General features: G+C 66.8%; 45 protein-coding genes and 3 pseudogenes (1 of these 48 running past the window's edge). 21 read left to right on the forward strand and 27 right to left on the reverse strand.

Annotation, left to right across the window (positions count from 1 at the left end):
- Nucleotides 1-22 precede the first annotated feature (22 nt).
- The 5 genes from Aph01nite_RS20380 to dndB form a co-directional block, all read right to left on the reverse strand.
- On the reverse strand, nucleotides 23-856 hold the full coding sequence (locus Aph01nite_RS20380; RefSeq protein WP_239161835.1) for an IS5 family transposase: 834 nt from the start codon (nucleotides 854-856) through the stop codon (nucleotides 23-25).
- 157 nt (nucleotides 857-1,013) lie between these two features.
- Complete coding sequence (gene dndE, locus Aph01nite_RS20385; protein WP_307836788.1) at nucleotides 1,014-1,421, reverse strand: DNA sulfur modification protein DndE; 408 nt, start codon at nucleotides 1,419-1,421, stop codon at nucleotides 1,014-1,016.
- On the reverse strand, nucleotides 1,390-3,378 hold the full coding sequence (gene dndD / locus Aph01nite_RS20390; protein WP_204042527.1) for a DNA sulfur modification protein DndD: 1,989 nt from the start codon (nucleotides 3,376-3,378) through the stop codon (nucleotides 1,390-1,392). The genes dndE and dndD overlap by 32 nt, the downstream gene beginning before the upstream one ends.
- Nucleotides 3,365-4,888: a DNA phosphorothioation system sulfurtransferase DndC gene (gene dndC / locus Aph01nite_RS20395; RefSeq protein ID WP_239161836.1), complete on the reverse strand. Its 1,524-nt coding sequence runs from the start codon at nucleotides 4,886-4,888 to the stop codon at nucleotides 3,365-3,367. The genes dndD and dndC overlap by 14 nt, the downstream gene beginning before the upstream one ends.
- Nucleotides 4,885-6,018 carry a DNA sulfur modification protein DndB gene (gene dndB / locus Aph01nite_RS20400; protein WP_275419261.1) on the reverse strand — a complete coding sequence of 378 codons (1,134 nt, stop codon included), beginning with the start codon at nucleotides 6,016-6,018 and terminating at the stop codon, nucleotides 4,885-4,887. Before dndB ends, dndC begins: the two co-directional genes overlap by 4 nt.
- A 17-nt stretch (nucleotides 6,019-6,035) precedes the next feature.
- Between dndB and dndA the strand changes: the two genes are divergently transcribed.
- A complete protein-coding gene (gene dndA, locus Aph01nite_RS20405; protein WP_239161837.1) occupies nucleotides 6,036-7,244 on the forward strand; it encodes a cysteine desulfurase DndA in 1,209 nt (402 codons plus the stop codon).
- Here dndA and Aph01nite_RS20410 read toward each other — a convergent pair.
- On the reverse strand, nucleotides 7,241-8,689 hold the full coding sequence (locus Aph01nite_RS20410) for a DNA phosphorothioation-associated putative methyltransferase (RefSeq protein ID WP_204042528.1): 1,449 nt from the start codon (nucleotides 8,687-8,689) through the stop codon (nucleotides 7,241-7,243). The genes dndA and Aph01nite_RS20410 overlap by 4 nt on opposite strands.
- Nucleotides 8,690-9,000: 311 nt before the next feature.
- Nucleotides 9,001-9,387, reverse strand: coding sequence for a hypothetical protein (locus tag Aph01nite_RS20415; RefSeq protein ID WP_204042529.1), 387 nt, complete (start codon nucleotides 9,385-9,387; stop codon nucleotides 9,001-9,003).
- A gap of 892 nt (nucleotides 9,388-10,279) precedes the next feature.
- On the opposite strand from Aph01nite_RS20415, the gene Aph01nite_RS42650 reads away from it, so the two are divergent.
- The 6 genes and pseudogenes from Aph01nite_RS42650 to Aph01nite_RS20445 all read left to right on the forward strand — a co-directional run.
- Nucleotides 10,280-10,513 (forward strand): Lsr2 family DNA-binding protein, encoded by a 234-nt coding sequence (locus tag Aph01nite_RS42650; RefSeq protein ID WP_204042530.1) that lies wholly within the window; start codon nucleotides 10,280-10,282, stop codon nucleotides 10,511-10,513.
- 56 nt (nucleotides 10,514-10,569) lie between these two features.
- Nucleotides 10,570-12,636 (forward strand): DEAD/DEAH box helicase family protein, encoded by a 2,067-nt coding sequence (locus Aph01nite_RS20425; RefSeq protein WP_204042531.1) that lies wholly within the window; start codon nucleotides 10,570-10,572, stop codon nucleotides 12,634-12,636.
- 186 nt (nucleotides 12,637-12,822) lie between these two features.
- Nucleotides 12,823-14,892 (forward strand): AAA family ATPase, encoded by a 2,070-nt coding sequence (locus tag Aph01nite_RS20430; RefSeq protein ID WP_204042532.1) that lies wholly within the window; start codon nucleotides 12,823-12,825, stop codon nucleotides 14,890-14,892.
- Nucleotides 14,892-15,365, forward strand: a complete 474-nt coding sequence (locus tag Aph01nite_RS20435; RefSeq protein WP_204042533.1) for a DNA phosphorothioation-associated protein 4 — start codon at nucleotides 14,892-14,894, stop codon at nucleotides 15,363-15,365. The genes Aph01nite_RS20430 and Aph01nite_RS20435 overlap by 1 nt, the downstream gene beginning before the upstream one ends.
- 459 nt (nucleotides 15,366-15,824) lie before the next feature.
- Nucleotides 15,825-16,055 carry a hypothetical protein gene (locus Aph01nite_RS20440; protein WP_204042534.1) on the forward strand — a complete coding sequence of 77 codons (231 nt, stop codon included), beginning with the start codon at nucleotides 15,825-15,827 and terminating at the stop codon, nucleotides 16,053-16,055.
- 190 nt (nucleotides 16,056-16,245) lie between these two features.
- Nucleotides 16,246-17,013: pseudogene (locus Aph01nite_RS20445) on the forward strand (IS256 family transposase); the annotation flags it as partial.
- A gap of 15 nt (nucleotides 17,014-17,028) precedes the next feature.
- Here Aph01nite_RS20445 and Aph01nite_RS20450 read toward each other — a convergent pair.
- Nucleotides 17,029-19,134, reverse strand: coding sequence for an ISAzo13 family transposase (locus Aph01nite_RS20450; RefSeq protein ID WP_204042535.1), 2,106 nt, complete (start codon nucleotides 19,132-19,134; stop codon nucleotides 17,029-17,031).
- A gap of 57 nt (nucleotides 19,135-19,191) precedes the next feature.
- Between Aph01nite_RS20450 and Aph01nite_RS20455 the strand changes: the two are divergent.
- A pseudogene (locus Aph01nite_RS20455) lies at nucleotides 19,192-19,614 on the forward strand (transposase); the annotation flags it as partial.
- Nucleotides 19,615-19,942: 328 nt separating this feature from the next.
- Here the strand turns inward: Aph01nite_RS20455 and Aph01nite_RS20460 are convergent.
- The gene (locus Aph01nite_RS20460) at nucleotides 19,943-20,758 is read right to left on the reverse strand and encodes an SAM-dependent methyltransferase (protein ID WP_239161838.1); all 816 of its coding nucleotides are present in this window, start codon (nucleotides 20,756-20,758) and stop codon (nucleotides 19,943-19,945) included.
- A 228-nt stretch (nucleotides 20,759-20,986) separates the two neighbouring features.
- Nucleotides 20,987-21,676, reverse strand: coding sequence for a type 1 glutamine amidotransferase domain-containing protein (locus tag Aph01nite_RS20465; protein ID WP_204042536.1), 690 nt, complete (start codon nucleotides 21,674-21,676; stop codon nucleotides 20,987-20,989).
- A gap of 226 nt (nucleotides 21,677-21,902) precedes the next feature.
- Between Aph01nite_RS20465 and Aph01nite_RS20470 the strand changes: the two genes are divergently transcribed.
- From Aph01nite_RS20470 to Aph01nite_RS20480, 3 genes are all read left to right on the forward strand, one after another.
- Nucleotides 21,903-22,883, forward strand: coding sequence for an aldo/keto reductase (locus Aph01nite_RS20470; RefSeq protein ID WP_204042537.1), 981 nt, complete (start codon nucleotides 21,903-21,905; stop codon nucleotides 22,881-22,883).
- Nucleotides 22,880-23,314: a MerR family transcriptional regulator gene (locus Aph01nite_RS20475; RefSeq protein WP_204042538.1), complete on the forward strand. Its 435-nt coding sequence runs from the start codon at nucleotides 22,880-22,882 to the stop codon at nucleotides 23,312-23,314. Before Aph01nite_RS20470 ends, Aph01nite_RS20475 begins: the two co-directional genes overlap by 4 nt.
- Before the next feature lie 272 nt (nucleotides 23,315-23,586).
- Nucleotides 23,587-27,240 carry a PDDEXK-like endonuclease domain-containing protein gene (locus Aph01nite_RS20480; protein ID WP_204042539.1) on the forward strand — a complete coding sequence of 1,218 codons (3,654 nt, stop codon included), beginning with the start codon at nucleotides 23,587-23,589 and terminating at the stop codon, nucleotides 27,238-27,240.
- Nucleotides 27,241-27,464: 224 nt separating this feature from the next.
- Here Aph01nite_RS20480 and Aph01nite_RS20485 read toward each other — a convergent pair whose 3' ends face one another.
- Together Aph01nite_RS20485 and Aph01nite_RS20490 are read right to left on the reverse strand one after the other, a co-directional pair.
- Entirely contained in the window at nucleotides 27,465-27,956 is a 492-nt protein-coding gene (locus Aph01nite_RS20485; protein ID WP_204042540.1) for a quercetin 2,3-dioxygenase, read from the reverse strand.
- 86 nt (nucleotides 27,957-28,042) lie between these two features.
- Nucleotides 28,043-30,973, reverse strand: coding sequence for an ATP-binding protein (locus Aph01nite_RS20490; protein WP_204042541.1), 2,931 nt, complete (start codon nucleotides 30,971-30,973; stop codon nucleotides 28,043-28,045).
- Nucleotides 30,974-31,157: 184 nt separating this feature from the next.
- On the opposite strand from Aph01nite_RS20490, the gene Aph01nite_RS20495 reads away from it, so the two are divergent.
- The 4 genes from Aph01nite_RS20495 (at nucleotide 31,158) to Aph01nite_RS20510 (ending at nucleotide 35,527) form a co-directional block, all read left to right on the forward strand.
- Nucleotides 31,158-31,640 carry a hypothetical protein gene (locus Aph01nite_RS20495; protein ID WP_204042542.1) on the forward strand — a complete coding sequence of 161 codons (483 nt, stop codon included), beginning with the start codon at nucleotides 31,158-31,160 and terminating at the stop codon, nucleotides 31,638-31,640.
- Between the two features lie 305 nt (nucleotides 31,641-31,945).
- On the forward strand, nucleotides 31,946-33,241 hold the full coding sequence (locus Aph01nite_RS20500; protein ID WP_204042543.1) for an RICIN domain-containing protein: 1,296 nt from the start codon (nucleotides 31,946-31,948) through the stop codon (nucleotides 33,239-33,241).
- 177 nt (nucleotides 33,242-33,418) lie between these two features.
- Entirely contained in the window at nucleotides 33,419-34,366 is a 948-nt protein-coding gene (locus Aph01nite_RS20505; RefSeq protein WP_275419265.1) for an RNA polymerase subunit sigma-70, read from the forward strand.
- Nucleotides 34,367-34,429: 63 nt separating this feature from the next.
- On the forward strand, nucleotides 34,430-35,527 hold the full coding sequence (locus Aph01nite_RS20510) for a serine hydrolase domain-containing protein (RefSeq protein ID WP_204042544.1): 1,098 nt from the start codon (nucleotides 34,430-34,432) through the stop codon (nucleotides 35,525-35,527).
- Nucleotides 35,528-35,584: 57 nt separating this feature from the next.
- Here the strand turns inward: Aph01nite_RS20510 and Aph01nite_RS20515 are convergent, their stop codons facing one another.
- The 3 genes from Aph01nite_RS20515 to Aph01nite_RS20525 all read right to left on the reverse strand — a co-directional run bounded on the left by Aph01nite_RS20515 (nucleotide 35,585) and on the right by Aph01nite_RS20525 (nucleotide 41,216).
- On the reverse strand, nucleotides 35,585-37,543 hold the full coding sequence (locus tag Aph01nite_RS20515; RefSeq protein ID WP_204042545.1) for an RICIN domain-containing protein: 1,959 nt from the start codon (nucleotides 37,541-37,543) through the stop codon (nucleotides 35,585-35,587).
- A gap of 118 nt (nucleotides 37,544-37,661) precedes the next feature.
- Nucleotides 37,662-40,601 (reverse strand): helix-turn-helix transcriptional regulator, encoded by a 2,940-nt coding sequence (locus tag Aph01nite_RS20520; RefSeq protein WP_204042546.1) that lies wholly within the window; start codon nucleotides 40,599-40,601, stop codon nucleotides 37,662-37,664.
- A gap of 45 nt (nucleotides 40,602-40,646) precedes the next feature.
- Nucleotides 40,647-41,216 (reverse strand): hypothetical protein, encoded by a 570-nt coding sequence (locus Aph01nite_RS20525; protein ID WP_204042547.1) that lies wholly within the window; start codon nucleotides 41,214-41,216, stop codon nucleotides 40,647-40,649.
- A 125-nt stretch (nucleotides 41,217-41,341) separates the two neighbouring features.
- Between Aph01nite_RS20525 and Aph01nite_RS20530 the strand changes: the two genes are divergently transcribed.
- A complete protein-coding gene (locus Aph01nite_RS20530; protein WP_204042548.1) occupies nucleotides 41,342-42,493 on the forward strand; it encodes a sensor histidine kinase in 1,152 nt (383 codons plus the stop codon).
- The gene (locus tag Aph01nite_RS20535) at nucleotides 42,493-43,146 is read left to right on the forward strand and encodes a response regulator (protein ID WP_204042549.1); all 654 of its coding nucleotides are present in this window, start codon (nucleotides 42,493-42,495) and stop codon (nucleotides 43,144-43,146) included. The genes Aph01nite_RS20530 and Aph01nite_RS20535 overlap by 1 nt, the downstream gene beginning before the upstream one ends.
- A gap of 9 nt (nucleotides 43,147-43,155) precedes the next feature.
- Here the strand turns inward: Aph01nite_RS20535 and Aph01nite_RS20540 are convergent, their stop codons facing one another.
- From Aph01nite_RS20540 to Aph01nite_RS20550, 3 genes and pseudogenes are all read right to left on the reverse strand, one after another.
- A complete protein-coding gene (locus tag Aph01nite_RS20540; RefSeq protein WP_204042550.1) occupies nucleotides 43,156-44,475 on the reverse strand; it encodes a nitrilase-related carbon-nitrogen hydrolase in 1,320 nt (439 codons plus the stop codon).
- A gap of 133 nt (nucleotides 44,476-44,608) precedes the next feature.
- A pseudogene (locus Aph01nite_RS20545) lies at nucleotides 44,609-44,902 on the reverse strand (response regulator); the annotation flags it as partial.
- Nucleotides 44,899-45,969 carry a sensor histidine kinase gene (locus Aph01nite_RS20550; protein ID WP_239161840.1) on the reverse strand — a complete coding sequence of 357 codons (1,071 nt, stop codon included), beginning with the start codon at nucleotides 45,967-45,969 and terminating at the stop codon, nucleotides 44,899-44,901. The pseudogene Aph01nite_RS20545 and the gene Aph01nite_RS20550, both read right to left, overlap by 4 nt.
- Before the next feature lie 139 nt (nucleotides 45,970-46,108).
- On the opposite strand from Aph01nite_RS20550, the gene Aph01nite_RS20555 reads away from it, so the two are divergent.
- From Aph01nite_RS20555 to Aph01nite_RS20565, 3 genes are all read left to right on the forward strand, one after another.
- A complete protein-coding gene (locus Aph01nite_RS20555; RefSeq protein WP_275419262.1) occupies nucleotides 46,109-47,011 on the forward strand; it encodes an RNA polymerase sigma-70 factor in 903 nt (300 codons plus the stop codon).
- 208 nt (nucleotides 47,012-47,219) lie between these two features.
- The gene (locus tag Aph01nite_RS20560; protein WP_204042552.1) at nucleotides 47,220-47,906 is read left to right on the forward strand and encodes a sensor histidine kinase; all 687 of its coding nucleotides are present in this window, start codon (nucleotides 47,220-47,222) and stop codon (nucleotides 47,904-47,906) included.
- Entirely contained in the window at nucleotides 47,903-48,673 is a 771-nt protein-coding gene (locus tag Aph01nite_RS20565) for an SDR family oxidoreductase (RefSeq protein ID WP_204042553.1), read from the forward strand. The genes Aph01nite_RS20560 and Aph01nite_RS20565 overlap by 4 nt, the downstream gene beginning before the upstream one ends.
- On the opposite strand, the gene Aph01nite_RS20570 is transcribed toward Aph01nite_RS20565, so the two are convergent.
- From Aph01nite_RS20570 to Aph01nite_RS20605, 8 genes are all read right to left on the reverse strand, one after another.
- Nucleotides 48,658-49,269, reverse strand: a complete 612-nt coding sequence (locus Aph01nite_RS20570; protein WP_239161842.1) for an SRPBCC family protein — start codon at nucleotides 49,267-49,269, stop codon at nucleotides 48,658-48,660. The two genes, Aph01nite_RS20565 and Aph01nite_RS20570, sit on opposite strands and share 16 nt — an antisense overlap.
- A complete protein-coding gene (locus Aph01nite_RS20575) occupies nucleotides 49,269-49,649 on the reverse strand; it encodes an ArsR/SmtB family transcription factor (protein WP_204042554.1) in 381 nt (126 codons plus the stop codon). The genes Aph01nite_RS20570 and Aph01nite_RS20575 overlap by 1 nt, the downstream gene beginning before the upstream one ends.
- A 39-nt stretch (nucleotides 49,650-49,688) precedes the next feature.
- Complete coding sequence (locus Aph01nite_RS20580) at nucleotides 49,689-50,525, reverse strand: SMP-30/gluconolactonase/LRE family protein (protein WP_204042555.1); 837 nt, start codon at nucleotides 50,523-50,525, stop codon at nucleotides 49,689-49,691.
- Nucleotides 50,526-50,539: 14 nt separating this feature from the next.
- Entirely contained in the window at nucleotides 50,540-51,691 is a 1,152-nt protein-coding gene (locus Aph01nite_RS20585; protein WP_307836789.1) for a sugar kinase, read from the reverse strand.
- The gene (locus Aph01nite_RS20590; RefSeq protein WP_204042557.1) at nucleotides 51,688-52,335 is read right to left on the reverse strand and encodes a bifunctional 4-hydroxy-2-oxoglutarate aldolase/2-dehydro-3-deoxy-phosphogluconate aldolase; all 648 of its coding nucleotides are present in this window, start codon (nucleotides 52,333-52,335) and stop codon (nucleotides 51,688-51,690) included. The genes Aph01nite_RS20585 and Aph01nite_RS20590 overlap by 4 nt, the downstream gene beginning before the upstream one ends.
- Nucleotides 52,336-53,055: 720 nt before the next feature.
- Nucleotides 53,056-53,637, reverse strand: coding sequence for a hypothetical protein (locus Aph01nite_RS20595; protein ID WP_204042558.1), 582 nt, complete (start codon nucleotides 53,635-53,637; stop codon nucleotides 53,056-53,058).
- Between the two features lie 239 nt (nucleotides 53,638-53,876).
- Entirely contained in the window at nucleotides 53,877-55,022 is a 1,146-nt protein-coding gene (gene dgoD, locus Aph01nite_RS20600; RefSeq protein WP_204042559.1) for a galactonate dehydratase, read from the reverse strand.
- Nucleotides 55,019-55,750: an SDR family NAD(P)-dependent oxidoreductase gene (locus Aph01nite_RS20605; protein ID WP_204042560.1), complete on the reverse strand. Its 732-nt coding sequence runs from the start codon at nucleotides 55,748-55,750 to the stop codon at nucleotides 55,019-55,021. The genes dgoD and Aph01nite_RS20605 overlap by 4 nt, the downstream gene beginning before the upstream one ends.
- 120 nt (nucleotides 55,751-55,870) lie before the next feature.
- Between Aph01nite_RS20605 and Aph01nite_RS20610 the strand changes: the two genes are divergently transcribed.
- On the forward strand, nucleotides 55,871-56,734 hold the full coding sequence (locus Aph01nite_RS20610; RefSeq protein WP_204042561.1) for an AraC family transcriptional regulator: 864 nt from the start codon (nucleotides 55,871-55,873) through the stop codon (nucleotides 56,732-56,734).
- 13 nt (nucleotides 56,735-56,747) lie between these two features.
- On the opposite strand, the gene Aph01nite_RS20615 is transcribed toward Aph01nite_RS20610, so the two are convergent.
- Nucleotides 56,748-57,671 carry the 3' portion of an alpha-galactosidase gene (locus Aph01nite_RS20615; RefSeq protein WP_239161843.1) on the reverse strand. It continues 1,233 nt past the right edge of the window, so the window shows 924 of its 2,157 coding nt (coding positions 1,234-2,157); the start codon falls outside the window, past its right edge; the stop codon is at nucleotides 56,748-56,750.

The following is a 57,671-nucleotide window of genomic DNA, read 5'->3' on the forward strand; positions in this document are numbered from 1 at the left end:
TCTGACTGAGTGTTTGACAAGATCACGTTGACGGATTGAGTGCCAGCTTTTGCTGGCGGTTGGCGGCATGGCCGCGGGTGAGGCGGCGAGCCATTCCGGAGATGGCTGCCCAGCGGATCATCGCCTCAGCTGTGGCGGGGTGGCGTTCGTAGTCGCGGGCCAGGCGGCGGTGGGCGGTCAGCCAGGCCAGCGACCGTTCCACCACCCAGCGGCGCGCGATCACGGCGAACCCGATCTGGCCTGGCGCTTTACGGACGATGTGTAGCGTGGTCCGCACGACCCGCTGCGCCCACTCCACCAGCATCCCGGCGAAGCCGGCGTCGGCGTAGACGAACCGGACCGGCGTGACCAGATACAGCGACAGCAGGGTGGTCTTGGCGCCGTCGCGGTCCTGCACCGAGGCGGCCATCACACAGACCAGCAGCAGGCCCAGGGTGTCGGTGACGATGAACCGCTTCCGCCCGTTGATCTTCTTGTTCGCGTCGTACCCGCGCGAGTCGCCTGCGACGGTGTCGGCGCCCTTGACGCTCTGGGAGTCGATGATCCCGGCCGAGGGTTCGCCTTCCCTGCCCTGCTGCGCGCGGACGCGGCGGCGGAGCACCGCCAGGATCTGCTCGGTGACCTTGGCGTCTTCCCACCGCACGAAATACCAGTACACGGTCTGCCAGGGCGGGAAGTCGAAGGGCAGCTGCCGCCAGGCGCAGCCGGTGCGCACGACGTACAGGATGGCGTCGACGATGTCGCGGTGCGGGTGCTTCTCGGGCCGGCCACCGCTGTTGGGCGTGGGTAACAGTGGCTCGATCAGCGCCCACTGGGCGTCGGTCAGGTCGGAGGGATAACGGCGATCACGCGGCACCTGGCCATGATCGCCTCGCACTGGTCCGGTGCGATGACCAGGTGTCCGGACTGTTATCCGCCCTTCTCAAACACTCAGTGAGATATCGGCCTTCTTTGAGGACGTAATAGTATCGTTCAAAATCCGCTGCAACAACTCGTGCCTAAAGTCCGAGGGCTTAGTTTTGAGCGGACGCTGCCATTGATAGCAGGCGCCCGACATTGGTCAGCTCTTGACGACCAGCTAGATAGCCAATCCCTCGGTGTACATGGATGATCAGCATCCTTGACACTTCCTCGTCGGTGGGATGAAGTCCTTCTTCGAGACAACGAAACTTTAGTAGCCCAAGATACACATCACCAAAAGTTCCCGAAAAAGTCCTCCACGTCATCTCTACGTTGGAATCTGCAACAATCTCCTTTACTAGAGGTGTGGATGGATCAGCCAATGATGCGGCCAGGGCCCATCGGCATAGGACATTCCAATTCTTAATTCCGGTGACACGCTTTAGCTTTATAAGCTGATCTTTCGCAGGCTGAGATAGTCGTATCGTGTCAAGCGACATAGCGAGTCTTTCCCCATCCATAACCGCGCTCGATCGTGGTCGTAAACGTCGTATCGTTGTGGACCAAAGTGTAGGTCTGGGCGATCGATGGGATGAGGCTCTCCAAGAGCTCGTCATCGATCTCTTCGTCGGTGGACAGCAACAGGACTTGGTGGCTCGCCTGAGGGAAGTATCTCTCGACGAGGTTTTTCCTGTGTCGGCTGTCGAGACGTCCCAAGGGGGTATCGATGACGCTGGGGAGCCGATTTCCTGCGACACGTGCCAGGCCCCAGAGCAGGGACACTGCAAGAAGCTGTCGCTCGCCGGCGCTTAGCCGTGCGGGGTTAAGTTCGTCACCGTCCAAGCCAACCAAGGTCAGAGTGAACTTGTTCGTGTCGATGCGTAGATCCTTGACCAGGCCATCCTTGCGCATCAGTCGAGTGAAGCTGTCCAGTACGGCTACTTCCAAATGGCTAATGTGTCGCTGAAGGAGCAATTCGCCGAACTTCTCAAGAGTATTGCGCGCGCGGTCAGAGTAGGAGACCACTCTGGAGCGGTGCTCAATCTTCGCGAGATCAGAAGCTCGCTTGCCGTAGGCCCTATCGCGAGCAGCCACGAGCTGTTCATGTTCACGAACGCGAGATGCGTGTGCTTCCTCCATCGCCCGCAACTCGCGTTCCAGGTGGTCTACATGCCGGCGCACCACGTCCTGCCGAGCAATCAAGTCAGCAATCGCCTCTTCTGCCGGAACCCCAGCAAGCTGACGATCGAGCGCATCAAGCTGTTCGCGAAGGCCAGATGACTCTGCTAGAAGCTCCCGCGCATGATGATCCTCATTGTCGAGAACCTGGTCAAGAGAGTTGAGCTGCTGAATCCCCGTCGTCGACATTTGAATCACCCGGGGAGCCTCTGCGCTAACCGCCAGTCGAGCGCGGTCTCCTTCGAGGAACTGCGTTACTCGCTCCAGCATCGTCGACGTGACTCCCTCACCAAGCAGGGAGAGAACCATCTCGTCCCTGGAGCTCAGCGTGTCGAGCATCTGTGCCGCCCGAGCCGCCTCTTCCTCTTGGACGACCTGTCTGCGCAATCTCTCTAGCTGGACCTTGAGAAGAAGCAGAGGTAGCGGTCCTGCGGACACCGTGTTAGCGAGAATCTCAGTGAGAGCCTCAAGCCGCTTCTCAGCGATCTCCTTCTGTGCCTGCAACTCTGCCCGACGCCGATAGAGATCACCGCCCTCCTTTGCGAAGTCGGTTTCAACTAGCTTGAGTGTCTTCTTCTCACGCAGGAGGTCCGCTCTTACCGAAGCCAACCGTTGAAGAGCATCTGCCCTGGCTACTTCATTCTCATCGAGCTGCGCCTCAATACTGGCGATCAGTTCGAGGGCAGCTTCGTCGTCTTGTGTCACCCTTTGGCGCCGTTGAAGAGCAAGAAGGTCTGTTCGAAGCTGCTCGACAGTGCTTACCCCGAGAAGCGATTGGATCGCTGATTCGATTACCGGCGCCGCGCGCTCTGGGTCAGCGAGCGACTCAATCTTTTCACCGTCGAAGAAGAACAAGGAGGCTACCTCGAGGGGCAGAAGATCTTCGACGTAGTCCGTCCATGTCTCGCTAATAGCCTTGTCGTGCTCACCGTTGATGAAGACGCTAAGGGATTCACGGACTATCTTCCCGCTAACCGTCCAGTACCGCTCGATGCGATAATGACGCTGCGCGCCCTCCACCACGGTCGAGAACCAAAGCTTCACGCCCGCCTGCTTCGGGGTAGCTTGCCGGTTCACGCTATCGCGAAGAAACGCCTCGTAGGAACGGTTTCCTCGACTGCTGCATCGCGCGCGTGAACCATACAGGGCGAGTTGGATGGCGTCTAGCAACGTTGTCTTGCCGCACCCGTTGAGTCCGCCGATCAGGATAATCGGCTTACCCGGCTTTGTGTTTAGAGAGAGAACCTGCTTGCCCTTATAGGCGCCGAAGTTCTCCAGGGTGATGTCATGCAGGAGCATCGGTGTTCTCTTCGTCCAGTCCGAGTAGGGCGGGGGCGGTCTTGTTGTTGCGGTTACGGAGAGCGAGATCCAATGCATCGTCTGCATCTGCGTAGTAGCCCCGCTTGATGGTGGCCTCCAGGGCCTCGAAGAGCCCAGAGCGACGAGTCATGGTGCGGAACTTTCGCTCCACCGACAGCAGCTCACGCATTGTCTTGAAGTGGAGCTCATCGTCATCACATACCTCACGAAGAAGCTCTACTTCGTCGGCAGCCACAGCGAGGTGTTGGTCCAGCGGTCCACCAGGAAACTCTTCGCCGGTTTCCTGGTTGTAGATGCGCGGTAGCGAGTCTTCGATCTCGTGCTTCTCGAAGACCCAGATGCGACGAATCTCATGGAGCTCATCCATCGTGATGAGTTCGATCCCACGGACGTAGTCAGGTGCGTTCTTACGAATCCATGTCTGAGCGTTAAGGAGCTTGCTAAGCCAGTCTTCGCGGGCTTTCTGAGTATATGGCCCAGGCACATTTCGGTCGTTGAACAGCTGGATGCTGCCATTCATTTTGCGGAAGTCACGCAAGTGGCTGTCGTCGGGGACGTCGAGCTCATCCCGCAGCTCCAGGAGCGGAAGCATCCACTCCTTCTCCTCATCGTTCTGGATCATAGCCGACATGGACTTGTCTTTATCGACGAGTGTGCACGTCCAGCACCCGAACCGACTGTCACCGCAGGAAGGGGTGGTGTTGTCGACAACAAGCGGACACTCGCCATCGCTCGACGCCCCCTGGTACATCGTGAGGAGATCCTTGTTCGGATGCCCCCAGGGGTTGGGTTGCTGCATCAGGAACGTCCAGACCTCATCGTTGCTCCATGCCTCAACAGGGCTGTAGACGAGGGAGTTGGGGAGATTGCCGTTTGGCGAGAGCCGGTCGCGTATACGGCGTTTCTCATGCCGCTGCATCACCCGAGCTCGAGCTTGGCTCTCGGCCTTCCGGATGCCCAAAACCAGGATGGCCTCGCCATGGTCGTGGACGACTCGACGGATAAAAGAGTTCGATGGGCGGATCTTCAACCGTTCGGTACACCAGCGGAACTTCGGCCGGGGAGCAGGGTAACCCTTGCCGATGAGTCCCACCCAGAAGGTGTCCTTCACCTCCGGCGTCAGGCGGTTCGGCTGGATCGGTAGCTGCTGTTCCTCTGCAGCCTGACGCATGGTCTCCAGCGACTGAGTCACCCATGCGGCCACGACAGGATTCTCAACCAGAGTGTCCGTGCTGATGACATAGACCGGCTTGGTCCGTTGTTCGACGTCCAACCCCTGCAACGCTGTCCAGACAAGCTGAAGGACTGCGGTCGAGTCCTTACCTCCGCTGTATCCCACAACCCAAGGAACCTGATCCGCAAGGTAGAGCTCTCGGATCTCTGAAGTGAGCTCGCTCACGACAGCGGCAAGCCCACCCTGGCCCTCGAACGGGGTCGCCCGTCGGGTGGGCGTGTTCAGCATGACGGCACTGCGCGTCGGGGTGCTCATCGCTCTCCTCGCTGATAGGCGTCCTCTGCCTGCTTCTCTTCGGTACTCAGTTCGAGACCGAGCTGCAGCCGCAGATGATTCACTGTCAGTACGACATTTTGATGATTTTTCGAGACTCGGCCACCGATGATCGCGCGCCCCTCCCACTCGGGGTTGGTGCGGGACCAGTCGACATCGCGTAGCGGTGTCAGCCGAGGCTTCCACTCCTCTGGATCAAGTGATTCGTGGAGCAGTGTGTTCCCAAGGAGGCCGATCGCGTGAAGCGCGATCCCATGCGTGTGCAGGTCTTGCTTCCGGACTTCTGCTGCGGAGAGAGCCTTGCGCCGTACCTCGCCCCAATCAGGGATAAGATCATCGACCGCCTCCCAGAAGCCCCACGATAGTTGCTCCGCTTCCTTGCTGGACTTCAACTCCAGTCCTTGCAGGAGCGCACTCGTGGCCGAGTACAAGGCGCTCAGAGTGAAGAGCTTCCGGGATCGGGCGGACAGGTTGCTACTCTCCATCTCCACGAAGTTGCGGAAGACCGGACACTTCAGCGCGAGGAGGCGGGTCAGCTGCGACAGCTCATCGCGGTGATCGTAGAGGACTCCGATGGAACGCGCAGGTCGTACGGCATGGCGGTTGAGATCAGCGAACATTTGCTGACTGCGTTCAAGTCCCGCGTCGTGGAAGAACACCACGGCGATGGTCTCGTCACCTAGTGCTGGATTCTCCTTTAGGGCGGTCTCGATGGCGGCACGTCGGTGCTGACCATCGTTGATCAAGAACTGTGACGCCATGGGGATGTGGAGTTGGCCAACTCGCATACCGGGTCCTTGATCCGAAACCCCTACGAATCGCATAGCTCCGTCGACGGAGGCAGTAAGTGCACTGAAGACGTAATCGTCTGGGTTCTCAAGGATGTACCTTGCGAGGGCAGGCACACGTCCCTTGTTCAGGACTCGCTGTGCCCGCACCTCTGGAGCCAGTTCATCCTCATCGAATAGGAAGATCCTCGGTATGAGCCGCAAGGGGCACATGGAGACGTAGTATTCACGCCCAGCCTGCACCCCGCGGATCGCTGGGAAGGTGTACTCGAAGCCCGCGGTGGTGGCTTCACTGCCATGCAGTCCTTGCCCGTGTGCTCCCACCCGTTACACGATAGCGTATGTACGTCAACGATTTAACGTACGCACGTGAGTCGGTAGTAACAGTATGGGAGCTGGTGAGGGCCTTGGTCGCCTACCTCGATGCAGCAGCGACGACACGCGTAGCGCCCCAGGTAGCAGAGGTCGTGTTGCACTGGATGCGTGAAGACTTCGGCAACGCCGGATCGCGCACCCATGAATACGGCGCACGTGCGAAGAAGGCAGTAGCTCGTGCTCGTGAGAGCCTTGCTCGTACTCTAGCCGCACGTCCCGATGAGTTGATCTTCACGAGCGGTGCGACTGAGAGCAACAACATCGCCATCCTCGGGCTGGTACCTCATGGCGAGAAGCACAACCGCCGCCACATCATCAGTTCAGCTATCGAGCACAAAGCGGTCCTGGAGCCGCTGGAGCATCTGGAGGCTCAAGGGTTCGAGATCGACCTGATCAAGCCAGGGCCATCAGGCCGGGTGAGCGCTGCAGCCGTACGAGAGCGACTTCGTCCCGACACACTCCTGGTGTCACTCATGCACGTCAACAACGAAACGGGTGTCATCCAGCCCGTCGCTGAACTGGCTGAGCACCTACGCACCACCTCAACGTTCTTCCACGTTGATGCGGCACAGGGCTTCGGAAAGCTACCTGACGATCTTCGAGGGCCGATCGACCTCATAAGCTTCAGCGGCCACAAGGTCGGTGCCCCTAAGGGAGTCGGTGGCCTTCTCGTCAGACGTAGGGGGCGAGACACGGTCCCCTTGACTCCCCTGATGTACGGCGGAGGCCAAGAACGTAAGCTCCGACCCGGGACACTCCCCGTACCGCTCATCATGGGGCTGAGCAAGGCTGTTGAGCTGTTTGAGAGCGAGCGGGACAAGTGGCTTGCCGAAGCCGAAGATTTCCGCACCCGCCTGCTCGCGGAGCTCGATAGGACTCGATTCCACCTGCACGGTGACCAAGACCACGTTATTCCTCACATCATCAACCTCTCATTCGACGGAGTCGACGCTGAAGCCTTGATCTTGCAGTTGAAGAATTCCGTGGCGATCGCAACCGGATCGGCGTGTACGAGCGCGTCCTACACACCTAGCCATGTCCTCGCAGCGATGGGCCTTCCCGAGGCCGAAGCGAGCAACGGGCTCAGGCTGTCTTGGTTCCCAGATCAGGCGAATGAACTCGACATCGAAGACTTCGTCAGTACCATTCGCGACTACCAGGCCGGGGTCGCCTAGGTTCTTCGGACTAGCCGGTGTCCACGTAGCTCACGACCGCAGCGCACGAGCTCGGCTTCCCAACCTTGCTCGGTTCCGATGAGGTGAGGGTTTGTGTAGAGGCCGGCTCGAAGCTCGCTGTCGGTTAACCGCCGGTACTTCGGAACATCCGGGTCATCCGGGTGCAGGAACTCATGTTTGCGGTGGAGCAGTGGCCTATTCAGAGACTCCTCATATGACATGAACGATGTTTGCAGCGCGGCAAGGTCCACCATGTAGGACGACCTGAGGCGTGGGTGCGGGTCAACGTCGAAGTCCGGGTAGTTGAGCCAGCTAACACCTCGACCCCGATGTCGTAGCTTGGCTACCGTCCATTCCGGGGGGCGCCCGGCTGCGATCGAGGCACAGTGCTCATACAGACGTAGGACGACGGGAAGATGGTCAACTGCGCGGGAGTGCACGTAGAGTGCCGTTGGCGTGAGCTTGCCCACCTTGGAACTGCTCATCGCAGCGCGCACGTAGGAATCGTCGCGGAGCTTGAGAAGCAGCCGGTCGGACCGCCGACATGCCTCCTTGTAGGAGGTGAAGAAGGCCCTCACATCGAGTTGCACCGACAGCGGGAGGCAGGCGAAGGGGGCGCGTCCGTTGAAGAGCTCGACCCCGAGAAAGAGCAGGGTGGAGAGCGTCGATCGCTTGACGCCCTCTGTGATCTTTTCGATGTCAGCTGAGGCTCGGACGATTCGCTGAAGTTCAGAGGTGTTCACATGGGCCAGGAGGTCTGCCATCTGAGCCGGCATCTCCTCTAGGCGGGGCACTCGGCCTCGTTGCTCGGTGTAGTCGACTACAGATGCGATCGCAGATGCAGCGTCATCGGACGCAAGCCAAGGAGCCGCAGGTGCAATTCGACGAACGAGATAGCTCAAGCGCGCCTCGTCGTGTTTGAAGGCGTACACGACACCTGGTGTCGCAGAGACGCATCGGACGCCCGTGATGTCCTCGACGTAGCTTCGGAGCTCCGAAGCATCGAACAGATGCTGGAATGTCCTTCGGCTAGTGACGATGCCATCACCGAAAGCCTCACCTTTGACCCTACTCTTATCCCAGGTGAGTCGTGTGGAGACCACGATCGTCTCTCTTGCAAGCCCCCAAGCTTGCAGCAAGGTTCGGCGTCGCTCGTCGGGATCTTCGATGATGTTGAGGACGTAGGTCAACAGAACAATGTCAGCGTCCGCGAGCTGAGCTTCTGGGTGGTAATGAGGGTCCCACCCAGAAGCCTTGATATCCATGCGCTGCAGCTCGCGGACGTCACCCCCTCTGCCACATCCAAAGTCTAGAACTGACCGATCTCGGGATATTTGCTGGTCAATAATCGCCTGTCGGGCCGGCATCGACAGACCGGTTCTCCCGATGGCTGTGAGTCGGCGTTCAGTACTCCACGAGAGGCTTCTCGCGCCAGCGAAGTCCATGTACTCATCATGCGGGCCAGAACCTGCCCCAGGCGGCGGATCGGACTCTTCCCTGATGCCCACTGCCCATGGTGAAAAGGTCCGACGTCCGACCTAGGTCGCCCTAGATGTGTGCGGCGATTCAAGGAGATCTGGACTTAGGTTGTTGCTTCCCCATTTTGATCGGTTCGCCTAAACTTGTCCCCGTCCTTGATCACAATGAAGTCGAGGGTGGAACGTGCCTCTCGGTGCTGATCTACAGCTTGAGCAGGTATGCCCAGAGAATCTGGACGATCGAGGCGTCGGAGACGATGATGCGGTCGCAGGCGGTCTTACTGCCCGCGGTCCTGGGCTGAGCTTGGCGAGCAGTGCTTCGTCGGGATTTCGCAGAAAGACGCGAGGGGGTGGTGGCCGTATCCCTTGTAGTTGGCCGCGGCGCCTTCTTTCGCTATGCCTGGGATCGTGGACGAACCCAGCCGGATCATGATCTGTTTGCCCGGGTAGCGGTAAGCAGTCCGGGAGGCGGGGATGCCGTCGTCCCGGGCCACGATCAACTGGCATACCTGACGGCGTGGGGCTGCAGCAATCTGGTCCTGGCCCAGCGGATCGGACAGCGCGCGTCGCAGGCTGGGGTCGGAGGCGACCCGCCCGAACACTTCGCCTCTGGTCGCGCAGGGTGGCCAGGTGAGCCAGCACCGCCCACTGTCAGCGATCGTCACAGCAGCGTCCGTGAGGAGACGCCTACGGTCTGGACCCGGATTGAAGCCGCGGCGGCGCAGGGCGTGTGGCAGGTGTCTGCTCAGGCCGACGCCGGCCGACAGAACGCGAAGGATGCCTACTCCGGCGTTGTTGACCGTATTGTCAACTCCGACCTCGAGATCTCGAGACTACGTGGTAAGAGCGGCAAAGTGCCCCTGGACTGTGGTTATCGAGCGCCCATTTGTCCCGAATATCCCAGTTCAGGGCACCTTCTACATGTAAATGCGTTAGTCGCTCAAGCCGCCAAGACTACTTGAGGCAAGGAGGGCTTGATTGGGGATGTGAGTGCGCGGCTCGCGCGGTTGCTACGGGGGCTGTAGAACTGACAGTGGCTCCTGGTACAAGTTGCGTTTGTACAGGCGCGAGTCAGTCGGTGCCGAGCTGGCAGATTGGATCAATAGGGTGAGCTACGGATTCGTTCTCGATGACGTGAGGACTGCGCGGCCCACCGAACGCATGTCAATCAGCATCACGTGGGCACGCATCCTAGTTGGCAAGAATCTTCCTGATCCCCTAGCCACGCTGCTCAACACTCAGGCGACGGATCGACCTCTAGATCCACATTGTGATTCTCGACAGCATTCGGCCGCCTTGCATGCAGCAGGCTTAGCCACCACCGGGGACGTGCTGAAGCGGTCAGTGCCAGAGCTTAAGGTCATGCTCTCGTCTTCCGCGGAGACCGTTGCCCGCGCGCTGGCCGCAGCGCTTTGCGGACACGTCGAAGGGTTGACCCCTCCCCCGCAGCTGATGCCGTTTCAGCCCACGCTGGCGATTGACGTCCCAATTAGCAGTTCCGCTCACCGACCCCCAACCCTAGGAGAAGGTGGACGTTCAGTCGTCCGAGGGCGCCCTATGGCACCAACTGCTGGGGTCTCCGAGGTCAGCGAGATCGAGCGCCAGCACATTCGTGAATGGGCAAGAACAAAGGGTTACCAGATTGCGGACCGAGGGCGCATTCCAGCGTGGATCGTCGATGGACATCGCCGTGATCATGCTGCAGCACCTACTGGGGAGAACCCAGGAGTCGAAGCTGATGAGGTCTTGGACGAGGATGAATTCCTGGACCTTCTACGGGGGAGCGGATGAGTCGTCTTATAGAGCTAGATATCGCCGACTTCTATCGGAGCAGCTCATCGGATGTCGTGAGCGACTTCTACGTCCCTGCTCTGGAGCGCGCCACACGGTACGACCGAGCAGTCGGGTATTTCACGTCCTCATCTCTTGCCTTAATCACCAGCGGAGTCGATGGTCTTGTACGCAACGGTGGACGTATCCGCCTGATAGCTAGCCCGTATCTCACATCAGACGACATTGCGGCAATAAGTCAGGGTTATGAGCTTCGAGATATTATTGATCAAGCAGTTGCCCGCACCCTTGTTTCTCCAGAAAGTCAGGAAACAGCCGATCTGACCAAGCTTGCGCAGGTTAGCCGGCTGATCGCCGATGGCACCTTGGAGATCAAGATAGCCATAGTTCGACGAGATCACCGCATTGCCCTCTATCACGAGAAGGTTGGATTGATCGGCGATGCGTATGGTGATCGGATCGCCTTCTCGGGATCAATGAACGAGACCAGCGCGGCGTACTCGGACAATTTTGAATCGATTGAAGTCTTTAAATCCTGGGTGAGCAGCGACCTCCGACGAGTAGATCGTATCGCAGCTGACTTCGAATCGCTGTGGGCCGGAAAAACTCCACGTGTAGAAACGTTCGAGTTCCCGAAGCTCGCGCGAGAGTATCTCGAAAAGCTAGCCAGAAAGCTTCCTGAAATCGATCGCCCTCCCTTATTCTCTCGGCCATCCGGAAGCTCAAACTCGCAGAATCAAGATGGCTGGGCAACCCTTCCCGATCAAATTAGTTTGCGAAGATACCAAAGTGACGCCGTAGAGGACTGGTTCGCGACTGGTCGCCGTGGCATTTTTCAGATGGCAACGGGAACTGGAAAGACAATAACGGCCCTGGCCGTATTATCTGAAGTTGGGAAGGTGCTCCGAGAGCACAAGAAGTCACTGCTAACGGTTATCGTGGTACCGCTTCTCGATCTAGTCGAGCAGTGGTCTCAAGAACTGCTCAGATTTGGAGTTGTTCCGCTCAAGTGCAGAGACTCTGCCAGTACTTGGGAGCCACAGGCTCGCAACATGATCGCAGGGATTCGTTCAGATACGTCACGCTCCTGCACTCTGATTGTGACCAACAAGGCGTTCGGCGGATCCGCGTTTCAAACACTGCTGCGGAACACGCGCGTGCCGATCTTCATCATCGCTGATGAGGCGCATCACCTGGGCGCCGAGCATCTTCGCAGTACCCTTCCTGATCAAGCTGGAATGAGGTTGGCGCTCTCGGCCACACCGGAGCGATGGTTCGACGAAGAAGGAACGGAAGCCCTTAGCAACTACTTCGGGAAGACGCTCGTAAGCCTGGGGCTGAAGGAGGCGATTGATCTTGGCGCACTCACCCCCTACCGCTATTGGCCAGTACTCGTTCCGCTAACAGACAATGAAGCGGCCCTCTACTATGAGTTGACAGCAAAGATCGGCGCATTGTACGGGAAGCGTCTGGCCGGAAAACAGAACAAGTTCGAAGATTCCGCTCTCGATCAGCTACTCAATAAGCGCGCGAAGGTCCTGGGCCACGCTGAACTCAAAATTCCAACGCTTCGTGATGAGGTTCTAAAGCGACGAGATCTAACCTTCCAACTTGTCTATTGTGCCGAGGGCGGGCGACCTGCAGCAGAGGGCTCACCTGGCCCTGGTCAGGTTGAGCAGGTACTTGAACTCTTGGGAAATGATCTCGGCATGAGAGTCCACCCATACACGTCGCATGAGCCTAAAGAGAAGCGACGTGACTTGTTGAGGGCATTCGGTACCGGAAACGAACTCGAAGCCTTGGTGTCCATGCGCTGCCTCGACGAGGGAGTCGACATACCTGATGCTCGCGTTGCCTATATGTTGGCGAGTAGTAGCAACCCGAGGCAATTCATCCAACGCCGAGGCCGGATTCTGAGAAGAGCGCCGGGCAAACGAAGCGCAGACGTAATTGATTTTATCTCAGTGCCACCAAGAGACCCAGACCTCTACTCGATCGAACAGAAGCTCTTCCGTAGAGAGATAGCACGATTTGTAGAGTTCGCCAAGTACTCAATGAACTACGGAGAAGCGTTAGCGAAACTTCGTGAGCCGCGAGAATACTACAGCCTGATGGATATGTGAGGGCAGATAGTTGAAGGATCAGCAAGAAGTCGAACAGGTGAAGATGATCTTTAGAGATCTAAGTCCTAACGCAAAATCTGTTATCAAGTGGGCTATCGATGCCGAGCGAGAGAATCTTCATCTGACGACGCCTGAATCGTCGAAGGTTGTTGTTGACCAACTCGTCCGCAAGGTTGAGGGAATCGGATGAAGCTTATCTCAGTCGAACTCGAAAACTTCCGCCCCTATGAGGGCAAGCAGCGGATCGACTTTGCATCCAACTCGGAGCGAAATGTAACGGTGATCTACGGGACGAACGGCGGAGGCAAAACCACCCTGCTGAACGCCTTCACTTGGGGTCTGTACGGCTACTTAAGCGATGACGTGGAGAACAAAGACCAACTGATCAACTCGACGGTCTGGCACAGTAGCAACGAGGGTGCGCAAGTTCATGCTTCCGTAGCCATTGAGTTCGAGCATGAGGGCAGCGTTTACACCGCGAAGCGCACGGTGGAAGCTACCAAGAAGGGTCCAATCCAGCCTCCTCCTCATCGTCCACAACTCACGTTACTGAAGCGTGCGGATAGTGGAAGTACTGAACCCGTTCACAACGCTTCAGGAAACATCAGGAGAATGCTTCCCGAACGTCTCATCCGATTCTTCTTCGTTAACGGAGAGCGGATCGAAGGGCTAGTAAAACAGGAGGCTTACGAACAGATCCAGGACGCCATCAAAACACTGCTGGGTCTTGAGGTTGTAGAGCGAGCTGTTGTCCACCTCCCCAAAGTTGAGCAACGGCTACGAAAACTCTTGAAAGCTGACGGGGAGATTCAAGACAAGATCTCACAGATCACCCGGGAAGTCGATGAGATCGACCGGGAGATCGAAGAGAAGAAGGAGCTTAAGGACGGACTCTACCGTGAGATCCAACTCATCGGTGACGAGGTGAAGGCGCTCAATTTACGGCTCACCCAGCTCTCGGGCGCGAAGGAGCTCCAGCAGCAACGTTACCGACTCGAGCATCGCCAGAGCGTCGTCAAGGAGACGCTCGTGGCGGAGGAGAGCGCACGAGCAGAGAACCTAGCGAAGCACGGGTACCTCAGCTTCATCTCCGGTCTGCCCGACAAGATCGCTGATATCTGTGAGCATCTTCGCCAGCGAGGCGAACTCCCTGCTCCGCTAAAAGCCACGTTCATTGAAGACCTTATAGGGGAGGGAACGTGTATCTGCGGCACGCACCTTCCAGAGGGCAGCTCTGAACGTGCTCGTCTTGAGGAATGGCGCTCCCGTGCCGGGCTGGCCGAGGTAGAGGCAGCTTGGAACTCGTTGAAGGGCGCCATTGAGACCGTTGCCGACCAGCGGGAGCAGTTCCTCGGCACTCTTACCCGATCGGACGACAAGATCGCGAAACTGGAAGAGGAAAGCCGCCAGCTGATTGCCAGCCTTAGTCAGGTGTCCAGCGACCTCAGGGGTCTTCCAACCGAAGACGTGGCAGAGACGGAAGCCCGCCGCGAAGAACTGATCCGGGTCCAAAACGACAAGAACCGCGCCCTCGGCGACATCAGCGGTCGACTGGAAGTGCTGGCAGCCAGCAAGATCGAGAAGGGAGAGCTCATCAAGAAGCTGGGGATCAAGGACGAGTCGAGCCAGCGTACGCTGCGGCGTATGGACGCTGTCCAAGAGGCGAAGATGGCTCTCGGTGACATGCTTGCGCTGCTCTCTAACGGCGTTCGTAATCGACTTGACGGACGAATCCGGGAGCTGTTCAACCGCGTCTCCCTCAAGAACGATTTGCCCGAACTGACCCCTGGATTTCAGCTCGAACTTTGGACCCACATCAACGGACAGCGTGTACCTGCCACGAAGTCGACGGGCGAGAACATGCTGCTCTCCTTGGCATTCGTCGGAGCCCTGGCCGCCGAAGCGAAGATCGCGGGTAGCGGTGGGGCCTTCTTTGAGGGCGTGGGTGGAGACTTCCCGGTCGTTATGGATGCCGTCTTCGGCAACCTCGACGAGGACTACCGTCGCGCCGTCGCGAACTTCCTTCCAGAATTGACGCCGCAGGTGATCGTCCTGACCAGCAAGGCGCAGGCCGGCTCAGTCGTTGAGCAGGAGCTCAGGGCACGCATTGGCAAGCAGTATGTGATCTCCATGCACACGACCAAGGCAGAGGTTGGTGGCGCGACGGAGGAGATTATCCTCAACGGCAATTCTTATCCATACCAGGTCATCGGCTCGGATACGAACGGAGCCAAGCTCATGGAGGTCAAGGACTGATGGCCACTTTCGTCGAACATCGGATCAGACCTCCGAAGGACAAGGAGAACCTGATTCAACAGCTCAGTACTGATCAGGAAGGGCCTTTTCAGACGCGCTATCAGACGCTGATCTTCGCAGCCGCTCTTGGATGGGCACGAAACCGCCGCGAGCCGCTAGACCGTCCGGGCGAGGGGATTCGTTATGAGCTCTTCCGTCGTCATACCACCATTGAGGCATTCATTGATTCACTTGGAGTCCTTGATGCCTCAACGGACGCTTCGATCATGAGCGACGAGCGACTCGCCGAGAGGATTGGAGTCTTCGAGGAATACGCGAACGGTGGGCTCGCAATCATCCAGGGAGAGCTGAACGCTGGCACTAGACCGATGGACGTCCTGCTCGACTTCTGCCGACAGGGTGACAGCCACTCTGTCGAAGACGACGATTTCGACGAGATCTTCGGCCGACGGCGTCCGGAGACTCGTAGCTGATGGTATGTAAGTGCTCCGACCTGGCTGACACTACCTCGAGTCTGCCCCGCCTTCCTCAGGAGCGCAGTCGTCTCCAACCGCAGCAGTGAGGAAGTACGAATCCCGTGCCTCTTTCGAAAGTCGATCGAGGTCGACCTCCGAGTCCTCCCGAAAGTGAGGGTCGAAGGGAATGTTGACCACAACGGACAGTGGTCCGTGAAGTGGGGCGGAGCCGGTCCGTATCGACGGTGGGCTTGCTGCTGCGGCGTGAGCCGGACAACACCACGGTCGTGGTAGCGGGCGAGGTCCTCATGCCCGTGGGCTTCGAACCAGCCCAGGGGCAGCGCCGACTGAGCAGGCGGCAGCGACGAACGGGATAGTGACGTCCCTGCTTAGCTTGCCGTGGAAGGTCGCCTTCGCCGCCGTGACGGGGGTTGCCCTCTCCGCCGGTTCGAAGTAAACGAAGCTGAACGCGGGAGCGTGGAGGACATATCGATCGCCTGCCGTGCGCCGATGTTCGGCGGCGACGTCTCACACACTTCCGCGCCGATGATGGTCCGTTCGGTCGCCGTCATCGTGGAAGACGGAGAAAGTCCCAGCAGCGGCTGGAACCTGTCCTGGCTGAAGGCGGGAAGGCATGAGCAGGACGCGGAAGATGCGCGCAATGATCAGTCGAATCGCACCCAAGATCCCGGCTGTCTGCGCTGGTAGACGACGTGATTCCGGCTCACCCGCTCATGGTTTCCTAACCCTGGTGTCGTAACTTCGATCCCTACCGGAGGTGACGTCCCCTCCGGTGGTGTAACTCCAGCCTCTTCAAGCAAGTCCCGGATACGGGACGAGCCATCGTGTGACGGTCAGCGAGTTCCCGACCAAAGGTTCTCGCAAAGGACACCACACGATGGCTCTGGACCAGTCTGCCCTGCTCGACCTGCTGGAGTCCCTCAAAGCCGCCGACGCCGACGACGTCATCCGCCGCGCGCTCCAAGCCGTCCTGTAAGCGCTCATCGACGCCGAGGCCACCGCCGTCATCGGCGCCGCCCCGCACCAACGCACCGATCAGCGTCTCACCCACCGCAACGGCCACCGCGACCGGCTGCTCACCACCGCCGCAGGCGACCTGGAGCTGAAGATCCCCAAGCTGCGGTCCGGATCGTTCTTCCCCTCCCTGCTGGAACGCCGCCGCCGCATCGACCAGGCCCTGTTCGCCGTCGTCATGGAGGCCTACCTGCACGGAGTGTCCACCCGCAGCGTCGATGACCTGATCAAAGCCCTCGGCGCCGACACCGGAATCTCCAAAAGCGAGGTCTCCCGCATCTGCGCCGACCTCGACAGTGAGGTCACCGCCTTCCGCGACCGGCCCCTTTCCCACACCACCTTCCCCTACGTCTTCCTGGACGCCACCTACTGCAAGGCACGCGTCAACCACCGCGTGGTGTCCCAGGCCGTCGTCATCGCCACCGGCGTCAGCGCCGACGGGCGGCGGGAGATCCTCGGCTTCACCGTCGGCGACAGCGAGGACGGCGCGTTCTGGACCGCGTTCCTGCGCTCGCTGAAAGCCCGCGGCCTGACCGGAGTCCAGCTGGCCATCTCCGACGCCCACGCCGGCCTGGTCGCCGCCCTGCGCGCGGTCTTCCTCGGCGCAGCCTGGCAAAGATGCCGCGTTCACTGAAGCCGTAAAAGATCAACTTGTCGGCGTGTCGTGGCCGTCCGGTACTGCGGTCAGTAGGTCTGCGGCAGTGCGGTAGCGAGTTGGTGCCGGGACGGGGATGTGGCCTGCTTGCTGAAGAAGAGGACGGGTTTCGCGGATGACGTTGCCGATGGAGGATCTGCTGACATCGCCCAGGGCGTCGGCCAGGACATCCATGGTGCAGAGTTTTCGCTGGTAAAGGATCGTGAGCAGAACTCGTTCGCCGTTGTCGATCTTCTGGGGGAAGACGCCGGATCGGGTTCCGGACTGGCGGGGACCGCCCCGCCGCTGGTAGCCGAGGCGCTCGCCCTGAGCCACCTGCGACGCGGCCAGGCGTTGGACGAGGAGGCCGAGCTCGTCGCGGTCGATCCCGGTCAGAACCGGATGGGACAACCGATCGATGATGGCGGCTCGTGCGGGACGCTGGCCGGTGTCCAGGAAGCCCAGGAGAGCGGCGGGCTTGGCGAAGCGGACCTGAGCGGTTCCGGCGTGATGGCCGTGGTCTTCCAAGGCCCTGCGAGTCTGCTTCACCAGAGATGCGATACAGACGTCGGTGACCTCCAGCAGGTCGGCGAGCACCTTCATGGAGCAGACCTGCCGCTGATAGAGGAGGGTCAGCAATAGGCGGGCGGCATCGTCGAACAGCGGTCTGGCGCGGAGCTCGCCGGTGGCCCGCCGAGCCCGGCCGCCCCGTTGCCGGCTGTGTCGTTCCTGGGTGCGGGCGGCTTGTGCCGGAGCGAGTGCGGCGGCTAGGTGCTCCAACTGGGCCAGGCTCATCCCGGTCAGTAGCGGGTCGGTCAGCCGGAGGAGCATGGCCTGGCGCCGCTGCGCAGGCCGCTGGGCCTCGGCGGCGGGCGAGACCGCACGGGACTCGCCGGCGGGTGTGGGATACAGCGTGTAGTTCCAGCTGCCGTGGACGGCGTGTCGCTCTAGTGGCAGGGCGGAGAAACGTTCCCTGCTGATCGCCACGCCGGTGGGATAGTCGCCGGTGTCCAGGACGGCCTCCACCCGGAGCCCGCCGCTGGTGCGGGTGGCGGCGATGGTGTTGACCACCACCTCGTGGCTGGTCAACGGTCTGCCGCGCCAGTTGTGGGTGATGTGGGAGAACAGCCGGTGCTCGATCTTGTTCCATTTGGAGGTGCCCGGAGGAAAGTGGCAGACCGTGATCGCCAGCCCGGTCTCGGTGGCCAGGGCGGCCAGTTCGCTCTTCCAGACCCGATAGCGGTAGCCGTTGGAGCCACCCGCGTCCGCGGTGATCAGCAGACGCGAGGCGGCCGGGTAGTCGTGGCTGCCGCGGGCCTTCCACCAGCGGCGGATGGACTCCACCGCGAACACCGAGGTGTCATGGTCGACCCCGACGTTCACCCAGCCGGTGTTGGCGGTGATGTCGTAGATCCCGTAGGGGATGGCCTGTTCGACATCCGGGCCGGTGAAGAAGAAGTGGTGGTCTTCGACCTCGATCGGCTCACCCTTGGGCCGCCACTCGCGTCCGGCCATCGGCAGCCGGCCCAGCTGTTCCCGCTTCTTGGTGTCCACGCTGATCACCGGCTCACCGTCGGCCTGATGGGCTTTGACCTGTTGGTTGATGTAGCGGAACTGGGCATCGCGGTCGGGGTGCTGGGCCCCTTCCAGGGTCTTGACGTTGGCCTGCAGGCTGAACCCGGCCGACTTCAGCAATCGTCCCACCGTCGGTGCCGAGACCGCATGTCCCTGCCGGGTCAGCTCGCCGGCCAGATGCCGCAGCGACTTGGTCGTCCACCGCAGCGGAGACTGAGGGTCACCGCGCTCATCGGGCTCAACCAGCCCCAGCAGCGCCGCCAGCACGGCCGGATCGTCGTCTTCCACACGCTTGCGACCGCCGCCGGGCCGCCGGATCCGGCCCACCGCAAGCGGCTCACGGCCTTCTTCCAGTTCCAAGACGCCGTTGCGGACAGTCGTCTCGCTGACCCCAGCGGTCTGGGCGACAGTCCGTACCCCGCCATGTCCCAGCAGCCGAGCTTCGGCCGCCAGGACCAGTCGCTGCTGCCGCTCATCCAGATGCGGGAGTAACGCCTCGAATTTCCGCTCAAGTTGGTCGCGGACCTCGCTGGAGATCGCCATACCACCTCAACGAGCCCAAGATCATAAAGCGACGCCTTATTTCTTAACGGCTTCGACTTCATGAGAAACGTCCTCTCGCGCGTGACGAAGGGGTCGGCGGAGATGGTCGCCGCGGCCATCCGGACCGTCTTCGCCCAGCCCACCGCCCAAACCGTCCGCGACCAGCTGACCACCATCGCCGCCATGCTCGGCCGCCAATTCCCTCCGGTCGAGCGGATGCTCATCGAGGCCGCCGACGACATCACCGCCTTCGCCGACTTCCCGCACCAGCACTGGAAGAAGATCTGGTCCACCAACCCGCTGGAAAGACTCAACCGGGAGATCAAACGCCGCTCCGACGTGGTCGGCGTCTTCCCCAACCCTGCCGCGCTGGCCCGCCTGGCCGGCGCCGTCCTGGCCGAACACCACGACGAATGGCAGGTCAGCGACCGCCGCTACCTCTCCGAAGGCTCCATGGCCCAACTCGCCGACCTCGCATGATCGGCTGGAGTTACACCACTCAGTGGGACATGACCCTACCGGAGGCACCTCTTGCCCAAGCGAAATGCCAACCTGACTTGTACCTTCTGGCCCCAGAAACGCGATGGCCCCGGCATGAGCCGGGGCCATTCGAACGTCCTTGAACATGCGGCGAGGGCGCGGCTGATCGATCTATCCGCGCGAGACTGCTGTTTCGCGTAGACCCTGAGCACAAGACATCACCGCTGCGCCCCAGCCGCTTAGCGACATCGGGTGCCGACACCTTCGCTTTCAGCGGCAGCAAGACAGCCCCGACTGGCTCTTTCACATGTCTACGGCATACGTCGGGTCAGGGCTTGCGGGCCAGCCCGCCCCAGCACGCCACCTCCGGCGGCTCGCCCCACGGGTTCGACTCGATACGCCACGACGACACGGGCACGACCCCCGGCTCAAGCAGCTCCACGCCCTCGAAGAACCCCTTGATGAGCTCAGGACTGCGCGGCGTGTACGGAACCGCCCCGCCGCGGTTGTACCCCCCCAGCGCCCGCACGTATGCCGGATCCGTATCCGTACCGTCGTACAGTGCCAGATAGCTTCCCGAGGGCAGCGCGGCCAGCAGGCGGTCGACGATCGAGCGCGCCTCGTCGTAGTCGGCGACCAGCCCCATGATGCCCATCAGCATGAGCGCCGTCGGCTGCTCGAAGTCCAGCGTCTTCGCGGCCTCGTCGAGGATGTGCTCCGGGTCGCGTACGTCCGCCTGAAGGTAGTCCGTCTCCCCCTCGGGCGAACTGGTCAGCAGCGCCGCGGCGTGGACCAGCACCAGCGGATCGTTGTCCACGTACACGATCCGGGATTCCGGCGCGAGGCGCTGGGCGACCTCGTGGGTGTTGTCGACTGTCGGCAATCCCGTGCCGATGTCGAGGAACTGCCGGATGCCGGCCTCGGCGGCGAGATGGCGGACCACGCGGGTCAGCATGTACCGCGACTGGCGGGCGATGTCGACCATGCCCGGGAACACCTCGAGGACCTTGTCCCCCGCCATGCGGTCGACGGGATAGTTGTCCTTCCCGCCCAGGAGGTAATTCCACACCCGTGCAGAATGCGGAACGCTGGTGTTGATCGTCACCGGCTCCCGCTCCGCCTCGCTCTTGTCATCGTCAACCACAGGCCGACCTCCCACCTCGCGTCATCGGCGCAGGCAGGCCGCCCCTGTCCATGCGAGCCGCAGAACCGCGTAGATCGTATCCCAGAACCCCGGCAAAACCGGGCCTTTTGCCCATCCTGCCCGTCCCTTGCCATAAGACGAACAAGACACTGGTACGGCCACAGCCTGTGGACACCTCGGCCTCGTGTGGATCAGCTCTGCCGAGTAACCCGGGGGAGATCCGTCCTTTTAGAGGACCTTGAGCAGCCGTCCGGCCAGTTCGGCCGCCGATGCAGGGTTCTGGCCGGTCAACAGATTGCGGTCGACCACCGTGTACGGCTTCCATATGGCGCCCTTGGTGAAGTCGACGCCTAGTTCGATGAGTTCGTCCTCCAGCAGCCAGCGGGCTTTGGGGGCGAGCCCGACCGCGTTCTCTTCCTCGTTGGTGAACGCGGTGACGCGGTAGCCGGCGAAAGGCGATACGCCGTGAATCCTGGTCGCCAGCATCGCGGCCGGGGCGTGGCAAACGATGGCGAGGGGCTTGCCGGAGGCCAGTGCCGCGGTCAGCAACCGGCCGGCGTCCGCGTCGACGCACAGATCTTCCATGGGCCCGTGGCCGCCCGGGAGGTAGACAGCGTCGTAGTCATCCACGCGCGCGTCCGCCAACCTGATCGGTCGCCGCATCACCTCCGCGGAGCGGATGATCTCTTCCAGATCGATCGCTGCCTGTGCGCTTCCGGCCATCTCGGGGCGAAGGCTCATCATGTCCACGTACGGCACCACTCCGTTGGGGGTGGCGACCACGATCTGGTGGCCGGCCTCGGTGAGCGCCTTGTAGGGGGCCGCGAACTCCTCGGCCCAGTATCCCGTCGCGTGCCTGGTGCCGTCCTTGAGTGTCCAGTACGCGGTCCCGGTCATCACGAATAGGAGTTTCGCCATCGGACAACCGCCTCCCCCGTTCGCATCCGATGCGCTTGACGCAGGGCTTACACGTCCTACAAATCACCCTATGTCCGACTGTTAGCAAGGTCGCATGAGGGGTGCGTGCCGGCCGGCCAAGGCTGCGAGTTGCTAGCAATTCCTTTTGATGCGTTGGACGTGCTTGCCTTGGAGTGCGCTCGAAGCTTTAGCGTACGGGCCGGGCACGACTTCACCGGAGGAATTCATGGTCACGCGTACGCTCGGTCGTAGTGGGATTGTCGTCAGCGCGCTTGGTTTCGGGTGTTGGCCCATCGGCGGGGCGATCGTTGAGAACGGGCGGTCGGTCGGTTGGGGCGCGGTGGATGACGGCGAGTCGATACGGGCTATTCACCAGGCCATGGATCTCGGGGTCACGTTCTTCGACACCGCCGATGTGTACGGCCGGTCGGAGGACGTACTCGGTCGTGCGTTGGCCGGCCGGTGGGATCAGGTAGTGATCGCCAGTAAGTTCGGCCGTACCTACGACCGGGCGACGCACACCATTACCGGCGAGGATTCGAGTCCGGCCCATTTGCGGCGGGCGCTTGAGGGCAGCCTTCGCCGGTTGGGCACCGATGTGATCGACCTGTATCAGCTTCACCTCTGGGACTGCCCGGAACCGGAGGCCCTGGCGCTGCGGGTGGAACTGGAGGCGCTGGTCGAGGAGGGGAAGATTCGGGCGTACGGGTGGAGTACTGACCGGCTGTCGAATGTCGAGTTGTTCGCGGCCGGTCCGCATTGCGCGACCGCTCAGATTCATCTGAATGTGCTGGAGGGTGACCGGAACATGGTCACCGAATGCGCTCGGCTGGGCTTGGCCGCCATTGTCCGAGGGCCGCTGGCGATGGGGTTGCTCGGCGGTAAGTACTCCAGCGGCTCGGCGTTGCCCACGGACGACGTACGCGGGTCGGGTCAGTCCTGGATCTCGCTGTTCCGGGACGGGCGCCCGACCGCGGACGGGTTGCGCCGGCTTGCCGCGATCGGTGAGGTGTTGACCAGCGACGGCCGTACCTTGGCGCAGGGTGCGTTGGGGTGGTTGTGGGCGGTGGGTGAGAACACCGTGCCGATTCCGGGGTTCAAGGGCATGCGGCAGGCTGGGGAGAACGCGGGAGCGCTGGCGTACGGCCCGCTGTCGCCGGATCAGATGGCGCAGGTCGACGCTCTGCTCAAGGACGGGGAGACATGACGGTGGCCGGGTGGACGATCCGGGAGGCGGCCGGGAAGGTCGGCCTGAGTCAGGACACCTTGCGGTACTACGAGCGCATCAAGCTGGTTCCGCCGGTCGGGCGGGACAGCAGTGGTTATCGCCGGTACACCGAGGAGGACCTGGAATGGCTGGTTTTCGTGGCTCGGCTGCGGGCCACGGGGATGCCGATCGCCGACATCGCGACGTTCGTCAAGCTGGCGTTGCGGGGGAACGAGACGGTGCCGCAGCGGTTGGAGTTGCTGGAGGCGCATCGGCAGGCGGTGGAGGCGCAGTGGCGTGAGGTGCGTAACCACTTGCACCTGATCCAGACGAAGATCGGCAATTACCGACGGATGATGGCCGCGACCGAAGGGCTTGATACCGGGGCAGTCCGCGAAGGCCAGGCCAGCACCTCGGCGCCCGTGTCCTGAAATATCCGAAACGCGTCCAGAGAAATGTCCCGAAACGCGTCCCGAAAGCTTCCCGAAGGCGTCCTTAAAACCTTCCCCGAAGGCGTCCTGAAAGCTCACCGAGGCATCCAAACATCCACCAGGCCCGCCCCGCCGCCGCCGCGCATCGACGAAGCAACGGCCCTTCCCGCCCCGATCGGGTCCGAAATATCGCCGCATACGCAGCCACCCCCGAACCGCCACTCCTAGCCCACATCCGGTGTTATCCCGATATTTCCGGGCAGTGGATCCCAGTGGCCGAACCCACCGACAGCCGTCGCGGGGAGCTGATCGAGTCCGCCCAAGCCCGCTGGATCGCCGCCCTCACCGACCTGGGCGGCCGCAACACGCTGCTCTACTACAAAGACCGCAGAGCAGGCACACTCGACCTGTCCCACGCCGACCCCACCGCCTTGGACCGCTTCCTCCGCACCGGATCAATCCGCTTAACGCGCCTCTTCACCGACGCCGACCAAAGATCCGACGCGATCCGCCGCATCCAAGCCATCCACCGCAAAGCCCGCGAGCTGCTCGAAGAACGCGGCATCCGCGCCGGCTACCTCGCCACCGGCATGGCCCGCTGGGACGAACTGTTCCTCGAACCCGCCGCCCCCGTACTGCTCCGCGGCCTCACCATCACCCCCACCCGCGCCCGCCACGACGACTTCGAACTCGTCCTGGACGACGAAGAGGAACTCAACCCCGTCCTCGTCCACAAACTCGCCACCGTGTACGGCGCCGCCATCACCACCCCCGCCGACCTCACCCGCGCCGCGGAACTCGCCGAGGTCCCCGGCTTCGAGATCCTCCCCAGACAGGTCATCGGCACCTTCACGTACGCGAAGCTCCCCATGGTCAGGGACATGCAGGCCGCCGGCGAACTGCTCGCCGACAGCGACATCGTGGCCGCGATCGCCGGCGACCCGGAGGCGCAGGAACTCCTGCTGACCAGCGACATCAGCGAGCCCCCCGACGACACGCCCGAGTCGGACTACTCGGTCCTGGACGCGGACTCCTCCCAGCGCAGCGCCATCGACGCCGTACTCGCCGGACGCAGTCTGGTCATCCACGGCCCGCCCGGCACGGGCAAGAGCCAGACGATCGCCAACCTCATCGCCGGTCTGGTGGCCCGAGGCCGGAAGATCCTGTTCGTGGCCGAGAAGCGCGCCGCCATCGACGCCGTCCTGTCCCGCCTGAAGGGCGCCGGGCTCGGCGACATGGTGATCGACATCCACGAGGGCACGAGGGACAGGCAGCGCATCGCCAAGGACCTGGGCACCACCCTCGATCTGGCCGCCCAGGTCGCCGGAACCGCCGACGAGGCCCCGCACCGCCGCCTGGCAGAACGCCAGAAACGCCTCAACCAGCACGTCACCGCGCTGCACGAGGTACACGAACCGTGGGGCGTGACGCCCTTCGAGGTGCAGTCCGCGCTGCTCGGCATCCCCGCCGAGGCCCGCACCCCCGTACGGCTGGCGCTCTCCGACCGCATGGACCGCGAATCCGCCGACCGCATCTGCGACGACCTGCGCGAGTTCGCCCACCTCGGCGGATTCACCCTCCGCCCGGCCTCCACCCCCTGGTACGGCGCCGCCCTGCGTACCCCCAACGACGCCCGCCTGGCCATGGACCTGGTCTCCGAGCTGACCACGGTCACCCGGCCGATGCTGGCCGACCGCCTCCACCGCGCCTGCGACGAACTCGGCCTGACCCCGCCCACCTCCTACTCCTCCCAACTGGCCCTACTTGAGTTGCTGGCCGGGATCGCCCGCACCTTTGAGCTGTTCGACCCGAACGTGTATGGCGCGAACCCCGCCGAACTGGCCGCGGCGACCGGCGAGGGAGCCAGTCTGCGGGACCGGTTCCGGCTGAGCCGTCAAGCGAAGGCGCTGTGGATCGGCCCGCCGAAGGTTTCCCGCGAGGAGTTGCACACGGCGCTCAGCTCCGCCGCCGCTCAGCTGGCCGCGTGGGAGTATCTCCGTACCGGACCGGGATCGCCCAGGCTTCCGGCCGGTTTCGCGGAATTGCTGGCTTTCGGCGAGCAGAGCGAGCGGGCGCTGGCCTCGCTCCGCAGGTATGTCCGGATTCCTTCCGACGATGAGCCGGTCCTGGCCAGGCTCGCCGCCGACCGGGACACCCCGTGGAAGCTGCCGCGCCTCTACGAGCTCGGCGTGGGTTTCGACGCGCTCGGCCTCGGCCCGCTCCTCGACGGCCTGGCCCGCAGGGAAGCCGGTCCCGGCCTCGCCGCCCAGGTCTTCGACCACGCCTGGTACGCCACGGTCCTGGACCACATCCGCGTCCGCGACCCCCGCTACGCGGCCTACGACGGCGCCGCTCTCGACGAGATCGCCAGCGAGTTCCAGATCGACGACGTACGCCACCTGGCCGCCAACCGCACGCGAGTCCGCCGCGCCTGGGCCGGACGCGTACGGGAAGCCGAGGACCGGCACCCGCTGCAAGCCCGGGTGATCCGCAAGCAGGCCGCGGTCCGCCGTGGCCATCTGCCGCTGCGCCGCCTTCTCGACCAGGCCGGGGATGTCCTGTTCGCGCTGAAACCCTGCTGGGCGATGTCACCCCTGATGGTCAGCCAGGTGCTGCCGCTCGCCCGCGTCTTCGACGTGGTCATCTTCGACGAGGCCAGCCAGGTCGTGCCCGCCGACGCCATCCCGTCGATCATGCGCGGGCACCAGATCGTCGTGGCCGGGGACGACCGGCAGCTGCCGCCGACCAACTTCTTCCGCCAGGTCGGCGACGAGGAGGCCGAGGAGGACATGGACGACCTGGTGTCGTTCGGCGCCGGTTTCGAATCGGTCCTCGACGCCCTCCGCCCGCTGCTGCCGACCTGCCCGCTGACCTGGCATTACCGCAGCCGCGACGAACGGCTGGTGGCGTTCTCCAACACCCGCATCTACGGCGGCGCGCTGACCACGTTCCCCGGCGTCTCGCGCGACGACTGCCTGACGCATGTCGTGGTCGCGCAGGCTCCGGGCAAGGGCCAGGAGACGTCGGTGACCGCCGAGGTCGACAAGGTCGTGGAGCTGATCCTGGAGCACGCGGCGACCCGGCCCGACGAGTCCCTCGGCGTGATCGCCCTCGGCCTCCGGCACGCCGAACGCATCGACGCGGAACTCCGCTCCCGCCTCACCCACCGCCCCGACGTGGAGGGCTTCTTCGCCGAGGACCAGGCCGATCCGTTCTTCGTGAAGAACCTCGAACGCGTCCAGGGCGACGAACGCGACGCCATCATCCTGTCCATCGGGTACGGCAAGCACCCCGACGGCCGGATGCGCTACCAGTGGGGCCCGCTGCTCCGCGACGGCGGCGAACGCCGGCTCAACGTGGCCGCCACCCGGGCCAAACGGCGGCTCACCCTGGTCAGCTCGTTCTCCAGCCACGACGTCGACCCGGATCGGCTGACCAAGGCGGGCGCCCGCCTGCTCGCCGACTACCTCTCGTACGCGGGTTCCGGCGGCACCGCCGCGAACGCCTCGGGCCGCGACGACCTCGACCCCTTCCAGGCCGACGTACGCGACCAGCTGGCCGCGCTCGGCATCAGCGTCGTCCCCCAGTACGGCGTGGGCGGCTACCGGGTCGACTTCGCGGCCACCCACCCCGACGACCCCGCCCGGATGATCCTCGCCATCGAGACCGACGGCACCTCGTACCGCGCCTCCCGCAGCGTCCGCGACCGCGACCGCCTCCGCAAGGAGCACCTGGAACGCCTCGGCTGGAGCTTCCACCGCGTCTGGTCCACCAACTGGTTCACCAACCCCCAAGCCGAACTGGCCAAACTCCGCACCGCCTACACCCAGGCCCTGGCCCGCACCCCCAAACCCCCCGAACCCCCACCACCTCCGTCCAACGACTTGGTCCCCCGCCCGCCCGGCCCCCTCGATCGAGAGCGCTGACCAGGAGGAAACCGGGCGACTACGTCCACTGACGAGACCGACTCGGGTGCGGGCGGGTGCGCTGATCCTGCCCATCGCCCCGCTGGGAGAGGAATCGGCCTGGCATCGCCGTGTGGGCCGAACAAACGCCCTCCGTCTTCTCCCCTGATCGAGCGCTGACGATAGACCCCGAAGCAGCGCGGGTAGGGGCCTGCCAGGCTCGCAATCACTTCTACGCCCCCGCGCTAGCGGGGCGGTCCCACGATCTGGGTGCCATACCGGGCCAGGTGGGCGGCGAGGGCCTCCACGTTGGGGGGTTCGGTCGGGCGTGGGGGGATGGTCAAGGTTTCGGCGGGGTGGCCGGATTCGAGGAAGAAGTTTTCGAAGCCGGCCGGGGTGGCCATGCCGAGGAAGCGGGCGGTGGGGGATTCGACCTTGAAGGTGTGGGCGACGTTGCGGGGGCCGTACACGACGGAGCCGGGGCCGACGGTGGCGACGTCGTCGCCGACGTAGAAGCTGACCTCGCCGTCGAGCACGTACCAGAGTTCGTCCTCGTGGGCGTGGACGTGCATGGGCGGTCCCGCGCCCATGGCGGCCGTCGCCTCCGCCAGCCAGAACGCGCCGCCGGTGTCCTCGCCCACGGCCTTGAAGTGCATGAGTACGCCCATGTGCCAGATGGCCTTGCCCTCCTTGGGCGACAGGATGAACGGCTGCGTGATGATCGATGGGGTCTGCACGATGGTCTCCTCGTGTCGTGTTCCGGTCACTGTCCACCGTGCCGGGCGCGACGTACGGAAAACATCGGGGTCGCCCACGTACGTAGCTACGTATCCAGTGGCCGGTCGGCGAGGCGCAGGCGGGCGGCGAGGCCGGCCAGGGCGAGGCGGTCGTCCAGGCCGGTCTTGCTCATCAGGCGTTCCACGTGTTTCTCGATGGTCCGCGGGGACAGGACCAGGCGATCCGCGATCTCCTTGTTGGAGAGGCGCAGGCCGAGCAGCGCGAGCACGTCGGTCTCTCTGCCGGTGACGCCTCGGGCGCGCAGTTCGGCGGGGACCTGGCCGCGGGCGAGGCGGGGCACCGGCTGCCCGGCGGAGCGCAGCAGCGCCTGGCAGGCGGAGGTGATCGCGTGGTGCGGGGTGCCGGCGAAGTAGGTCGCGGCCTGCCGCAGCCACATCGCGGGTTCTCCCCAGCCGTCGCGCAGGGCGGCCTCCGCCACCAGTCGCCAGGCGAGATTCCGCAGGCCGTCGTGCCCTTCCCAGGAGGCCATGATCGTATCGGCGGCGTCGAAGGCCGACTCGGCTCCGGCGGTGTCGCCGGCATGCCCGAGCAGGACCGCGTCGGCGTACCCGAGCGGCCCGGCGTTCATGGGCAGCGTGGTCACGCCGGATTCCCGCACCTCTCGCGCGTACGCCTCCCGCGGATCCTCCAGCACCTTCACCAGGGCCCACAGACCGCGGAAGATCCCCGGAGGCCCGCCGGGCGTGCGCCGGATGAAGGCCATGGCCGTGTCCAGCGCCCGGACCGCGGCGTCACGGTCCTCCTGGAGCAGTGCGAGCAGAGCCCGGCCGTGCCCCCAGGCCAGCGCCCCCACCGCGGCGTCGCCGGGAGCGATCGACTCGGCCTGCCTCAGCGTCTCCTCCATCTCGGCGCGGTGCCCGGTGAGCGCGTGGCACGCCGCCTTCTGGATGAGCGCGATGGGCAGGGCGTGCCCCAGCCGGAACCGGCGCGCGCCGTCCGCGGCCCTCGTGGCGGCCTCCAGACCCAACGCCGGCTCGAACCGGACATGATGCGCTCCGGCCAGTTGCAGATCGAGAATGGCGGCCGTGGCCAGCGCCCCCGCGCCCACCGCCTGCTCGTACGCCTGCCGCAGCCGGTCCACCCTCCCCGTCGACAACGTCTCCACGGTGCCCAGCTCGTGCAAAGCCTGGATCGACCAGTACGGCAACGCGTGACGTCGCGCCAGCTCGTACGCCTCGGTGAAGGACCGCCCGGCGGCGGCCAGGTCGCCGAGCCGCTCCCGCCGTCCGAGAATGATCAGCGCCTCGCAGGCGACCTCGGGAGCCGCGGCCGTCCGAGCCGAGTGGGCCAGGGCCGTGGCGTCGTCCAGCCGCTCCTCACCCATCGCGACCTGGGCGGCGACCACGTCGATCCGCGCGGCGAGCGCCGTCCCCGGGCCTTCCGCCAGTTCGCGGGCGTGGCCCAGATGTCGTCCCGCGTCGGACCACCGGGTCGCGCCGATCGCGGTTCTGGCCAGGCACAGGTGCACCCTCAGCCGCGCCTCCGCCGACTCGGGCAGCCGGGCGAGCTCCGCCAGCACGGCGTCCCCGGCCGCGAAGGCGCGATCGGTCATGCCCGCCAGGGAGAGGACTTCGGTCAGGGCTTCGCCGACCGCCGTACGGAGGGGAAGGTCGCCGGAGTCGGCGGCGAGGCGGCGGGCGCGTTCCAGCACCTGTTCGGTGGTCGAGAGCGCGCCGCGCGCGAGCGCCCGCCGTCCCGACTGGAGCAGCAGGGACGCCGCGTGTCCCGACCGGCCCGCGCGTTCGCTAAGCGACGCGGCCAGGTCGCACCACTGTCCGGGCAGGTCAGGATGGTGGGCCTCGACCGCGCGCAGGGCCGCGGCCGAGAGGCGCAGGCGTTCGTGCGGGAGCAGCGTCGACCAGACCGCGTCCCGCGTCAGCGCGTGGTGGAAGCCGAAGGACGGTCCGTCCTCGTCCTCGTTGACCCGCAGCAGGCCCACCTCGACGGCGCGGCGTAACTCGGCGAGCGCCGCCGGCGCGGGGAGGCCGCTCGCTTCGGCGGCGATGCGCCAGTCGAAGGCCGTGCCGAGCGCGGCGCCCGCCTGGAGCAGCGACCCGGCCGGATCGCCGAGCAGGGTGACGCGCCTGCGCACGGTGTCGGCGAAATCGCGCGGGATGACCCGGGCGGCCTCGTCCGCCAGCCCCCAGGCTCCGCCTTCCCGCCGCAGCACCCCGCTGTCGCGCGCGGTCGCCAGCAGGTCCTCGACCAGCAGCGGCAGCCCTTCGGCTCGCGCCAGCACCAGCGGTTCGAGCGCCTCGGGCAGCGCTGTGCCTGGCGAGGTCTCCTCGATCCCGAGGCACAGCCGCGCCATGCGCCGTACGGCCGACGGTGGCAGCGCCGCCACCTCCACCTCACCCGCGGAACGCCGGGCCGTGAGCCGTCTGGCCAGCGCGTACGCCTCGGAGTCCGGGTCCGGGCGCATGGTCGCCACGCACAGGACACGTTCGGAGCGAAGGTTGTCCGCCAGGTACTCCAGCACCTCCAGGGTCTCCGGGTCGCTCCAATGCAGGTCTTCGAATACGAGCAGCGCGCCGCGTTCCCCGGCGACGGCCGCGAGCAGCCGCAGCACCCCCTCGGCCAGGACGACCAGCGAAACCTCCGGTGCCGGCCCTTCATCAGCCCAATCCGGCACCAACCGCCCGAGGGCCGATCGGAACGGACGCAGATGGGCGAGATCGTCAGGATTCGTAGTGCGGAGCGCCGCCATCAGCACCTCGGCGACGGGCCGGAACGCTCCCCGTCGCGCCGCCTGCGTGGCCCGTCCCGTCAAGGTCGCCATCCCGGCCGCCTTGGCCTCCGCCGCCAACTCGGCCACCAGGCGCGACTTCCCGACCCCGGCGACACCCGTCAGGATCCGGGTCCCGGCCGTACCCGCCCTGGCGTCGGCCAGCGCGGCGCTCAGGTCGGCCATCTCACGGTCCCGGCCGACCAGAACAGGGCAGAAGCGTACGGCCATGGATGGAGTATCTCTTTCCAGTCCCGATCTCGACGAGCCCTGTCCCCAAGCGCGCGATCAGTTCCACGCGTGTCGCCCGGCGGAACGGCCTGGAACGCCTTCCCTGTGAGTCGGCCGCGACCGGCCGCGTCTCAATTTTGCCCTGGATCGCTCCATAGCGATCAGAACCCGAGAAGGACAGACCATGAAGAGCATTCTCAACCGGCTGGCCGCCGTCCTGGTGGCCGGCGTCGGCGTCGTCGGCCTGGTCACGACGCCCGCCCAGGCGGCGACCGTGATCACCGCCCACCTGGAGATCGGCTTCAACACCGGCGTGCCCGCCGCCCGGACCATCAACCTGAGCGTGCACGTGCCCATGAACGAGTACGACGCGAACGGCTACCTCATCCACGGCGGCAGGATCCAGGTCCGCTTCTACGGCAGCGACCCCGGCACCGACCCGATGATCTACGGCCCGATCACCTGGTACAGGGGCGACTACGGCCTGACGGCGGGCCCGGACGGCATCCGCCTGGACTACGGCTGGGAGGTCCCCCAGGGCTCGTTCCTGAACGAGGACAGCGGCTGGGGCAACAACGGCGACGAGGTCTACATCGAGGCGAAGTTCATCGACGGCGACGGCGGGACCATCAGCGCCGACTCCAACACCGAGGAAGGCCTCTACTAAGCCGCCCGCCTCAGGCCGGTGGTCCGGCGCTCCCCCTCCGCAGCCGGACCACTCCACGCCTCCGTCGTCGGCCTCCTGGCCTCTGACATCATCCCCGCACGCTTCTGACCCCGCCATTGACAGGCGGGCCCGGGTGATCGTAACCTCAGCGCAGTCTTATTGTTAGGAAACTTTCTTAAGAAAGGCCCTGGGCTACTGCCGTGTCGGCGCGATGGCGGTCGCCCCTCGACGCGTACGCCATGGCAAGCCCGGCACCGGCGGCCATCTCCACTCTCAGCACGACCCCCACCGCTGAAGGATCACCCGTGCCCAGAAAAATCGTGAAACGCTTCCTCGCCACGCTCTTCGCCGTCACGGTCGCGACGTCCGCCAACCTCGCGGTCACCCCCGCCACCAGCGCCGCCGCCCCGTTCAAGGTGCTCGCCTTCTACAACGGCACCTGGGACGCCGCCCACATCGACTTCGTCAAGGACGCCCAGGCATGGTTCCCCACGGCCGCCGCCCAGAACGGCTTCACCTGGGAGTCGACCACGGACTGGAGCCGCCTCAGCTCCTCGGGGCTGTCGCAGTACAAGGTCATCATGTTCCTGGACGACGCGCCGCCCGCTGGCCAGCGCGCCGCGTTCCAGACGTACATGCAGAACGGCGGGGCGTGGATGGGATTCCACGTCAGCGCCTTCACCACGAATCCGGGCTCGTGGAGCTGGTACTACAACACGCTGCTGGGCTCGGGGGCGTTCGCGACGAACACGTGGGCGCCGACCGCCGAGACCCTGAAGATCGAGGACCGCGGCCATCCGTCCACGGCGGGGTTGCCCGCGACCATCCAGTCGTCGGTCAGCGAGTGGTACTCGTGGAGCCGTGACCTGCGGCAGAACCCCGACATCCGCATCCTCGCGTCGATCGACCAGTCCAGCTTCCCGGTCGGCAGCGACCCGAACCAGCAGTGGCGCAGCGGCTTCTACCCGATCATGTGGACCAACACGAAGTACAAGATGCTGTACGCGAACTTCGGCCACAACGGGATGAACTACTCCACGAACACGCGTACGTCGTCGACCTTCGCGAGCGCTCAGCAGAACCAGTGGCTGATCAACGGCCTGCTCTGGCTGGCGGGAGAGAGCACCACCACTCCCCCGACCACTCCCCCGACCACTGAGCCGATCTCCCCGACCACGTGGTACTCGGTCGTCAACAAGAACAGCGGCAAGTGTGTGGACGCCCGCGCGGCCGGCACCGCCAACGGGACCGCGATCCAGCAGTACACGTGCAACGCGACCAACGCCCAGCAGTACCAGTTCGCGCCCACGAGCGGCGGTTACACGCGGGTCAACAACCGGGGCAACAGCGCCCAGGTCCTCGACGTGACCAACGTCTCGACCGCCGACAACGCCCCCATCCAGACCTGGACGTACGGCGGCGGCAACAACCAGCAGTGGCAGCCGGTGTCCGAAGGCGGCGGCTACTACCACTTCGTGAACCGCAACAGCGGCAAGTGCCTGGACGTCCCGGCCGCGTCGACCGCCGACTCGGTACAACTCGTCCAGTACACGTGCAACGGCACCGCCGCCCAGTCCTTCCGCCTGGCCGCCCAGAGCTGACCCGACCGAACACCGTGGCTGGGCGCCGCCCGAGAGACATCGGGCGGCGTCCAGCCCATTTAACGTCAATCGCTAGGATTTTCTCGTCATGAGGGATATCAGAGTCGGTGAGGCCATCCATGGGCTCCTCTCTCCGGGTGGTAGTTCCCTCGCCCTTCGGTCAGGGATGCGATAGCGCTGGACGGTTTCGGCGAGAAGATCGAGGAGCACCGGCGAGAGCTGCACGTGCACTGCTATCGCATGCTCGGATCGTTCGACGAGGCCGAGGACCTGGTTCAGGAGACGTTCCTGCGGGCCTGGAGGCGGCAGGACACCTTGAAGAACGACGGCGGCCTGCGTGCCTGGTTGTACAGGATCGCGACCAATGCCTGTCTCGATCACCTGAGGGCGCATCCCCGTCAGCCGCAGCCGCGACCTGCGCCCGCCCTGGCCGATGCCGGGCTCGCCGCGCCGACGTCGACCACGGTTTCGTGGCTTCAGCCGTACCCTGACGTGCTTCTGGACACGGCCGACGAGGTGATCGAGCGGGAGACCATCGAGCTGGCCTTCCTGATCGCGATCCAGCATCTGCCGCCTCGGCAGCGGGCGGTGCTGATCCTGCGGGACGTGCTCGGGTGGTCGGCGCAGGAGACGGCCGAGTCGCTGGAGCTGACCGTCGCGGCGGTGAAGAGCGCTCTGCAGCGCGCGAGGCCGACGGTCAAGGAGCACCTGCCCGCCCAGCGGCTGGACTGGGCGTCCGCCGAGCCGACCGCGGCGGAGCGCGGCACGCTCCAGCGATACATCGACGCCGTCGAGAAGGCCGACCCGGCCGCCCTCGCGAAGCTGTTGCGGGCGGACGTGTGGCAGGCCATGCCGCCGCAGCCCGTCTGGCTGCTGGGACGCGAGGCGTTCCTGGCCACGTGGACTCCCGCCATGGTCGGCGAAGCGGCGTGGGGGGAGCTGCGGCTGCTCGCCACCGCGGCCAACCGGCAGCCCGCGGCCGCCGCGTACCTTCGCAGAGCGGGCGAAGCCGACTTCCAGCCGTCCTGGCTGGCGATCCTGCGGACCGAGGACGGGCTGGTCACCCAGATCACCACGTACGGCGGCGAGGCGTTCCGCCGGTTCGGTCTTCCCGCGTCCCTCTGAGGAGCCGATTCCTTTTTCGCGCGGCCGTCGTCTTACGGGCGGCATTTCGAGAGAGGAAACCTCATGACTGATCTTCAGAAGGACGTGCAGGCCGCCATCGACGAGCTGGTCGAGTCGGGCGTCGAGCGCGGAGTGCAGGTCGCCGTCTACCGGCACGGCGAGTTGCTGGTGGACGCGGTGGCGGGCTTCGCCGACCCCGCGACGGGCCGCCCGTTCACCTCCGGCACCCCGGTGTACGGAACCTCCACCGGCAAGGGCGTCACCGCCACGGTCGTCCACGTGCTCGCCGAACGCGGAACCCTCGACTACGAGACCGTGATCGCCGACCTGTGGCCCGAGTTCGCCGCCCACGGCAAGGACAAGGCGACCGTACGCCACGCGCTCACGCACGCGACCGGAGTGCCGGGGGTTCCCGTCGGCACCACGCCCGAGGACCTGTGCGACTGGGACAAGATGTGCGCCGCGATCGCCACCGCCACGCCGTGGTGGGAACCCGGTACGCGCTTCGGCTACCACCCGCAGACCTACGGATACATCCTCGGCGAGGTCGTACGCCGGGCGACCGGCAAGCGGATCTCGCAGGTGCTCCGCGAGGAGGTGGCGGAGCCGCTCGGCCTGGCCGGCGAGCTGTTCTTCGGCGTGCCCGAGTCCGAGCTCGGCCGGCTGGCCAGGATCGAGGACGCCGGGCCGCCGATGGAGCTGCCCGCGGAGGTGCTGGCGAACATCCCGTTCTTCAAGGTCGTGGACGGGTACACGGCCGCGCCCATGGCGGCCATGCCGGACGCCGCCTTCAGCAACCGTACGGATGTGCTGACTTCCGACATCCCGGCTGGGGCCACGATGACCGCCCGCGCGGTGGCCCGCATGTACGACGCGCTGCTCGGCGGTGAACTCGTCTCCGCCGAACGTGTGCGGGAGCTGTCCTCTCCGGCGGTGACCGGCCTGGACGAGGTCACCGGAGGACCCGCCACCTGGGCGCTGGGCTATTCGATCGGCCTGACCGCGGCGCCGAGCAGGCCGACCGTGTTCGGGATGGCGGGCAGCGGAGGCAGCGCGGGCTTCGCGGACACGGCCACCGGGATCTGCGTGGGCGTGGCCAAGAACCGCGCCTCGATGGGCGATTTCAGCACCGTCGAGAGAATCGCCGGGATCGTGCTCTGACGCCGGCGGACGACTGGGCCAGGGCGGACTTCCACCGCCCTGGCCCAGTAGCCATGGTCAGGCCAGCAGGTAGCCCATCCGGCCCTCCGACCGCTGTCCCTCGCAGTTGGGGTCGGTCGAGTCGAAGTGGTCGCCGCTGCCGTGCACGGTGCACCGATGGAGCGGGATCGTCTGCGTGTTCGGCGGTGCCGCGACGTAGAGGAAGCCGAACCGGCCCAGCACCCGCTGTCCCTCGCAGTTCGCGTCGGTGGAGGTGAAGTGGTCACTGCCCAGCAGGCAGGAGTACAGGCCGGTCATGCCGGTGAGCTGGCCCGCGCTGAGCCGTCCGAGCAGCCCTTCCTTGTGGTACCCCTGCGGCGGCTCGATCCCGGTCCGATGGTCGCCCGAGGTGTTGTTGTACCGGAACAGATCCGCGTACGCCTCGCTCAGCGAGAACGTCTGATGTGATTCGAACGTGCACGGAGCCACGGTGTACGGGGTTCCCCAGTCGCGGCTCGCGTTCAGGACGCTCAGGCAGTTCCGCGCGCCGGGTGTGACGATGATCCAGTTACCGTTCCGGTCCGGCTTGAACTGCCAGCGCTGGCGCGCGTCGTCCGCGCACGGCTCCATCGTCAGGTTCGCGCCGACGCTGGTGCCGGTGACGCAGCGGCCGTCGGCCGAGGACACGAAGCCGGCGCCACTGCGCTGCGGGGTCCGCACCGCCCGCCAGAGCTGATGCGGCGGCATGTGGGTGTTCCAGCCGACATAGCTGGACTGCCGGACGGCGCCGGCGGCGTTCTCCGCGTTGCTGCTGTTGACATGGGCGGCCACCAGGCGGAACTGCCGCTCGGTGCTGGGCCACGCCTTGTTCAGGTACGACAGGGCGCGGTAGTAGCTGTTGGCCAGCGACCGGTAGCCGGCCGCGTTCGGGTGCGCGATCCCCCAGGCGTCGCCCTGCCTGTTCCAGCTGTCGTCGAAGTTGTTGAGGTACTTGCTGGAGGGGACCTGGCAGAAGCTGTGCCCGGTCCAGTCCTCCGCTTCCACGACGTGCCAGCGCGGATGCGGACGCCCCTGCACCTGGTTGGCCCGGGCCACCGCGGCACGGATCTCCTGGTTGAGACCGGCGACCACCTGCTGGCTGATCCACCTGACCTCCGTACTGCTGAGCCAGTCGAGCGGGAAACCACCCTGGTTGTGGCAGTACGTCCCAGAACTCGGCCGAGTCATGTCCGGATATGTCGTCCAATAGACGTCCCGTACCTGGGCTTGCAGGCGGCGGTTGGCTCCGGTCGCGTCGCCCTGGATGGCGGTGATCAGGTCGTTCAGCCTTCCGGGCAGGCCGGCGTGCCACTGCTGCCACAGATTCGCGATCATCTGACTGGTGCAGTTCAGGTGATAGGCGCAGGCCGCGACGATGGGGGCGAATCCCACGTCGTTGCCGCCGCCGCCGATGGTGAGCGCGTCGACCACCATGTCCCCGACCTGGGCGTTGGCCTGGTCGATCTGCGCTTCCTTGTCCGGGCCCTGCTGCGGGGTCAGGATGCCGCCGTCGCCGCCGAAGTCCTCGCCCGCCCAGATGTCGCCGGGCTCGACGTCACCGTCACCGTCGAGGTCGAAGCCCGGACTCCGCACCACGGCGGCCCCGCTGCACGTGTAGTTGTAGTGGGTGAACTCGTCGCGGTACGGGCTTTCCGTGCGCAGGCGTTCGAGCGCCACGGCGATCCCGGACAGTTTGGACCGGTGGCACGGCTTGTCCAGCCACTCCTTCCCCATGTTCGCGTCGGGGGCGCCCTCGCCCGACGCGTACGAGTCGCCGAAGGACATCACCCGGGTGATCCGGCCGCCGGGAGTCCAGGAGGGCGGCCGGTTGTCCTCCGGGTCGGTCGGGTCTTCGCACCACACGTCGAGGTCGCATCGGTCCGCGTAGGCCGCCTGGGTGCTCCCGAGGGCCGCGGTCATCGCGACGGACATCACCATCGTGGCGAGTAAGGCTGTGATCTTGGTTCTGATTCCGGGCATACGCGTCTCGCCGGCCATGGGCCAACTCCTCAGGGATTCGCTGATCGTCAGGTGCGGATCCACGGTGACGCGCGCGCCCTACGGGCCACATCGGTGATCACTACTTATGTCGCCACGTACTTCTCAGATCTACGTATTACGCAGGCGGCGGGGTTTCGGTGAGGCGCAGCCGGACGGCGAGCCCGGCCAGGGCCAGGCGGTTGTCCAGGCCGGTCTTGGCGAGCAGGTGCTCCACGTGCTTCTCGACCGTACGCGGGGAGAGCACGAGCCGGTCGGCGATCTCCTTGTTGGACAGCCGCAGGCCGACGAGGGCGAGCACGTCCCGCTCCCGCTCGGTGACGCCCCGCGCGCGGAGATCGGCGGGGACATCGCCGACGGCGAGCCGGGGCGCGGACAGCCCGGCCGACCGCAGCAGCGACTGGCAGGCCACGACGACCGCGTGATGCGGCGTGCCGGAGAAGAACGCCGCGGCCTCGCGTAACCAGACCGCCGGATCGCCCCAGCCGTCGCGCAGCGCGGCCTCCGCCACCAGCCGCCGGGCCAGCTGGCGCAGCCCGTCCCCGCCTTCCCAGGAGGCGAGCGCACTGTCGGCGGTGGCGTAGACCCGCTCCGCCGCCGCCCGATCGCCGCCCCGGCCGAGCGCGGCCGCGTCGGCGAAACCCAGTATGCCCACGTTGATCGGAACCGCGACCGCACCCGATTCCCGCACCTCCGCGCGGGCCTGCTCCGCCTGTTCCGGATCGTCGTCCAGCGTGCGCACCAGCGCCCACAGGCCCCGGAAGATGCCCGGCGGTCCCGTGGGCACCCTGCGGATGCGCACCATCGCCTCCTCCAGCGCGTCCAGCGCGGCGGCGCGCTCCTCCCTGAGCAGGTGGAAGAGGGACCGGCCATGCCCCAGTCCCATCGCCACCGCGGCTCCGTCGTCCCCGGCCAGCGCCTCCGCCTCGGCCAGCGCCGCCGCCATCTCGGTGGATCGCCCTTCCAGCGCGTAGCAGCCGGCCGCGTACACCGTCGCCATCGCCTGCGCTCCCCGCAGCCGGAACCGCCTGGCTCCTTCGATGGCCCGCGTCGCGGCGGCCAAGCCCAGCTCCGGCTCGAACCTGACCTGGTGCGCACCGGCCAGCTGGACCTCGAGGATGGCCGCCGTGGCCAGCGCGCCCGACGCCACCGCCAGATCACGCGCCTGCCGGAACCGGTCCAGGCTGCCCGTCGTCAGCGTCTCCACCGTGCCCAGCTCGTGCAGCGCCTGAATCGACCAGTACGGCAACGCCCGCCCTTCGGCCAGCCCGTACGCCTCGGCGAAGGAGCGTGCGGCGGCGGCCATGTCGTGCAGCCGCTCCCGCCGGCCCAGGATGATCAACGCCTCGCAGGCCACCTCGGGCGCGCCCGCGGCATGCGCCAGGGCGGTCCGGCCCAGTGCCGTGGCGTCGTCGAGCCGGCCCTCCTCCAGGGCCAGCCGGGCCGCCATCACGTCGATCCGCGCGGCGAACGCGGTGCCGGGCCCGGAGCGCCCGAGCGTACGGGCGAGATCCAGCTGGTCGCCGGCCTCCTCCCAGCGCATGGCCCCGATCGCGGTCCTGGCCAGGCAGAGGCGGACCGCGATCCGGCGCGCCGTGCTGTCCGGCATCTCGTCCAGCCGCGCCAGCACCCCCTCACCCACCCGGAAGGCCTGATCCGTCTTGCCCGCCAGGGCGAGCACCTCCGTCAGCGCCTCCCCGGTCAGCGTGCCCGTGGCGTGGTCACCGCACCCGTCGGCGAGCACGCCCGCGCGTTCCAGGACCTGCTCGGCGGTGGACAGCGCGCCTCGGGCCAGTGCCCGTCTGCCGGAGCGCAGCAGCAGGGACGCCGCCTGCTGCGGCCGCCCGGCCCGTTCGCTCAGCGACGCGGCCAGCTCACACCACTCCCCCGGCAGATCCGGATACCGGGCCAGAACGGCGTCGTACGCCCCGGCCGAGATCCGCGCCCGGTCGGAGGCGAGCAGGGTGGACCAGACCGCGTCCCTGGTCAGCGAGTGGTGGAAGCGGAACGACGGGCCGTCCTCGCCCTCGTCCACCCAGAGCAGGTGCACGCCGGCGGCGCGGCGCAGTTCGGCCACCGCCGTCGCGGCCGGCTGACCCGCCACCTCGGCGGCGATCCGCCAGTCGAAACCCGCCCCGAGCGCGGCGGCCGCTTCGAGCAGTCCGCGAGCCGGGTCGCCGAGCAGTTCCAGCCGCCGCCGCACGGTGTCGGCGAAGTCGCTGGGGATCACGCGTGACGCCCGCTCCGCGAGCCGCCAGACGCCGCCCTCCCGCAGCAGGACCCCGCTCTCGCTGCTGGTCGACAGCAGGTCCTCGACCAGCAGCGGCAGCCCTTCGGCGCGGGCCAGGACGAGCGGCTCCAGGGCGGGCGGCAGGTCGTCGGACTCCCCCACGCCCAGGCACAGGCGCGCCATCCGGCGCACGTCGGACGCGGGCAGCGGCGAGAGCCGTACCTGGGTGGCGGAACCTCGGGCCGCCAGGCGTCTGGCCAGGCCGTACGCCTCCGAGCCGGGGTCCGGGCGCAGGGTGGCCACGCACAGGACCCGCTCGGAGCGGAGGTTGTCGGCCAGGTACTCCAGCACGCCCAGGGTCTCCGGGTCGGCCCAGTGCACGTCCTCGAAGACGACCAGCGCGCCGCGCTCCCGCGCCACCGCCGCCAGCAACCGTGTCACCCCCTCGGCCAGCACCACCAGTGAAACGTCCGGCGGCGAGGTCCCCTCCGCCCATTCCGGGACCAGCCACCCGATCGCCGGCCGGTACGGGCGCAGCCCGTCGAGTTCCGCCGACCCCACGCTCCTGAGCGCCGACATCAGCGCCTCGGTGATCGGCCGGAACGCCTCCCGCCTGCCCGTCTGGACGGCCCTGCCCCGCAGCGTGGCCATCCCGTCCGCCGCCGCGTCCGCCAGCAGCGACGCCACCAGCCGCGACTTGCCCACCCCGGCCACGCCGGAGATCAGGTGAGTTCCGGCCGTGCCCGTACGGGCCGCCCGCAGCGCGGCTTGGAGATCCTCCCGTTCGCGGTCCCGGCCGACGAGGACCGGGCAGAGGCCTACCGCCATGCCAGGAGTATCGCGCCGGACCCGCACCCAGCGGAATCACCATGGTCAAATTGACGCCGTACGCGTGACCGCCACCGGCCGCAGGGACATGGCCAGCCACGCGAGTGTCACTCCGACGAGCACGTGCAGGACGCTGGTCAGCGGGCTGTCCGGTAATCGGGCGGCGAGGGCGAACACCGGCAGTGCGATGCCGTACGCCCAGACCGGGACGCGGGGATAGACGCGGGCGCGGACCATGGCGACGGTGAAGAGCACCGTGCCGACCATGAACACCAGGGCGCTGCCGAGCAGGGCCAGGCGCGTGGGGGCGGCGAGGTCGGCGGCCACGGTCTCGCCGAGATGGTAGACGACCAGGTTCAGGGCATACGCGGCGCCGCCGAACAGGCCGAGCCCGATGAGGTTGACGGCGTACGCGACCGAGCCGAGGCGGCCGGCGGCGGGCAGCTGGCCCAGGTGCAGCGCGGTGAGCAGCGGCACCGCGAGCGCCGGTGAGAGACCGAGGACGAAACTGGTGACCGCGGTCTCGCCCGTGAACGCCTCGACCGCTCCCGGGAGGGCGATGAACAGGCCGCAGAGCAGGCCGCAGACGGCGCCGAAACGAATCAGGAAAGTCATGGTGGCGACCGTAGGAGCGGGGTGGCGGCACGCAGAAGTGCCGAACAGCGGAACCTGGACATGACAAGTGGCATGTGCCATTCGGCATCTCGATCGGGGACCGCCGCCTGCCTTAGCCTGCGGGAGTGCCCTCTCTGCGCCCGGTGCCGTGGCTGTCGCCCCTGCTGTACGGCGTCGTGCTGGTCGCGGGCGGCTACGCGGGCGTCGCCGGCCTGGGCAGCACCCGGCCGGTCCCGTTCGTCGGCGGCCTGGCCGTGCTGGCCGTGCTCGACCAGGTCGAGCGCCGTCGTCACCCGGTCAGGACGCCTCCCGGCTGGGCGGTCGCGCTGCTGGCCGCCAGGCTCGCGCTGTTCGTGCTGGTGGCCTCGGCGGACGGGTCGGGGATGTCCCGGGTGCTGTTCCTGCTGCTGCCGTTCACCGCGTACTTCGCGTTCGGGCGGGCCGCCGCCGTCGCGATCGGGGTGGTCTGCGTCGGTCTCGTGGTGGCCACCTTCCAGCTGACCGTCCCGGACTGGTTTCACCAGGTCGAGCAGGTCTCCGACCTGCTGATGTTCACGGTCGGACTGGTGCTGACCCTCGCCATGGCGGCGGTCGCGGCCCAGGAGCAGCAGGGCAGGATCCGGCTGGAGGAGTCCCACGCCCGGCTGCGCGAGTACGCGGCGCAGGTGTCGGAGCTGTCCGCCGCCGCCGAGCGGAACCGGCTGGCCCGCGACATCCACGACGGGCTGGGTCATCATCTGACGGCGGTCGCCGTACTGCTGGAGAAGGCCGTGACGTTCGGCGATCGGGATCCCGAGGTCGCCAGGCGGGCCCTCGCCGACGCGCAGCGGTCGGCGAAGCGGGCGCTGGAGGACGTCCGCCAGTCGGTACGCACCCTGCGCGCGGAGACCGGGCGTTTCCGGCTGTCGTCGGCGCTCGCCGACCTCGCCCGGGAGATCGGCGACGGGCGGCCGAGCGTCACCCTCGACTGCACCGGCGACGAGACCGGGCACGACCCGTCCGCGCTCGTGGCGATCTACCGGGCCGCCCAGGAGGCGATCACCAACGCCCGCAGGCATGCCCAGGCCACCGCCGTGACCGTGCACGTGCACTGCGACCAGGCGCGGGCCCGGCTGGTCGTGGCCGACGACGGGCGGGGCTTCGCGCCCGACCAGGAGGGGTTCGGCCTGCTCGGGATGCGGGAGCGGGTCGGGCTGGCCGGCGGCTCCGTCGAACTGGACACCGGGCCGGGGGCCGGCACCAGGCTCACCGTCACCATTCCGCGCCGGGCGGCCTGATGACCGCAGACCAGGTCCGGGTCCTCGTCGTGGACGACCAGCGGCTCATCAGGGAGAGCATCGCGTCCCTCCTCGACATCCAGCCGGGCGTCACCGTGGTCGGCACGGCCGCCGACGGCCGCGCCGCCGTCGATCTGGTGCTCGCGCTCTCCCCCGACGTCGTGCTCATGGACGTGCGGATGCCCGCGATGGACGGCATCGAGGCGGTCGCCGTCCTGCGCGAGCGGGCCCCGGCGTGCCGGGTGGTCATGCTGACCACGTTCGACGACGAGGAGTACGTGGTGGCGGCGCTGCGCGCGGGCGCCAGCGGATACCTGCTCAAGGACCGGCCGGCCCGGGAACTGGCCGACGCCGTCCGGCTGGCCCACGCGGGTGTCGTGCAGTTCGACCCGGCCGCGGCGGCCCGCCTCGCCTCGGCGCTCACCCGCACCGCCGCCGCACCGCCCGCCGACCCGGACGGACAGGTGCTCACCGGCCGGGAGCTCGAGGTGCTGCGGCTCGTCGCCGCCGGCTCCACGAACCGCGAGATCGCCAGGCGGCTGCACCTGAGCGAAGGCACGGTGAAGAACCACATCTCGCGGATTCTCGGCCGCCTGGGGTTACGTGACCGCACCCAGGCGGCGATCTACGCCCACGACCACGGCCTGCTCTGAGGCCGGCCGCTACACCGGGCTCGGTGCCGGCAGGCTCGTCGTGGTCCCGCGCCGGGCCCGGAAGCTCAGCCGGGCCGTCGTGCCGAGCGCGAGCAGCAGCAGCCCGGCCGAGGCCCACGCGGCCCAGTCGCCCAGCGCGGTGTACACCGTGGCCGAGCCCTCCCGGGGCAGGCCGGCCGTGACCGTACCGCCGCTGCGGCGCTCGGCCAGGACGCGCCCGCGGTTGTCACTGACCGTCATCAATCCCTCGCGTGCGGCGCGGGCCACCGCGAACCCGTTCTCCACCCCGCGCACGACCGCCATCCGGCTGTGCAGCCACCCGTCCTCGCCGAAGTCCCAGGCGGGCGCGAGGAGGGCGGCGACGCCGGCTTTGCCGTACTCCCTGACCAGGCCGGGGAAGTCGAGGTCCTTGCAGATGATGAGGCCGAGCCGGCCGCCGCCGAGGAAAGCCAGGCTGGTGCCGGGCCGGAACCTGCGCTCCAGGCCGGGGATCATGTGGTGCTTGTCGTAGCGCACCCCCGAGGGGTAGGCCAGGGCGCTGTTGGTGTCCAGGGCGATCCCGGCGACCACGTCCACGCCGGGGCGGGTGAACGGCAGGTCGGCGGTCTTGAAGACCTTCTCGGGCAGCACCACGACTTCCGCCCCGCCGGCCACCGCCGCGTCCATGGCCTCGCCGTAGTGCCGGACGGGATCCTCGGCGGCGTCCGTCGCGATCAGCGCGACCTTCCGTCCCGCGGTGTCGGCGGGCGTCGCGAGCCGCAGGACACCGTGGCCGAGCGTGAGCGCGACCAACACGCCGGAGACCACCGCCGCGCGTGGCCGCAGGGCCGCGACCGAGGCGGGCACGAACAGCAGGAGGAAGGTGATGCCCCAGACCCCGGTGACCGACGCGGTCTGCAGCACCGGCAGGAAGTCGGCCTGTGTGTACGCCAGGCTCCACCAGGCCCCGTGCGGCCCGGCGAGGTTCATGACGTACTCGGCGCTGACCCACACGGCCGGTACGGCTGCCGCCGCCAGCACCGGCCTGCCGCGTACGAGCAGGGCGCGGAAGAGCAGCACGGCCAGGCCGAAGCACAGGGCCGGGCCGGCGATGAGAGCGGCGGCCAGCGCGGGCGGCATTTCGAGGGTTCGGGTGAAGTACGGCCACATCTGGGCCTGGCTGGTGATCCAGACGAGCGTTCCGGCGGCGAAAGCCGTACGGGGGCCGGAGCGGCGGGCCAGGAACAGGACGGGCAGCGGCGCGAGCCAGGTGAGCCACCAGAGGGGGTGGAGGCCGGTGCCGAAGTGCATGAGGACGGCGGAGGCCAAGGTGAGGAGGATGCGTTCCATGCCGACGATCGTGCTTTTCCGCACCCCGTCGGCGCGTCAGTCGCGAGTGCGATCCCGCGCCCGAGGCGACGGTACGCACCGCGTGCGCCAGTTCGTCGCGCCGGATGTCCTTCAGCAGGAAACCGCTCGCTCCCGCCCGGACCGCGTCGTAGACGTACTCGTCGAGGTCGAACATGGTGAGGACGAGCACTCTGGCGGCGGTGGTGGCGCAGATCTCCCTGGTCGCCTCGATACCGTTCTTGATCGGCATGCGCACGTCCATCAGGACCACGTCCGGCTGCAGGCGCCTGGCCTCGGCGACCGCCTCCACGCCGTCGGCGGCCTCACCGACGACCTCCATGTCCGGCTGCGCGTTCAGAATCAGGCCGAACCCGGCCCGGAAGAGGTCCTGGTCGTCGGCGATGAGCACCCGTAACATGTGGATCATTCAAGCGGAAATGCGGCTTTTACCGAGAATCCTCCGTCTCGTCCTGGTCCCGCGCTGAGCGTCCCGCCGCAGGCCGCTGCTCGTTCCCGCATCCCGGCCAGGCCGTATCCGGTGCCGCCGGCGGGGCCCCGCCCGTCATCGGCGATCTCCACGGTCAGGGTCTCCCGCCAGGTCAGCGTGACGCGGGCGGCGTGGACGCCCGCGTGTTTGCGTACGTTGGTGAGCGCCTCCTGAACGATGCGGTAGACAGCGGCCTCCACACTTTCCGCGACCGGACGCGGGTTTCCGGTGGTTCCGCTCTCCACATCCAGGCCGCTGCGTTCGAGGAGGGCGGGGAGGTTGGCCAGGCGCGGCTGGGACAGCGGCTCGCCGGGGCTCCGGAGCGCGGTGAGCAATCCCCGGAGTTCGGTCAGCGCGCTTCTGCCCGTGTCGGCGATCGCGGCGAAAGCCGCCTCGGCCTTGTCCGGGTCGCTGCGCACCACGACCGGCCCGGCCTCGGCCTGCACCACCATCAGCCCGACGGAGTGGGTGACGATGTCGTGCATGTCGCGAGCGATCCGGGTGCGCTCCTCGGCCACGCCCGCGATCTGCTCCTGCTCCCGCCGCCGTGCCCGCTCGGCCAGTTCGGCGGCACGCGAGCGGCTCGCCCGGACGCTGGTGCCCAGCGCGTACGCGGCCACGAAGGCGGTTCCCATCAGCCGGAAGGTCTCGGCGTTCTCCCCCGGCAGCACCAGCGAGGCGCCCACGGCCGCCACGATCGCCGGGATCGCGGCCAGCCTCTTCCAGGTGGGGCTCAGGTCGGCGATCGTGTAGACGGCCAGCAGCGGCCCGAAGGGCAGGAACGGCTTCTCCCACATCACCATGATCGACATGGCCGCTCCGACGACCACCGCCACCAGCAGCGGCGCCCGTCTGCGCCACCACACCGGCGCCGACGCGGCCAGGCCCAAGCCGATGATCCACCACGGTTTGGGATCGGGCAGGAGCAGCGGCCCCAAGGTAGCCAGGGTCACGCCCACCGCGAGCGCTCCGTCGAGCGCCCTCCCGACCCGCCCCACTCCCAACATCCAGCCATTATCCGGATTTATCCGCTTATTGCCGTCACTCTCAGGAGTGATCGTCCGCAGCGGCCGACCGGTCGAAGCTGATCGACGGGCGGGTGAAAGGCTGGAGGGTGCAACTGGCGGGGGAACGGGGGTGATCCTGGTGGGGGACGGTAAAGATCTGGAAGATCTCGACCAGGCCGCGGCCACTTTTCAGCGCGTACGGCCGCGTCTGTTTGGGATCGCGTACCGGATGTTGGGCAGTTCCACCGAGGCCGAGGACCTGGTGCAGGACGTCTGGCTGCGCTGGCAGACCTATGACCGGAGCGTCGTGAGCGAGCCGGAGGCGTTCCTGGCCACGGTGACCACGCGGCTGGCGATCAACGCGTTGCAGTCCGCGCGGGTTCGCCGCGAGACGTACGTGGGGCCGTGGCTGCCCGAACCGGTGGACACCAGCGCCGATCCGCATCTGGGGGCCGAGCGGGGTGAGGCCCTCGGCTTCGCGGTCCTGCTCCTGCTGGAGAAGCTGTCGCCCACGGAACGCGCGGCCTACGTGCTGCGGAAGGCGTTCGACTACCCCTACCGGCAGATCGCCGAGATCATCCAGGTCAGCGAGGTCGCGGTACGGCAGCTGGTGAGCAGGGCCGGCAAGCACCTCGACTCGGGGCGGCGCGCCCCGGTGAGCCGGAACGAGCAGCAGCGGCTACTCTCCGCTTTCGTCACCGCCGCGCGTTCCGGGAACATCTCCGCGCTGGAGGAGCTGTTCGCGGAGGACGTGATCAGCTACTCCGACGGCGGCGGGGCCGTCCGGGCGTCCAAGTTCCCCGTGGTGGGCTTCGTCCGGGTCGCGAAGTACCACCATGCGTTCGCGAACCGGTTCTGGGTCGGCGTCCAGGTGGAGCTGGTGGACATCAACGGGCAGCCGGGCGCGCTGCTGCGGCGCGACGGCCAGGTGTTCACCGTGCTCACCGTCAACGCGTCCGACCAGGGCATCTATCAGATCCTGTGGATGATGAACCCCGCCAAGATCGCCTCCGCTCCCGCGGCGGGGCGTTGTCACAGGTAGGAGGGCTGTCCTGTCTTAGCTGGCGAACCGGATCGCTCCGGAAAGGACTGACGAGATGGGAAAGCACGCGATCCTGGCGCGTCGTAGGCCTTCGGGCGCTGTCACGCATGGATGCCGGACCCTCGACCGCGTCAGCACGACCCTGCCCGGCCGGGCGAGTGGACCAGCGGGCCCGGCTCCCGCCAGCGGTAAATGGAGCTCGGGACCAATGGACAACAACGACTGCGGACTTGAGCGTACGCGACAGATGATGACGGACGCCTCGCACGAGATGCGCACGCCTCTCGCCGGACTCCGCGCCGAACTGGAAGAGGCCCGGCTGCACCCCGACCACACCGACCTGGCCGAGCTCCTCGAATGCGCCCTGCGCAACGTGGACAGGCTCCAGTCGATCATCACTGATCTGCAGCTGCTGGCCCGGGTGGGGGCGAGCGCGCCCATGGAACGGGAGACGGTGAACCTGGCCGAGCTGGTCAGGGCCGAACTCTCGCGGCGGTCGGGCCGCGTCCGTACCCGGATCCGGGTCCGGCGGGAAGCCATCGTCAGCGCCGTCCGTACCGATCTCAACCGGTTGGTGGCCAACCTGCTGGACAACGCGCAGCGGCACGCCCGGTACGGGGTCCGCGTCCTGGGCCGCCGCGACGGCGACACCGTCGAACTCGTGGTCGCCGACGACGGCCCGGGAGTCGCCGAAGCCGACCGCGAGCGAATCTTCGACCGTTTCGTACGGCTGGACGCCGCCCGGGACCGCCGCAGCGGCGGAGTCGGCCTCGGCCTGGCGATCGCCCGCGACATCGCCCTGGCGCACCGGGGGACGCTCCAGGTCGAAGGCTCGCCCCTGGGCGGCGCCCGCTTCGTCCTGCGGCTACCGGCGGCGGAGAGGACCTTGCTGTGAAGATCGTCGTGATCGGCGGGACCGGTCTGATCGGGTCGAAAGTGGTGGCCATCCTCCGTGAGCACGGGCGTCAGGCGGTGGCGGCCTCGCCGAGCACCGGCGTCGACGCCCTGACCGGCGAAGGACTCGCCGAGGCGCTGGCCGGTGCGTACGTGGTGGTCGACGTCTCGAAGCCGCCGAGCTTCGACCACGCCAGCGCACGGGCTTTCTTCGAGACCTCGACCCGCAACCTCCTCGCCGCGGAGGAGCAAGCGGGTGTGACCCTCCATGTCGCGTTGTCGATCGTGGGGACCGGGCGCTGGCCCGAGAACGGGTGGTACCAGGCGAAAGCCGCCCAGGAGCGGTTGATCGAGCAGTCGTCGATGCCGTATTCGATCGTCCAGGCGACGCAGTTCTACGAGTTCGTCCCGGAGATCGCCGCCGCGGCGACATACGACGACACGGTCCGGATGCCGCCCGTGTTCTTCCAGCCCATCGCGGGCGACGAGGTCGCCGAACTGGTCGGCAACGTCGCGATGGGCTCACCGTTGAACACGAAGGTGGAGATCGCCGGACCCGAACTGTTCCGGATGGATGAGTTCTTCCGTGACGCCCTGGCTCCGCGCGAGGTGATCACGGACCCGCACGGGCGTTACTTCGGCGCCGAACCAGGCGAGGAGACCCTGGTCCCGGGCGTGGGCGCGATCTTCGGCATGATCCGGTACCGCGACTGGGCCGGTGACCGGTCCGCGCGGAGCACGACAGGTGGCTTCTACTCGGGGGCGTAGAAGGCGGTGGTGTTGATCACGGCGGCGGTGACCTGGTCCTGGGGAGCTCCGGCGGCCAGGTGGGCGTCGCCCCAGGCGCGGCTGCTGGCCGTGATCACCCGCCTGCCCTCGTCGGTCTGGTGGAAGGTGGCCTCGTCGGGGATCGCGCCGTCGCCGGACAGGAGGTACAGGCTCAGACCGAGCAGGGAGAGGTCCCAGCCGACGCCGGTGGCGCCGGGGCCGTACTGCGACCACATCTCGGGGGGCACGTCGGCGGTGTGCCGGAGCTCGAAGAGGGTGGCGTCGCCGTCGGCGGTGAGGCGAACCTCGACCTCGGAGAAGCCGGGGTTGTCGCCGAAGAGCCAGGTGAGCCGAAGCAGCTTCGGAGGTTCGCAGCGCAGGATCTCGCCGCCCGCGTTGCCTTCCAGCTGGTACGTCCCGCCGACCCGGAAATCACCCGTGACCGGGAGGAACCAGCGGCGCAGCCGATCGGGGTCGGTGCAGGCGGCCCAGACGTCCTCGACGCCGGCGTCGTACGTCCGCCGGACCAGTACGGACTTGCGCGTTCCGTCGGCCACCTCGCGGTGGGCTCGCGTGATCTCGTCGACAATGTCCATCAGGTGTCCTTCGTGTCCTCTGTGTCGTCTGTGTCGTCGTTCGTCTCGTCGTTGCGGCGGCGTTCGCGTTTGCCGCGCGCCAGTTCCGTGGCCAGGGCGTCCAGGCGCTGTTCCCAGAAGCCGCGGAAACGCTCCAGCCAGAGATCGACTTCCTGGAGGGGGGCGGGTTCCACGGCGTAGAGGCGCCGGGTGCCCTCGGCGCGGACCCGGGCGAAGCCGTTGTCGCGCAGGACTCGGAGGTGCTGGGAGACGGCGGGCTGGGAGATTCCGAACTCGCGCTGGATGACGGCGGTGACCTCGCCTGAGCTCAGTTCGCCGGTGGCCAGGAGTTCCAGGATCCGGCGGCGGACCGGATCGCCTAGGACGTCGAACGCGTGCACGAACCGAATGTATTAGTGGATGCTTATATAAGTCAAGAGTCAGCGAAGGAGGAAGGGGGTTGCTGGGCGGCCTGGGATTACTCCGTCGACGGCGAAGACCGCGCCCGCTGGAGCGCCCGAGGTTAGGCCGTATGCGGCGGAGGTGATGAAGAGGCGTCCGTCGGCGAGGCAGACGCTGGTCGGTTGGGGCGTGGGCAGGCTCACGACCCGGTCGATTCGACCGTCGGGCGCGTAGCGGCGCACCTCGGAACCGCCCCAGATCGCGACCCAGAGATGGCCTTCCTCGTCCACAGTCATGCCATCGGGCGAACCATCCTCAATCAACGCGAAAACCTCGGGCTCCCCAAGATCGCCACTGACGGGATCAACCTCATGCCGATCGATCCGGCCTGCGGCGCTGTCGGCGAGATACATGGTCTTCCCGTCCGCTGTGAACGCGGGTCCGTTGGGGATCGCCATCCCCGTTCGTACGGTTGTCACGGTCAGATCCGGGTCCACCCGATAAAGCACTCCACCGCCAGGAGCCGCGTCGTACGCCATACCGCCCGCCCAGAACCGCCCCGCCGGATCGCAGACCCCATCATTCATCCGAGAGGTGCCGGGCAGCGGACGTTCGATCCACTCCAAATGACCGGTCGTCTGGTCCAGGAGCGCGAACCCCTGCCCGGCTGCGGCCAGCCACGTACCGGGCCGCCCCTCGACCGGAGCCACCGCCCCAAGCGGCACATCCACTCGGACAAGCTCCTCAGCCGGACCCGGCCGGTCGATCGAGGCAGCGAGCAACTTCCCGGCAAGAATATCCACGAAGATCAGCCGACCGTCGACCCATCGCGCGCCTTCGCCCAACTCGCAGTCGGTCGGACACCAGACATTCATGCGGTTCTCCTCGTTCAGCGCAGGGTTGATCCGGGCAAAGCGTCAAGCAGGCCGAGTTCTGACCGGGAAGGCAGCCCTTCCCAGTCGCCGGAGGACGCGACAGCGAAGGCCCCCGTGGTGACCGCCCTGTCGAGGCGACCGGTGAGATCCAACTCATCGAGCAGCCCGGAAAGATAACCCGCTACGAAGGCGTCGCCGGCCCCGACCACATCGACGACCTGAACACGCCGGGCCGGAACGTCCACAACCTGATCGGCAGTGTGGCCGCTGGCTCCATCCCCGCCGCGCTTGATGATCACTTCGCTCACACCGGCATCCAGCAACGCAGCCACCCGGTCCCGTTCCGTCGTCGCGGCTCCAGGAGCGACCAGCTCAAGCTCATCATCGGACGCGATGACAACCGACAACGACGACACCAACGGACGCAGCGTCTCGGCCGCCTGCTCACGCCCCCAAAGCCGGGCACGGTAATTGACATCCAGACATGTCAGTACGCCAGACGCAGCAGCCTCCCGCACCACCACCCGAACCGCCTCAGCCGGCCCACGCCCGAGCGCCGGCGTGATGCCAGTGACATGCAGCAACTTCGGCAGCGAATCAAGCGCGGGCAGCACATCATCAGCCACCAGAAACGAAGCCGCCGACCCGGCCCGATGGTAGATCACGCGAGTCAGCTCCCCGACCCGTCGCTCCAGCAAAATAAGCCCAGTAGGCCCACGCTCATCAACACAAGCATGAGCCACATCAACCCCCTCAGCCCGCAAAGTCCGCAGCACGAGCTCTCCGGGCTCATCACCCCCCACAAGCCCCACCCAGCCCACCGAATGCCCCAACCGCGCAAGCCCAATCGCCACATTCGACTCGGCCCCCGCCACCGAAAGCCGCATGGTCCCACCCAGCCGAATCAGCCCATCCGCCCGCAACGCCGCCATCGTCTCCCCAAACGTGACAACGTCATTCCCGGCCCCGCGCCCACTCACAACGCCACTCCGAAGCCGCGAATCGGTTTGCCCAGCGGCATCCCCGGAGCTCCCCAGGCTCACCGAGCCGTCCAGAATAAGCGAATCCGCGCCCGCAGCAGCATCCCGAGCACTGCGCTGACCGACACCGCTCCGGGGTCGCGGATCCACTTCCGCAAGGTCATCCCCGGCGCTCCCCGGGCTCACAGTGCCGCCCGAAAGTCGCGAATCCGCGCTCGCAGCTCCGCGATGCTGCCCCCCGCAGCGGCATCCCCGACCAGCGGCGACCCCACGCCCACGGCGACCGCACCCGCCCCCAGATAGTCGACAGCCTCGGCCACCCCGACCCCACCAACCGGGACGAAAGGCACGTCAGGAAACGGATCCCGCAGCGCACGCAGATGACGCACACCCCCTAGCGACGCGGGGAACAACTTGATCGCCGTAGCCCCAGCATCAAGCGCGCCCACCACCTCAGTCGGAGTAAGCGCCCCCGCCAGTACGGGCAGCCCCAACTCCCGCCCCACCGCAACCGCCGCACTCACCGCAGGCGTAACCAGGAAGGACGCCCCCGCCTCCGCAGCCGCCCGAGCATCGTCCCCGCTGACAACCGTCCCCGCACCGAGATTGGCCCCATCCCCCAAAACCGCCCGCGCCTCACGAATCACACTCAGCGCTCCACCCGTAACCAAGGAGACTTCAACCAACTCCACCCCTTCCTCAACCAGGGCAAGAACTGTACGAAGCGCCGCATCAGCATCCGGCCCCCGCACAATGGCCAGCAGCCGATGAGCAGCCAGCACACCAAGGAACCCCTCGGCCCGCACAACAGATGTGTCCCGCTCAACCATCAACGCCTCCATCCCACAGCCGAGACGCTCACAACGCCCTCAGCACACACAGCGAACAAGTCCCGCCCGATCATCACCGCATCCGCTCCTCAATCGACGAACCGTAGAATCCTCAACCTGCACAACGAGCGGCGCTCCACCGACCGGGCATAGCGCAGTCGGCACGCCAGCCCCGGCTCTTCAACGACACCGCGAACGACACCGCGAGTGCATCCGCCTGGCCATCGACACACCGCCCCACAATCCACGCGCCGGAAGATCCTCGGCTCACGGCAAGCAGGACCGATCGCCGAAGCATCCGTTCCACGAGCGATTCGCCAGCAGCCCCGCGGTCGAACCGCACCGCGTGCCAATTCCGCCTGACTATCAACAATTCCGTCCCAGCCGACGAGCCCGAAGGTCTTCGACCCGAGGCAAGTCAAGCCCGACCGCCGAAGCATCCGTTCCACGAGCGGTCCGCCAGCAGCCCCGCGGTCGAACCGCACCGCGTGCCAATTCCGCCTGACTATCAACAATTCCGTCCCAGCCGACGAGCCCGAGAGTCTTCGACCCGAGGCAAGTCAAGCCCGACCGCCGAAGCATCCGCGCCGCAACTGACACGCCAGACGCCCAACCCTCCGACTGCCGCCACCAGCACATCCCGCCAAGCCATCAATACGTCCGCAGTCCGCGTGCCGAGAGCCGAGGGCCGTCGCGGGGCCAACATGTTGCGCTGGCTCATCAACGCATCCGTTCCGCGGCCACTACGAGTCGCCAGGTCAGCTCTCCGGACGAGGGAATGACTGCCGCCTCATCGGGTCCGGCCTCAGCCAGGTTGAATACCGCACCGAGCATGGGTTCCACGCCGACGCTGCGATACGGCGCTTTTTCGGGAAATCCGCCGAGATTTCGCCATAAAGCGGTGCCGATGGGGACGTCCGGTGGTGCTTCTAGACGTAGGTCTAGGGCGTCGGTCTGGTCTTCCACGCGCACGGCACCGCATCCCAGCACGGCACCCACGGCCGTGCCGTCGTCGGGTCCGAAGCGATCGAGTTCCAAGCCGAACGGGGCAGGCCAGTACCCGTCCAGGTATGGGGCCCCGTCTGGCCAGGCGGGCCCGAGCAGGGGCGCGGCCTCGGGGAAGATTCTTACCGGTGTTCCGTAGGGGGCGATGAGCCGCGCCTTTTCGCCGAGGTCGAGTAGTGCGTGACCGGCCCACAGGAACCTGAATCCCGGGTCGGCGGAGAGCCGGTAGGTCGCGACGATGGCACCGGCTTCGTTGCTGATTGTGCGGACCAGGTCGAAGTTGTCGCAGCTGACCATGCTTTGGGCCGGATAACCCGTCCAGGGTCGACTCCAGGCGTCCCCGTGATCAGGCAGCCCGCGAACGGTGGGCACGCACTCTTCGAGGCCCCCCACATCGACGAACTCCGACCCGGGAACAACCTCGAATCGCGCGGGATCAGGCCGGGACCACAGCCATTCGCGGCCGCCTCCGGACAGTGACGTCCACCGGCCGCCCCGGGCGAGGTCGAAACTCGCCGTCAAAGGAACGCGTCTTGTCACCACTCGGCCACTCCGCCGTCCGTATGCCGCCAGATCGGGTTGCGCCACGTATGGCCGACCTGGTCCGCACGTCGTACCGCGCCTTCGTCGATCTCCACGCCGAGTCCGGGGGCTTCCGGACGCGCGACGTACCCGTCTGTGAAGTGGAAGACGGCGGGGTCGGCGACGTAGTCGAGGAGGTCGGCGCCGTCGTTGTAGTGGAGGCCGATGGATTGTTCCTGGATGAGGAAGTTGGGGGTGGCGAAGCCGACCTGGAGGCTGGCCGCGAGGGCGAGCGGGCCGAGCGGGCAGTGCGGAGCGAGTTTGGCGTCCCAGACTTCGGCGAGGGCGGCGATCCGGCGGGTTTCGGAGATGCCGCCCGCGTGGGAGAGGTCCGGCTGTACGACGGCCACGCCGGCTTCGAGGGCGGCGCGGAAGTCCCACCGTGAGTAGAGGCGTTCGCCGGTCGCGACGGGGACGCTGCTGGCGGCCACCACGCCGGGCAGCAGGTGCGGCCGGTCGGGCAGTACCGGCTCTTCGGCGAACATCGGGTGGTATTCGGCGATGAGCGGCAGGATGCGCCGGGCGTCCGCCGCGCCGGCCCGGCCGTGGAAGTCCACCGCCACGTCGCGGGCCGGCCCGAGGATCTCCCTGGCCAGCGCGACCCGCTCGACCACGCCCGCGATGTCGGCAGGACCGGCGAGTGCGGGCAAGCGGCCGGAGGCGTTCATTTTGACGGCGGTGAACCCGGCTTCCACCCGGGCGGCGATGCCCTCGGCGAGTTCGGACGGTTCGTCGCCGCCCACCCAGGAGTAGACGCGGATGCGGTCGCGGACAGGGCCACCCAGCAGCGCGTACACGGGAACGCCGTAGGTTTTGCCTGCGATGTCCCAGAGCGCCTGGTCGAGGCCCGCCAGGGCGCTGGAGAGCACCGGGCCGCCCCGGTAGAACCCGCCGTTGGCCATGACCTGCCAGTGGTCCTCGATCCGCAGCGGATCCCGGCCGATCAGGTACTCCGACAGCACCTCCACGGCGGCCCGGACGACCTCGGCACGCCCTTCCACGACCGGTTCGCCCCAGCCGACCACACCGTCGTCGGTCTCCACACGGCAGAACAGCCAACGCGGCGGCACAAGAAACGTCTCAATCCTGGTGATCTTCACGCCGAGTCCTTCATCGCCGTCCAGCCGCCATCGACGAGCAGCGTCGCCCCCGTGACATACGAACTCTCCGCGCAGGCTAGGAACGTCACCGCGGCGGCGACTTCCTCAGGACGCCCGAACCGCCCGGCCGCAGTCGCCGCGACACTCCGCTGCCGGTCCTCCTCGCCGATCCCGTCCCAGACAGGCGTGAGAATCGGCCCGGGAAGCACGGTGTTGACGCGCACCTCCGGCCCGTACTCCACGGCAAGCTGCCGCCCCAGCGAGACGAGCCCGCCTTTCGCGGCCGCGTACGCCGGATGCCACGGAATCCCCACCACCGCATGCACCGACGAGGTCAGCACTACGGCGCCCCGGCTCTCCCGAAGCATCCCGATACACGCGCTGACCGCCAAGAACGTGGCTTTCAGGTTGACCGAGAGCTGCCGATCCCAGGCGTCCTCCGACAGTTCGTGCGCCGGAGCCCGGACCACCGTGCTGGCGTTGCTGTGCAGCACGTCCAGCCGCCCGAACTCGGTCCGCGCCATGTCCGCGATCCGCCGCCACGTCTCAGCGTCGGCGACGTCACCCTCAACCGCCAGCAGGTCCGCCCGGTCGAGGCTCTGGCCGGTCAGGTCCACCGCGAGCACCCGCGCACCCTCGTGCAGGAAGCGCTCCACCACCGCGGCTCCGATGCCGGAAGCCGCGCCGGTCACCACGGCGACCTTCCCCGACAACAATCCTCGTCCCATCGTCTCCCCCGTCGTTCCATCAAGTCGGCGAGCGCTAGTCAACACGCGCCCGCCACCCGTTAGGAATGTCCGTTTTGTGTGACTGCCTGGACGATCCGACGCACATGGCATACTGGCGTGATGCCGATCCAGGAAGGGTTCAGAAACCAGCGGCTGACCGTCGTACCTCGCCGCGTGGTGGCCGAGGCGCACGCCCGCCCGGTGACCCGCCGCCTCATGGTCACCGACACCGGCTACTACCCGGTCGCTACGGATCACCTGATGAGAAGACCCAGCGGCATTGAGGAAGCCATCCTCATCGTCTGTACGGCAGGCACCGGCTGGGCCACCATCGAAGGCGTCCAGCACCGCATCGGCTCGAACGCGGCCCTGGTGATCCCCCGCGGAACCCCCCACGCGTACGGCGCGTCCGCCGACAACCCCTGGACGATCTGGTGGTGCCATCTCCGAGGCACGGATCTCCCCGAGCTGATCGAGGAGATCGGCGCGGGCGTGACCCGCCCGGTGGTCTCCATCCGGCGTCTCGACCGCGCCGTAGCCCTGCTGGACGAGATCGTGACCATCCTGGAGCGGGATCACTCGCCGGCCAGCCTGACGGGCGCGGCGGGCGCGGCCTGGAAGCTGCTCACCCAGATCGTGGTGGACCGCGCGATGCCGGCGCCGGGCGACCCGCTCCAGCGTGCGATGGCCTACCTGGAGGAGCGGCTGGACAGCACGGTCAGGGTCGCCGACCTGGCGTCACTGGTCGGCATCTCGCCCTCCCATCTGAGCGCCCTGTTCCGCCGCGCCACCGGCGGCGGCGTGCTCGCGCACCACACCGCGCTCCGGATGGCGCAGGCCCGCAACCTCCTCGACACCACGGACGCGACCATCGCCGACATCGCCCGCGAGGTCGGCTACCCCGATCCGTTCTACTTCTCCCGTCATTTCCGGCGCATGCACGAGACCAGCCCGACCGAGTACCGCAACCGCGCGAAGGGCTGAGCCGTCGGCGCCGTCACGACGCCGCCGAGGTGCTCACCACCCGCAGGAGCACCGAGCGGTCGACGTCCAGGGACGGCGCTTCGACGCCGACGAGCCGGAGCACCCGTCCGGGCAGGGTGACGCGGGTCCGCTGCCACGGCGGCAGCACGACACCGGCGGCGGGCGCGGAACCGGGGTAGACGGCTTCGACGGTGTAGTCGCGCGCGTCGTCCAGCCCTGGCAGGCGGATGCGTCCCGGCGGCCAGGTCGCGGGGCGTTCGACGACGCTGAACGCGTACAGCGCCTCGGCGCGGTCGCCCGAAACGACCCCTTCCAGCCGGTACGCGGCGTCGGCGAGATCGGCGTGCACGACCTCCCCCGAGTGCAGCAGTTCCCGGTGTTCCCTGTGGAACGCGACCCACCGCGCGAGCGCCGCCCGGGTCTCGTCGTCCGCGGTGAGCAGATTCGTCTCCACCCCGAGGTGCCCCCACAGCGCCTTCTCGGCCCGGTAGTCGAGGGGGTGGCTGCGATGGGTGGTGTGCGACTCCTCGGCTCCGATGTGCGTGCCCTGCATCTCCGGCGGGACCAGCAGCCCGGTCCAGCGCTGGATCTCCAGCCGCTCGTGCGGGTCGTTGCAGTCGCTGGGCCAGACCCGGTCGGTGAACTCCAGCACCCCGAGGTCGATCCGCCCGCCGCCGCTGGCACACGACTCGATCTCCAGCCCTGGATGGGCGGCCTTGAGCCGCGCCATCAACCGGTACGCCTGTTCGACCTGCACCCGGACCCCGGGCCGCCCCTCGGGGCTGTGCCCGGCATCCAGCAGATACCGGTTATGATCCCATTTGATGTACGCGATCCCCAGCACCCCGACCAGCGCGTCCATCCGCTCGTACAGGTACGCGTACGCCTCCGGATGCCCCAAGTCGAGCACATGCTGATACCGCGAGGGCAGCCCAGG

This window comes from Acrocarpospora phusangensis (assembly GCF_016862995.1).
In the GTDB taxonomy this organism is placed as follows: domain Bacteria; phylum Actinomycetota; class Actinomycetes; order Streptosporangiales; family Streptosporangiaceae; genus Acrocarpospora; species Acrocarpospora phusangensis.

Excerpts from the sequence above, each read along its gene's own strand:
- dndE (WP_307836788.1), bottom strand. The coding sequence starts at position 1,421 with ATGGATGGGGAAAGACTCGCTATGTCGCTTGACACGATACGACTATCT.
- dndD (WP_204042527.1), bottom strand. The coding sequence starts at position 3,378 with ATGCTCCTGCATGACATCACCCTGGAGAACTTCGGCGCCTATAAGGGC.
- dndC (WP_239161836.1), bottom strand. The coding sequence starts at position 4,888 with ATGAGCACCCCGACGCGCAGTGCCGTCATGCTGAACACGCCCACCCGA.
- dndA (WP_239161837.1), top strand. The coding sequence starts at position 6,036 with ATGTACGTCAACGATTTAACGTACGCACGTGAGTCGGTAGTAACAGTA.
- Aph01nite_RS20410 (WP_204042528.1), bottom strand. The coding sequence starts at position 8,689 with ATGGACTTCGCTGGCGCGAGAAGCCTCTCGTGGAGTACTGAACGCCGA.
- Aph01nite_RS42650 (WP_204042530.1), top strand. The coding sequence starts at position 10,280 with ATGGCACCAACTGCTGGGGTCTCCGAGGTCAGCGAGATCGAGCGCCAG.
- Aph01nite_RS20430 (WP_204042532.1), top strand. The coding sequence starts at position 12,823 with ATGAAGCTTATCTCAGTCGAACTCGAAAACTTCCGCCCCTATGAGGGC.
- Aph01nite_RS20435 (WP_204042533.1), top strand. The coding sequence starts at position 14,892 with ATGGCCACTTTCGTCGAACATCGGATCAGACCTCCGAAGGACAAGGAG.
- Aph01nite_RS20450 (WP_204042535.1), bottom strand. The coding sequence starts at position 19,134 with ATGGCGATCTCCAGCGAGGTCCGCGACCAACTTGAGCGGAAATTCGAG.
- Aph01nite_RS20465 (WP_204042536.1), bottom strand. The coding sequence starts at position 21,676 with ATGGCGAAACTCCTATTCGTGATGACCGGGACCGCGTACTGGACACTC.
- Aph01nite_RS20470 (WP_204042537.1), top strand. The coding sequence starts at position 21,903 with ATGGTCACGCGTACGCTCGGTCGTAGTGGGATTGTCGTCAGCGCGCTT.
- Aph01nite_RS20475 (WP_204042538.1), top strand. The coding sequence starts at position 22,880 with ATGACGGTGGCCGGGTGGACGATCCGGGAGGCGGCCGGGAAGGTCGGC.
- Aph01nite_RS20490 (WP_204042541.1), bottom strand. The coding sequence starts at position 30,973 with ATGGCCGTACGCTTCTGCCCTGTTCTGGTCGGCCGGGACCGTGAGATG.
- Aph01nite_RS20495 (WP_204042542.1), top strand. The coding sequence starts at position 31,158 with ATGAAGAGCATTCTCAACCGGCTGGCCGCCGTCCTGGTGGCCGGCGTC.
- Aph01nite_RS20510 (WP_204042544.1), top strand. The coding sequence starts at position 34,430 with ATGACTGATCTTCAGAAGGACGTGCAGGCCGCCATCGACGAGCTGGTC.
- Aph01nite_RS20515 (WP_204042545.1), bottom strand. The coding sequence starts at position 37,543 with ATGGCCGGCGAGACGCGTATGCCCGGAATCAGAACCAAGATCACAGCC.
- Aph01nite_RS20520 (WP_204042546.1), bottom strand. The coding sequence starts at position 40,601 with ATGGCGGTAGGCCTCTGCCCGGTCCTCGTCGGCCGGGACCGCGAACGG.
- Aph01nite_RS20525 (WP_204042547.1), bottom strand. The coding sequence starts at position 41,216 with ATGACTTTCCTGATTCGTTTCGGCGCCGTCTGCGGCCTGCTCTGCGGC.
- Aph01nite_RS20535 (WP_204042549.1), top strand. The coding sequence starts at position 42,493 with ATGACCGCAGACCAGGTCCGGGTCCTCGTCGTGGACGACCAGCGGCTC.
- Aph01nite_RS20540 (WP_204042550.1), bottom strand. The coding sequence starts at position 44,475 with ATGGAACGCATCCTCCTCACCTTGGCCTCCGCCGTCCTCATGCACTTC.
- Aph01nite_RS20550 (WP_239161840.1), bottom strand. The coding sequence starts at position 45,969 with ATGTTGGGAGTGGGGCGGGTCGGGAGGGCGCTCGACGGAGCGCTCGCG.
- Aph01nite_RS20560 (WP_204042552.1), top strand. The coding sequence starts at position 47,220 with ATGGACAACAACGACTGCGGACTTGAGCGTACGCGACAGATGATGACG.
- Aph01nite_RS20570 (WP_239161842.1), bottom strand. The coding sequence starts at position 49,269 with ATGGACATTGTCGACGAGATCACGCGAGCCCACCGCGAGGTGGCCGAC.
- Aph01nite_RS20580 (WP_204042555.1), bottom strand. The coding sequence starts at position 50,525 with ATGAATGTCTGGTGTCCGACCGACTGCGAGTTGGGCGAAGGCGCGCGA.
- Aph01nite_RS20590 (WP_204042557.1), bottom strand. The coding sequence starts at position 52,335 with ATGGTTGAGCGGGACACATCTGTTGTGCGGGCCGAGGGGTTCCTTGGT.
- Aph01nite_RS20595 (WP_204042558.1), bottom strand. The coding sequence starts at position 53,637 with ATGGTCAGCTGCGACAACTTCGACCTGGTCCGCACAATCAGCAACGAA.
- Aph01nite_RS20605 (WP_204042560.1), bottom strand. The coding sequence starts at position 55,750 with ATGGGACGAGGATTGTTGTCGGGGAAGGTCGCCGTGGTGACCGGCGCG.
- Aph01nite_RS20610 (WP_204042561.1), top strand. The coding sequence starts at position 55,871 with ATGCCGATCCAGGAAGGGTTCAGAAACCAGCGGCTGACCGTCGTACCT.